At 73.8% G+C, this 54,909-nt stretch carries 52 protein-coding genes (2 of these 52 only partly in view); 22 read left to right on the top strand and 30 right to left on the bottom strand.

What is annotated here, in order from left to right:
- Nucleotides 1-814, bottom strand: the 5' portion of a protein-coding gene (locus tag ACZ5NJ_RS08495) for a vanadium-dependent haloperoxidase (protein ID WP_468763937.1). The gene continues 533 nt to the left of window position 1, outside the view; the window shows 814 of its 1,347 coding nt (coding positions 1-814); the start codon lies at nucleotides 812-814; the stop codon falls past the left edge of the window.
- A 226-nt stretch (nucleotides 815-1,040) separates the two neighbouring features.
- Between ACZ5NJ_RS08495 and ACZ5NJ_RS08500 the strand changes: the two genes are divergently transcribed.
- Entirely contained in the window at nucleotides 1,041-2,222 is a 1,182-nt protein-coding gene (locus ACZ5NJ_RS08500; protein ID WP_468763938.1) for an exonuclease SbcCD subunit D, read from the top strand.
- Nucleotides 2,219-5,230 carry an AAA family ATPase gene (locus ACZ5NJ_RS08505; RefSeq protein ID WP_468763939.1) on the top strand — a complete coding sequence of 1,004 codons (3,012 nt, stop codon included), beginning with the start codon at nucleotides 2,219-2,221 and terminating at the stop codon, nucleotides 5,228-5,230. Before ACZ5NJ_RS08500 ends, ACZ5NJ_RS08505 begins: the two co-directional genes overlap by 4 nt.
- Here the strand turns inward: ACZ5NJ_RS08505 and ACZ5NJ_RS08510 are convergent.
- Nucleotides 5,220-5,666 carry an Lrp/AsnC family transcriptional regulator gene (locus tag ACZ5NJ_RS08510; RefSeq protein ID WP_468763940.1) on the bottom strand — a complete coding sequence of 149 codons (447 nt, stop codon included), beginning with the start codon at nucleotides 5,664-5,666 and terminating at the stop codon, nucleotides 5,220-5,222. The genes ACZ5NJ_RS08505 and ACZ5NJ_RS08510 overlap by 11 nt on opposite strands.
- A gap of 94 nt (nucleotides 5,667-5,760) precedes the next feature.
- Between ACZ5NJ_RS08510 and ACZ5NJ_RS08515 the strand changes: the two genes are divergently transcribed.
- The gene (locus ACZ5NJ_RS08515; RefSeq protein WP_468763941.1) at nucleotides 5,761-6,273 is read left to right on the top strand and encodes a rhodanese-like domain-containing protein; all 513 of its coding nucleotides are present in this window, start codon (nucleotides 5,761-5,763) and stop codon (nucleotides 6,271-6,273) included.
- Between the two features lie 81 nt (nucleotides 6,274-6,354).
- Here ACZ5NJ_RS08515 and ACZ5NJ_RS08520 read toward each other — a convergent pair whose 3' ends face one another.
- From ACZ5NJ_RS08520 to ACZ5NJ_RS08535, 4 genes are all read right to left on the bottom strand, one after another.
- On the bottom strand, nucleotides 6,355-8,064 hold the full coding sequence (locus ACZ5NJ_RS08520) for a DUF885 domain-containing protein (RefSeq protein WP_468763942.1): 1,710 nt from the start codon (nucleotides 8,062-8,064) through the stop codon (nucleotides 6,355-6,357).
- A gap of 35 nt (nucleotides 8,065-8,099) precedes the next feature.
- Nucleotides 8,100-9,518 carry a GNAT family N-acetyltransferase gene (locus ACZ5NJ_RS08525; protein WP_468763943.1) on the bottom strand — a complete coding sequence of 473 codons (1,419 nt, stop codon included), beginning with the start codon at nucleotides 9,516-9,518 and terminating at the stop codon, nucleotides 8,100-8,102.
- A 135-nt stretch (nucleotides 9,519-9,653) separates the two neighbouring features.
- Nucleotides 9,654-11,252, bottom strand: a complete 1,599-nt coding sequence (locus tag ACZ5NJ_RS08530; protein ID WP_468763944.1) for an alkaline phosphatase D family protein — start codon at nucleotides 11,250-11,252, stop codon at nucleotides 9,654-9,656.
- Between the two features lie 113 nt (nucleotides 11,253-11,365).
- Nucleotides 11,366-12,241: an alpha/beta fold hydrolase gene (locus tag ACZ5NJ_RS08535; RefSeq protein WP_468763945.1), complete on the bottom strand. Its 876-nt coding sequence runs from the start codon at nucleotides 12,239-12,241 to the stop codon at nucleotides 11,366-11,368.
- A gap of 324 nt (nucleotides 12,242-12,565) precedes the next feature.
- On the opposite strand from ACZ5NJ_RS08535, the gene ACZ5NJ_RS08540 reads away from it, so the two are divergent.
- On the top strand, nucleotides 12,566-13,318 hold the full coding sequence (locus ACZ5NJ_RS08540; protein WP_468763946.1) for a GntR family transcriptional regulator: 753 nt from the start codon (nucleotides 12,566-12,568) through the stop codon (nucleotides 13,316-13,318).
- 88 nt (nucleotides 13,319-13,406) lie between these two features.
- On the opposite strand, the gene ACZ5NJ_RS08545 is transcribed toward ACZ5NJ_RS08540, so the two are convergent.
- The 3 genes from ACZ5NJ_RS08545 to ACZ5NJ_RS08555 form a co-directional block, all read right to left on the bottom strand.
- The gene (locus ACZ5NJ_RS08545) at nucleotides 13,407-14,558 is read right to left on the bottom strand and encodes an ROK family transcriptional regulator (protein ID WP_468763947.1); all 1,152 of its coding nucleotides are present in this window, start codon (nucleotides 14,556-14,558) and stop codon (nucleotides 13,407-13,409) included.
- A gap of 77 nt (nucleotides 14,559-14,635) precedes the next feature.
- Nucleotides 14,636-15,286 (bottom strand): response regulator, encoded by a 651-nt coding sequence (locus ACZ5NJ_RS08550; protein ID WP_468763948.1) that lies wholly within the window; start codon nucleotides 15,284-15,286, stop codon nucleotides 14,636-14,638.
- 4 nt (nucleotides 15,287-15,290) lie between these two features.
- Nucleotides 15,291-16,472 carry a sensor histidine kinase gene (locus ACZ5NJ_RS08555; RefSeq protein ID WP_468763949.1) on the bottom strand — a complete coding sequence of 394 codons (1,182 nt, stop codon included), beginning with the start codon at nucleotides 16,470-16,472 and terminating at the stop codon, nucleotides 15,291-15,293.
- 107 nt (nucleotides 16,473-16,579) lie between these two features.
- Here ACZ5NJ_RS08555 and ACZ5NJ_RS08560 point away from each other — a divergent pair, with 107 nt between their 5' ends.
- From ACZ5NJ_RS08560 to ACZ5NJ_RS08570, 3 genes are read left to right on the top strand one after another with little or no spacing between them, the layout of a single operon-like run.
- Entirely contained in the window at nucleotides 16,580-17,491 is a 912-nt protein-coding gene (locus ACZ5NJ_RS08560) for an ABC transporter ATP-binding protein (protein ID WP_468763950.1), read from the top strand.
- A gap of 23 nt (nucleotides 17,492-17,514) precedes the next feature.
- Nucleotides 17,515-18,264, top strand: coding sequence for an ABC transporter permease (locus ACZ5NJ_RS08565; protein WP_468763951.1), 750 nt, complete (start codon nucleotides 17,515-17,517; stop codon nucleotides 18,262-18,264).
- Between the two features lie 40 nt (nucleotides 18,265-18,304).
- Nucleotides 18,305-18,742, top strand: a complete 438-nt coding sequence (locus ACZ5NJ_RS08570) for a hypothetical protein (RefSeq protein WP_468763952.1) — start codon at nucleotides 18,305-18,307, stop codon at nucleotides 18,740-18,742.
- Between the two features lie 170 nt (nucleotides 18,743-18,912).
- On the opposite strand, the gene mug is transcribed toward ACZ5NJ_RS08570, so the two are convergent.
- From mug to ACZ5NJ_RS08595, 5 genes are all read right to left on the bottom strand, one after another.
- A complete protein-coding gene (gene mug, locus ACZ5NJ_RS08575) occupies nucleotides 18,913-19,452 on the bottom strand; it encodes a G/U mismatch-specific DNA glycosylase (protein ID WP_468764306.1) in 540 nt (179 codons plus the stop codon).
- The gene (gene purB, locus ACZ5NJ_RS08580; protein WP_468763953.1) at nucleotides 19,449-20,882 is read right to left on the bottom strand and encodes an adenylosuccinate lyase; all 1,434 of its coding nucleotides are present in this window, start codon (nucleotides 20,880-20,882) and stop codon (nucleotides 19,449-19,451) included. Before purB ends, mug begins: the two co-directional genes overlap by 4 nt.
- A gap of 71 nt (nucleotides 20,883-20,953) precedes the next feature.
- Entirely contained in the window at nucleotides 20,954-21,736 is a 783-nt protein-coding gene (locus tag ACZ5NJ_RS08585) for an SGNH/GDSL hydrolase family protein (RefSeq protein WP_468763954.1), read from the bottom strand.
- Nucleotides 21,737-21,808: 72 nt separating this feature from the next.
- The gene (locus ACZ5NJ_RS08590; RefSeq protein ID WP_468763955.1) at nucleotides 21,809-22,828 is read right to left on the bottom strand and encodes a hemolysin family protein; all 1,020 of its coding nucleotides are present in this window, start codon (nucleotides 22,826-22,828) and stop codon (nucleotides 21,809-21,811) included.
- The gene (locus tag ACZ5NJ_RS08595) at nucleotides 22,825-24,165 is read right to left on the bottom strand and encodes a hemolysin family protein (protein WP_468763956.1); all 1,341 of its coding nucleotides are present in this window, start codon (nucleotides 24,163-24,165) and stop codon (nucleotides 22,825-22,827) included. Before ACZ5NJ_RS08595 ends, ACZ5NJ_RS08590 begins: the two co-directional genes overlap by 4 nt.
- Before the next feature lie 234 nt (nucleotides 24,166-24,399).
- Between ACZ5NJ_RS08595 and ACZ5NJ_RS08600 the strand changes: the two genes are divergently transcribed.
- Nucleotides 24,400-24,825 (top strand): GNAT family N-acetyltransferase, encoded by a 426-nt coding sequence (locus ACZ5NJ_RS08600; protein WP_468763957.1) that lies wholly within the window; start codon nucleotides 24,400-24,402, stop codon nucleotides 24,823-24,825.
- A 35-nt stretch (nucleotides 24,826-24,860) separates the two neighbouring features.
- On the opposite strand, the gene ACZ5NJ_RS08605 is transcribed toward ACZ5NJ_RS08600, so the two are convergent.
- From ACZ5NJ_RS08605 to bioB, 4 genes are all read right to left on the bottom strand, one after another.
- Entirely contained in the window at nucleotides 24,861-25,517 is a 657-nt protein-coding gene (locus ACZ5NJ_RS08605; protein WP_468763958.1) for a class I SAM-dependent methyltransferase, read from the bottom strand.
- A gap of 202 nt (nucleotides 25,518-25,719) precedes the next feature.
- On the bottom strand, nucleotides 25,720-26,439 hold the full coding sequence (gene bioD / locus ACZ5NJ_RS08610) for a dethiobiotin synthase (protein ID WP_468763959.1): 720 nt from the start codon (nucleotides 26,437-26,439) through the stop codon (nucleotides 25,720-25,722).
- Between the two features lies 1 nt (nucleotide 26,440).
- On the bottom strand, nucleotides 26,441-27,775 hold the full coding sequence (locus tag ACZ5NJ_RS08615) for an adenosylmethionine--8-amino-7-oxononanoate transaminase (protein ID WP_468763960.1): 1,335 nt from the start codon (nucleotides 27,773-27,775) through the stop codon (nucleotides 26,441-26,443).
- Entirely contained in the window at nucleotides 27,768-29,015 is a 1,248-nt protein-coding gene (gene bioB / locus ACZ5NJ_RS08620; RefSeq protein ID WP_468763961.1) for a biotin synthase BioB, read from the bottom strand. Before bioB ends, ACZ5NJ_RS08615 begins: the two co-directional genes overlap by 8 nt.
- 179 nt (nucleotides 29,016-29,194) lie before the next feature.
- On the opposite strand from bioB, the gene ACZ5NJ_RS08625 reads away from it, so the two are divergent.
- The gene (locus tag ACZ5NJ_RS08625; protein ID WP_468763962.1) at nucleotides 29,195-30,376 is read left to right on the top strand and encodes an 8-amino-7-oxononanoate synthase; all 1,182 of its coding nucleotides are present in this window, start codon (nucleotides 29,195-29,197) and stop codon (nucleotides 30,374-30,376) included.
- A 4-nt stretch (nucleotides 30,377-30,380) separates the two neighbouring features.
- Here the strand turns inward: ACZ5NJ_RS08625 and ACZ5NJ_RS08630 are convergent, their stop codons facing one another.
- Nucleotides 30,381-30,602, bottom strand: coding sequence for a DUF397 domain-containing protein (locus ACZ5NJ_RS08630; protein ID WP_468763963.1), 222 nt, complete (start codon nucleotides 30,600-30,602; stop codon nucleotides 30,381-30,383).
- A 13-nt stretch (nucleotides 30,603-30,615) separates the two neighbouring features.
- On the bottom strand, nucleotides 30,616-31,500 hold the full coding sequence (locus tag ACZ5NJ_RS08635) for a helix-turn-helix domain-containing protein (protein ID WP_468763964.1): 885 nt from the start codon (nucleotides 31,498-31,500) through the stop codon (nucleotides 30,616-30,618).
- Nucleotides 31,501-31,697: 197 nt separating this feature from the next.
- Here ACZ5NJ_RS08635 and ACZ5NJ_RS08640 point away from each other — a divergent pair, with 197 nt between their 5' ends.
- From ACZ5NJ_RS08640 to ACZ5NJ_RS08675, 8 genes are all read left to right on the top strand, one after another.
- Nucleotides 31,698-32,150, top strand: coding sequence for an ATP-binding protein (locus tag ACZ5NJ_RS08640; protein WP_468763965.1), 453 nt, complete (start codon nucleotides 31,698-31,700; stop codon nucleotides 32,148-32,150).
- Nucleotides 32,151-32,453: 303 nt separating this feature from the next.
- The gene (locus ACZ5NJ_RS08645) at nucleotides 32,454-32,756 is read left to right on the top strand and encodes an urease subunit gamma (RefSeq protein ID WP_468763966.1); all 303 of its coding nucleotides are present in this window, start codon (nucleotides 32,454-32,456) and stop codon (nucleotides 32,754-32,756) included.
- Nucleotides 32,757-32,770: 14 nt separating this feature from the next.
- Entirely contained in the window at nucleotides 32,771-33,082 is a 312-nt protein-coding gene (locus ACZ5NJ_RS08650; protein WP_100865164.1) for an urease subunit beta, read from the top strand.
- Nucleotides 33,075-34,796: an urease subunit alpha gene (locus ACZ5NJ_RS08655; RefSeq protein ID WP_468763967.1), complete on the top strand. Its 1,722-nt coding sequence runs from the start codon at nucleotides 33,075-33,077 to the stop codon at nucleotides 34,794-34,796. Before ACZ5NJ_RS08650 ends, ACZ5NJ_RS08655 begins: the two co-directional genes overlap by 8 nt.
- 16 nt (nucleotides 34,797-34,812) lie before the next feature.
- Entirely contained in the window at nucleotides 34,813-35,487 is a 675-nt protein-coding gene (locus ACZ5NJ_RS08660; protein WP_468763968.1) for an urease accessory protein UreF, read from the top strand.
- 44 nt (nucleotides 35,488-35,531) lie between these two features.
- Nucleotides 35,532-36,218: an urease accessory protein UreG gene (gene ureG / locus ACZ5NJ_RS08665; protein WP_468763969.1), complete on the top strand. Its 687-nt coding sequence runs from the start codon at nucleotides 35,532-35,534 to the stop codon at nucleotides 36,216-36,218.
- Nucleotides 36,215-37,006 (top strand): urease accessory protein UreD, encoded by a 792-nt coding sequence (locus tag ACZ5NJ_RS08670; protein ID WP_468763970.1) that lies wholly within the window; start codon nucleotides 36,215-36,217, stop codon nucleotides 37,004-37,006. Before ureG ends, ACZ5NJ_RS08670 begins: the two co-directional genes overlap by 4 nt.
- Nucleotides 37,007-37,180: 174 nt before the next feature.
- The gene (locus ACZ5NJ_RS08675; RefSeq protein ID WP_468764307.1) at nucleotides 37,181-38,863 is read left to right on the top strand and encodes an alpha/beta hydrolase; all 1,683 of its coding nucleotides are present in this window, start codon (nucleotides 37,181-37,183) and stop codon (nucleotides 38,861-38,863) included.
- Between the two features lie 33 nt (nucleotides 38,864-38,896).
- On the opposite strand, the gene ACZ5NJ_RS08680 is transcribed toward ACZ5NJ_RS08675, so the two are convergent.
- The 6 genes from ACZ5NJ_RS08680 to ACZ5NJ_RS08705 all read right to left on the bottom strand — a co-directional run bounded on the left by ACZ5NJ_RS08680 (nucleotide 38,897) and on the right by ACZ5NJ_RS08705 (nucleotide 44,168).
- On the bottom strand, nucleotides 38,897-39,607 hold the full coding sequence (locus ACZ5NJ_RS08680; RefSeq protein WP_468764308.1) for a lysophospholipid acyltransferase family protein: 711 nt from the start codon (nucleotides 39,605-39,607) through the stop codon (nucleotides 38,897-38,899).
- Nucleotides 39,608-39,694: 87 nt separating this feature from the next.
- Nucleotides 39,695-39,853, bottom strand: coding sequence for a hypothetical protein (locus ACZ5NJ_RS08685; RefSeq protein ID WP_468763971.1), 159 nt, complete (start codon nucleotides 39,851-39,853; stop codon nucleotides 39,695-39,697).
- Between the two features lie 32 nt (nucleotides 39,854-39,885).
- On the bottom strand, nucleotides 39,886-40,860 hold the full coding sequence (locus ACZ5NJ_RS08690; RefSeq protein WP_468763972.1) for a cytochrome c oxidase assembly protein: 975 nt from the start codon (nucleotides 40,858-40,860) through the stop codon (nucleotides 39,886-39,888).
- Between the two features lie 98 nt (nucleotides 40,861-40,958).
- Nucleotides 40,959-41,984 (bottom strand): 6-phosphofructokinase, encoded by a 1,026-nt coding sequence (locus tag ACZ5NJ_RS08695; RefSeq protein WP_468763973.1) that lies wholly within the window; start codon nucleotides 41,982-41,984, stop codon nucleotides 40,959-40,961.
- 195 nt (nucleotides 41,985-42,179) lie between these two features.
- Entirely contained in the window at nucleotides 42,180-42,908 is a 729-nt protein-coding gene (locus tag ACZ5NJ_RS08700) for a type 1 glutamine amidotransferase (RefSeq protein WP_351888083.1), read from the bottom strand.
- Nucleotides 42,909-42,929: 21 nt separating this feature from the next.
- Nucleotides 42,930-44,168 (bottom strand): MurT ligase domain-containing protein, encoded by a 1,239-nt coding sequence (locus tag ACZ5NJ_RS08705; RefSeq protein WP_358896689.1) that lies wholly within the window; start codon nucleotides 44,166-44,168, stop codon nucleotides 42,930-42,932.
- 122 nt (nucleotides 44,169-44,290) lie between these two features.
- Between ACZ5NJ_RS08705 and def the strand changes: the two genes are divergently transcribed.
- Nucleotides 44,291-44,845: a peptide deformylase gene (gene def / locus ACZ5NJ_RS08710; protein ID WP_468763974.1), complete on the top strand. Its 555-nt coding sequence runs from the start codon at nucleotides 44,291-44,293 to the stop codon at nucleotides 44,843-44,845.
- A 32-nt stretch (nucleotides 44,846-44,877) separates the two neighbouring features.
- On the opposite strand, the gene ACZ5NJ_RS08715 is transcribed toward def, so the two are convergent.
- Nucleotides 44,878-45,528 (bottom strand): TetR/AcrR family transcriptional regulator, encoded by a 651-nt coding sequence (locus ACZ5NJ_RS08715; RefSeq protein WP_468763975.1) that lies wholly within the window; start codon nucleotides 45,526-45,528, stop codon nucleotides 44,878-44,880.
- A gap of 205 nt (nucleotides 45,529-45,733) precedes the next feature.
- Between ACZ5NJ_RS08715 and ACZ5NJ_RS08720 the strand changes: the two genes are divergently transcribed.
- Both ACZ5NJ_RS08720 and ACZ5NJ_RS08725 read left to right on the top strand, forming a co-directional pair.
- Nucleotides 45,734-46,963 carry an acyl-CoA dehydrogenase family protein gene (locus ACZ5NJ_RS08720; RefSeq protein WP_468763976.1) on the top strand — a complete coding sequence of 410 codons (1,230 nt, stop codon included), beginning with the start codon at nucleotides 45,734-45,736 and terminating at the stop codon, nucleotides 46,961-46,963.
- Between the two features lie 488 nt (nucleotides 46,964-47,451).
- On the top strand, nucleotides 47,452-47,637 hold the full coding sequence (locus tag ACZ5NJ_RS08725) for a DUF5999 family protein (protein ID WP_042809879.1): 186 nt from the start codon (nucleotides 47,452-47,454) through the stop codon (nucleotides 47,635-47,637).
- A gap of 143 nt (nucleotides 47,638-47,780) precedes the next feature.
- Here ACZ5NJ_RS08725 and ACZ5NJ_RS08730 read toward each other — a convergent pair whose 3' ends face one another.
- Together ACZ5NJ_RS08730 and ACZ5NJ_RS08735 are read right to left on the bottom strand one after the other, a co-directional pair.
- Nucleotides 47,781-49,817 carry an ATP-binding protein gene (locus tag ACZ5NJ_RS08730; RefSeq protein ID WP_468763977.1) on the bottom strand — a complete coding sequence of 679 codons (2,037 nt, stop codon included), beginning with the start codon at nucleotides 49,815-49,817 and terminating at the stop codon, nucleotides 47,781-47,783.
- A gap of 152 nt (nucleotides 49,818-49,969) precedes the next feature.
- Complete coding sequence (locus ACZ5NJ_RS08735) at nucleotides 49,970-50,947, bottom strand: fibronectin type III domain-containing protein (protein WP_468763978.1); 978 nt, start codon at nucleotides 50,945-50,947, stop codon at nucleotides 49,970-49,972.
- Between the two features lie 210 nt (nucleotides 50,948-51,157).
- On the opposite strand from ACZ5NJ_RS08735, the gene ACZ5NJ_RS08740 reads away from it, so the two are divergent.
- Nucleotides 51,158-52,729, top strand: a complete 1,572-nt coding sequence (locus tag ACZ5NJ_RS08740) for a hypothetical protein (protein WP_468763979.1) — start codon at nucleotides 51,158-51,160, stop codon at nucleotides 52,727-52,729.
- 27 nt (nucleotides 52,730-52,756) lie between these two features.
- Here ACZ5NJ_RS08740 and ACZ5NJ_RS08745 read toward each other — a convergent pair whose 3' ends face one another.
- Nucleotides 52,757-53,692 (bottom strand): ion transporter, encoded by a 936-nt coding sequence (locus ACZ5NJ_RS08745; protein WP_468763980.1) that lies wholly within the window; start codon nucleotides 53,690-53,692, stop codon nucleotides 52,757-52,759.
- A 198-nt stretch (nucleotides 53,693-53,890) separates the two neighbouring features.
- Here ACZ5NJ_RS08745 and ACZ5NJ_RS08750 point away from each other — a divergent pair, with 198 nt between their 5' ends.
- Nucleotides 53,891-54,909, top strand: partial view of a sensor histidine kinase gene (locus tag ACZ5NJ_RS08750; RefSeq protein WP_468763981.1) — the 5' portion only. Its footprint extends 172 nt past the window's final position; 1,019 of the gene's 1,191 nt are visible here — the first part of the coding sequence; its start codon is at nucleotides 53,891-53,893; the stop codon falls past the right edge of the window.

A 54,909-nucleotide genomic window follows, 5' to 3' on the forward strand; every position in this document is an offset into this window, starting at 1 on the left:
TCGCCGTCTCCGTCTGGCGGGGCGTGCGCACCGTACTGCCGGCCGCGCCGTACGCCCGGACCTCCTCCAGGTCGGCGCGGTAGCGGACGGAGTCCAGCGCGGGCGGCGGGCCCGGCCGGAACTGGTCGGCGTGCTCCAGCAGGAAGGGCCGGGCGAGCCGGTTGCCGTACTGGATGGCCGGCGCGTAGCCGTCGGGGGTCGGCTGCCAGACGCCCGGGGCGGCCGGGGGCACGGGGAAGGGCGCGTTCGAGGAGGCCGGGTCGAGGCCGTCACCGGCCCGGGCGGCGAGCACCGCCCTGGCCTGACGGGCTCCGGCGGCCACCCCCCGGTCCTCGGCCGGCCCGTCCGGTATCCCGGCGAGGGTGGTGGCGAGGGCCGTGTCGAGGTCGTCCTTGCGGGAGGGGGCGAGGGCGGCCAGCACGTCGTGGACGGCGGAGGCGACGGCCGCGTCCTGGAACCGGCCCCGGGACGGGCCGCCGCCGGGGGCCTCACGGGCGGCCCGCGCGGCGGCGATCCAGCCGACGGCCCAGGTGCGGCTGTTGGTGATCTGCGTCGGGGCGGCCGTCGCGGCCACGGTCCGCGCGGTGACGTCGTACCAGTCGAGCACCACCGCACCGGCGCCGGCCGGGCCCGGCCGGACGGGCGCGGCGGCCGAGGGGACGGCCGCGCTCAGCGCGAGCAGCGCCGCACAGCCGGCGGCGAGCAGCGCGGGACGGGTGCGGGACGGCCGGGGCACCGGCGGGCGGGCGGGGCCCGGAACCGGGGTGCGGGAACGTCGCGGGAGCGGTGTGCGGGAAGGTCGCGGGAGCGGCATGCGGCGAAGCTAGCGAGCGGCCCCGGCGGCGGACAAGCACGCGAAGCCGCCACCGCGTACCCGCCACGGAACGTTGGCACCGCCGCCACGGCCCCGTAACGGAGGGGGCCGGTTTCCCCCGCGGGCCGGGGCGGCGGCGCGGACGGGTTACCGTGGATGGCCGACGCGCAGCGCTGTCGGCGCGGAAGGCGTGGAGGAGAGCGGGCGTGCGGGTCGGAGCGGTCGAGTGAAGTTCCTGCACACCTCCGACTGGCACCTGGGCCGGTCCTTCCACCGCGTGAACATGCTCGGAGCCCAGGCCGTCTTCGTCGACCACCTCGTCGAGACCGTGCGCGAGCACGCGGTCGACGCCGTCCTCGTCGCCGGGGACGTCTACGACCGGGCCGTGCCCCCGCTGCCCGCCGTCGAGCTCTACGACCGGGCGCTGCACCGCCTCGCCGACCTCGGCGTGCCCACCGTGATGATCTCCGGCAACCACGACTCCGCCCGCCGCCTCGGCGTCGGCGCCGGACTCATCGGCCGGGCCGGGATCCACCTCAGGACCGACCCGGCCGGCTGCGCCGACCCCGTGGTGCTGGCCGACGCCCACGGCGACGTGGCCCTCTACGGGCTGCCGTACCTGGAACCGGCCCTGGTCAAGGACGCGTTCGCGGCGGAGAAGGTCAGCCACGAGGCCGTCCTCGGCGCGGCCATGGACCGCGTCCGCGCCGATCTCGCCGGCCGGCCCGAGGGCACCCGCTCGGTCGTCCTCGCGCACGCCTTCGTCACCGGCGGGCAGGCCAGCGACAGCGAACGCGACATCGCCGTCGGCGGGGTCGAGGCCGTACCCGCCTCCGTCTTCGACGGCGTCCACTACGCGGCCCTCGGCCACCTCCACGGCTGCCAGACGATCAACGAACGGGTCCGCTACTCCGGTTCCCCGCTCGCCTACTCCTTCTCCGAGGCCGACCACCGCAAGTCCATGTGGCTGGTCGACCTCGGCCCCGCCGGGGAGATCACCGCCGAGCGGCTCGACACCCCCGTCCCCCGCCCCCTCGCCCGGCTCCGCGGCCGCCTGGAGGAGCTCCTGGACGACCCCGCGCTCACCGGCCGTGAGGACAGCTGGATCGAGGCGGTCCTCACCGACCCCGTCCGGCCCCGGGATCCCATGGCCCGGCTCACCGCCCGATTCCCCCACACCCTCAGCCTCGCCTTCGAACCCGAGGGCCGCCGGGACGACGGCGCCGCCTCCTACGCCCAGCGGCTGCGGGGCCGCAGCGACCAGGAGATCGCCGAGGACTTCGTCGCCCACGTCCGCGGCGGCGGCAGCGCCGACGAGGCCGAACGGGCCGTCCTGCGCGGCGCCTTCGACGAGGTCCGCGTCCAGGCCGCGGCCTGCGAGGACGGCCGCCGGGAGGCCGCCCGATGAGGCTGCACCGCCTGGAGGTCACCGCCTTCGGCCCCTTCGCCGCACCCCAGAGGATCGACTTCGACGCCCTGTCCGGCGCCGGGATCTTCCTGCTGCACGGCCCCACCGGTGCTGGCAAGACCTCCGTCCTCGACGCCGTCTGCTACGCCCTCTACGGCTCCGTGCCCGGCTCCCGCCAGGCCCCCGGCACCACCCTGCGCAGCGACCACGCCGCCCCCGACACCCCGACCGAGGTCACCCTCGAACTCACCGCCGGCGGCCGCCGCCTGGAAATCACCCGGCGCCCCGAACAGGACCGCCCCAAGAAGCGCGGCACCGGCACCACCAAGGACAAGGCCCAGTCCTGGCTCCGCGAGCACACGGCCGACGGCTGGACCGCGCTCAGCCGCTCGCACCAGGAGATCGGCGAGGAGATCGAACAGCTGCTCGGCATGAGCCGCGAGCAGTTCTGCCAGGTGGTCCTCCTCCCGCAGGGCGAGTTCGCCCAGTTCCTGCGGGCCGGCGCCGAAGCCCGCGGCCGCCTCCTCGGCCGGCTCTTCGACACCCGCCGCTTCGCCGCCGTCGAGGCCCTGCTCGCCGAACGCCGCCGGGCCGCCGAGGCCAGGGTGCGGGCCGGCGACGAGAAGGTGCTCGCCGCCGCCCAGCGCCTCGCCCAGGCCGCCGGCGACAGCGCCGACCTGCGGGCCTGGCCGCTCCCCGCCCACCAGCCCGGCGACCCCGGCCTCGCCGACGCCGTCCGGGCCTGGGCGGCCGTGGCCCGCTGCTCCGCCCGCGAGCGGCTCACCGTCGCCGAGTACGCCCTGGCCGCCGCCGAGGGACGGCACGCCGCGGCCCGGCGCGCCGCCGAGGAGGCCCGGGAACTCGACCGGCTCCAGCACCGCCACGCCGAAACCGCCCGCCGGGCCGCTCTGCTGGAGCAGGCCGAGCCGGAACGCGCCCGGGTGCGGGAGCTGCTGGACCGGGCCCGCCGGGGTGCCCTCGTCGCCCCCGCCCTGGAACTGCGCGGGGCCGCGGCCGCCGCCCACCTCACCGCCGCGCACGCCGAGACCCTCGCCCGGGTGGAGCTGCCCGCCGCCCTCGGCGGGGCCGGCACCGAACAGCTCGGCGCCGTCGAGCGGCGCCTGCGCGAGGACCTCGGCGCGGCCGGCGCCGCCCAGCGGGCGGAACAGCGCAGCGCCGAGATCGGCCGCGAGCGGGCCACGCTGGAGCGCGAGTCCCGCGACGCCGACGAGCAGCACCAGGAGTCCGCCGACTGGCTGGCCCGCTGGGACGCCACCCGCGCCGCCCTGCAGGAGCGGGTCGACGCCGCCCAGCAGGCCCTCACCCTCGCCGAACAGCTCGCCGGCCGGCTGGAGCCCGCCCGGATGCAGCTCACCGCCGCCCGGCGCCGCGACACCCTCGCGGCCGACGCCGAAGCCGCCGCCGGCGAGCTGGACTCCGTACGCGAGGAGTCGTACGCCGCCCGGGAGCGCTGGCTGGGGCTCAAGGAGGACCGGCTGCGCGGCATCGCGGCCGAGCTGGCCGGGGCCCTCGTCGCCGGGGAGCCCTGCACGGTGTGCGGATCGGAGCAGCATCCCGCCCCGGCCCGCCCCGCCCCCGGGCACGTGGACCGGGCCGCCGAGGACGCCGCCCACGCCCGCTTCGAGCAGGCCGAGGAGCGCCGGGCCGCCGTCGAACGCCGGCTCGCCGCCCTCCGGGAGGCCGAGGCCGAGGCGGCGGGGGCCGCCGGGTCCGCCACCACCGCCGAACTCCTCGCCCTCACCGAGGACCTGAGCGGCCGTCACGCCGCCGCCCAGGCCGAGGCCGCCGGGCTCCACACCGCCCGCGAACGCCTCGCCCGCGCCGAGCGGGAGCACGAGGCCCGCAGCTCCGACCGGCTCGAAGCCGAACGCCGCGCCGCCGCCCGGGCCTCCCGGCGCGAGGCCCTCGACCGGGAGCAGGCCGCCCTCGAAGCCGAGCTGGTCCTCGTCCGGGGCGACTCGCCCAGCGTCGCGGCCCGCGCCCGCACCCTGGAGGACCGCATCCGGATGGTCACCACGGCCGCGGCCGCGCTGCGCCGCGCCGAGGTCACCGCCGCACGGCTCAAGGAGGCCGACGACCAGCTCGCCGACGCCGCCTACAAGGCCGGCTTCGAGACCACCGACGAGGCCGCCGACGCCGTGCTCCCCGAGTACGAGCGCACCGCCCTCCAGCACCGCCTCGACGCCTGGCAGGCCGAGGAGGCGATGCTCGCCGACCGCCGCGCCGAGGCCGGCACCGCCGCGGCCGCCGCCCTGCCCCCGGCCGACCCGGCCGCCGCCGAGGCCGCCGCGGAACGGGCCGCCGCCCGGCTGCGCACCGCCGGCTCGGCCGTGGACGCCGCCCGGGTCCGCTGCGCCGAACTGGACCGGCTGTCCCGGCAGGCGGAACACGAACTGCGCACCCTGGGCCCGCTGCGCGAGGCCTACGAGCGGGTGGCCCGCCTCGCCGGGCTCACCGCGGGCACCTCCGCCGACAACGAGCGCAAGATGCGGCTGGAGTCGTACGTGCTGGCCGCCCGGCTGGAACAGGTCGCCGCCGCGGCGACCGTACGCCTGCTGCGCATGTCCGGAGGCCGCTACACCCTCGTCCACTCCGACGCCCGGGCGAACGGACGCGGGCGCTCCGGGCTGGGGCTGCACGTACTGGACGCCTGGACCGGCAGCGAGCGGGACACCGCCACCCTCTCCGGCGGCGAGACCTTCTTCGCCTCGCTCGCCCTGGCCCTGGGGCTGGCCGACGTGGTCACCGACGAGGCGGGCGGCATGCGGCTGGACACCCTCTTCATCGACGAGGGCTTCGGCAGCCTCGACGACCAGGCCCTGGACGAGGTCCTCGACGTACTGGACAGCCTGCGCGAACGCGACCGCAGCGTCGGCATCGTCAGCCACGTCGGCGATCTGCGCACCCGGGTCCAGGCCCAGCTGGAGATCGTCAAGCAGCGCGGCGGCTCGGTGGTGCGCCACCGCACCGCCGGGGTCACGGACTGAGCGGACGCCGCGCCAGCGGGGACGAGTAGACGATGCTGGTGGTCACCGGCCCCAGGCCGGCGATCCGCCCGGTGACCTCCTCCAGGTGCGCCATCGACCGGGCGGCCACCTTCAGGACGAAGCAGTCGTCGCCCGTCACGTGGTGGGCCTCCAGGATCTCCGGGGTCGCCTCCAGGAAGTCGTGGAACGGCTTGTAGTTGCCGTGCGGATAGCGCAGCCGCACCAGTGCCAGGATCGCCTTGCCGAGCTTCTCGTGGTCGACGACCGCGGTGTAGCCGGTGATGATCCCGGCCTCCTCCAGCCTGCGGACCCGCTCGGTGACGGCGCTGGCCGACATCGACACGGCGCGCGCGAGCTCCGTGAAGCTGGCCCGGCCGTCGCGCTGGAGGGCCGCCAGGATGCGCCAGTCGGTGGCGTCGGGGGAATAGCCGGTCATGCGGCAGGTCTAGCAGGGGATTCCCCGGCGGAACAAGCCGAAAGCCGGGGAATCCCACTTCCCGGGATGATCAACGCTTCGTAGATTTTGAGCCATGACGACGACGAACCACACGACCGCCCCCGCCACCACCAACCCCGTCCTGCGGGTCCCGCCCGCCGCCCCGGCCGCTGCCGCCGCCTACTTCGCGGCCAGCCTCGCCTTCCACGCGGACGTGTCCGACGTCGCCACGGCCGTCAAGGCCCACCGCGAGCAGGGCGCCGACCTCGGCTTCCAGCTGATCGACTCCCGCTCCACCCCGTCCTGGGACCAGGCCCACGTGCCCGGCGCGATCCACCTGCCCACCGCGCTGATCCCCGAACAGGCCGAGAAGCTCCTCGACAAGAACCTCCCCGTGGTCACCTACTGCTGGGGCCCCGGCTGCAACGGCGCCACCCGCTCCGCCCTGGCCCTCGCCGAACTCGGCTTCCAGGTCAAGGAGATGCTCGGCGGCATCGAGTACTGGATCCGCGAGGGCTTCGAGGTCGAGACCTGGCAGGGTCCGCAGCGCCGCGACGGGGCCGACCCGCTGACCGCCCCGACCGACTCGGACGACTGCGGCTGCTGAACCGCCGCCCCCCGTACGACGGCCGCCCGCCCCCGGCGAAGGGGGCGGGCGGCCGTGGTGGCGTACGGGGTCCCAGAGGTCTCAGAGCCGCGAGAGCTCGTCCACCAGGTCGTCCAGACCCAGCGAACCCTGCGACAGCGCCGCCATGTGCCAGGCCTTCAGGTCGAAGGACTCACCCCGCGCGGCGCGGGCGTTGTCCCGCCCCAGCAGCCAGGCGCGCTCGCCCAGCTTGTAGCCGATCGCCTGGCCCGGCATCGACAGGTAGCGGGTCACCTCGCTCTCGATGAAGTCCGCCGGCCGGCCGCTGTGCATCCCGAAGAACTCCTGCGCCAGGGCCACCGTCCAGCGTTCGCCCGGGTGGAACGGCGAGTCCGCCGGGATCTCCAGCCCCAGGTGCATGCCGATGTCCACGATCACGCGGGCCGCGCGCATCATCTGGCAGTCCAGGTAGCCCAGGCGCTGCTCGGCGTCCTTGAGGTAGCCCAGCTCGTCCATCAGGCGCTCCGCGTACAGCGCCCAGCCCTCGGCGTTCGCGCTGACGAGGCCGACGCTCGCCTGGTAGCGCGACAGCTGGTCGGCCACGTGCGTCCACTGCGCCAGCTGGAGGTGGTGGCCCGGAACGCCCTCGTGGTACCAGGTGGAGACCAGGTCGTACACCGGGAAGCGGGTCTGCCCCATGGTGGGCAGCCAGGTGCGGCCCGGACGGGAGAAGTCCTCGGAGGGGTTGGTGTAGTACGGGGCCGCCGCGCCGCCCGACGGGGCGATCTTCGACTCGACCCGCTTGACCCGCTCGGCGAGCTCGAAGTGCGTGCCGTCGAGGTTCTCGATGGCCTCGTCCATCAGCCCCTGCAGCCAGGCCTGGACCTCGTCCACGCCCTCGATGTGGGTGCCGTGCTCGTCCAGGTGGCGCAGGACGTTCCACGGGTTGGGCTCGTCCGGGAGGATCTTGGCCGACTCGGCCTTCATCTCGGCGAGCAGGCGGTGGTACTCGGCCCAGCCGTAGGCGTACGCCTCGTCCAGGTCGAGGTCCGTGCCGTTGAAGTAGCGCGACCAGCGGGCGTAGCGCTCGCGGCCCACCGGGTCCGGGGCGTCCGCGACGGCCGGGGCGTACACGTCCCGCATCCAGTCCCGCAGTGCGACCACGGCGGCGGTCGCCGCGGCGGCCGCGGCGTCCAGGCCGGCGCGCAGGGCGTCGGGACCGGCGGAGGCGAACTCCCCGAAGAAGTCGCGCTCGGCGTCGTCGTCCTGGCCGGCCCAGGTGGTGAGCTGGCCGATGAAGGTGGCGGTGGCGCGCGGGCCGCCGAGGAGCCCGCGCTCCAGGCCGAGGGCGAGGCACTCGCGGTAGCCGGCGAGGGCGGCCGGGACGGCGCGCAGCCGCTCGGCGATGGCGGTCCAGTCCTCCTCGGTGTCGGCCGGGGTGAGGGTGAAGACCTCGCGCACCTCGTGCGCCGGGGAGTGGATGTTGCTGACGGCGCGCAGATCCTCGTCGGCCTCGTGGACCGCGAGTTCGGCGTTCAGGCGCTCGCGCAGCAGGCGGGCGCAGCGGCGCTCGACGTCGGTGTCGGCGCCGGGCAGCCGCTCGGCCTCGTCGAGCCGCGCCAGCGTGCTGCGCGACAGCCGGGCGGCCTCGGCGCGGCCGGCGGGGGAGAAGTCCGGCAGCCTGCCGGAGCTCGCGGCGACACCGAGGTAGGTGCCCACGATCGGGTTGATGGCGATGAGTTCGTCGACGTAGGCGTCGGCGACCTGACGGGGCAGAAGAGCCGCGCTGTCACTGTGGAGGGTGTCTGACATGCGGACATCTTCGTATGAGCGGCACCCCTACGTCATCACCGTACGGGCTTGTTCTCCTGTCGCAGTCCGGATCCCGGGCGCCTGGCGGCCTTGGCCGGCTCCAGCCGGGCCGTGATCACCAGGGTGCCCTCCTCGATCTGGTAGTCCAGGGGCAGGCCGAGGCCGCGCATGGCCGCGACCATGCCGGTGTTGGAGGCCTGGGTGACGGCGTACACGCTGTCGCAACCGGCCTCGACCGCCATCGCGAGCAGCCGGCGCAGCAGTTCGGAGCCGATGCCCCGGCGCTGCCATTCGTCCTCGATGAGGAGCGCGACCTCGGTCTCGTCCCCGTCCCACAGCAGGTGCCCGAGGGCGACGAGCCGGCCGGAGGCGGTGGTGGCGGCCAGGGTGCGGCCGAAGCGGGGGCTGAGGAGGTGGCCGAGGTAGCGGTCGGCGTCGGCGACGGGGCCGTGGTAGCGCAGGGCGAGGGTGCGGTCGCTGCACCGGTCGTGCATGGCGCGGGCGGCCGCCAGGTCGGAGCCGTCGGCGCGGCGCACGGTGATCTCGTTGCCCTCGGGCAGGGTCAGCACGTCCCGGCTCCGGGGGACGCGGGGGCCGAGGCGGGCGTCGAGCTCGACGAGGGCGCGGGCGCGGGCGAACTCGGTCGGGGTGAAGGGCAGGTAGGGGCGCTCCACGGTGATCGCCCCGCCCGAGGGGTCGCGCAGCCGCATGACGGTGGCCTCCAGGACGCCCTCGACGGGGGCGTCGGCGCCGTGGTTGGGGCGGCCGGAGAGGGTGGTGGCGGGGATCGACTGGATGGTGCAGCGGCCGAGGAGCTGGCGCAGCGCGAGGGGCAGTTCGGCGGCGTCCAGGGCGGTGCGGGTGGCCAGGCCCAGGACCCGGGTGGGGGTGTCCACCAGGTCGTGGGCGTCGGCGCGTTCGATCCAGGTGCCGCGGCCGCCGGCCCGGGCGACGGCGCGGGTCAGGTCGGCGGTGGCCAGGTGGCGCGGGGCGCGCAGCAGGAACTCGTCGACCGTGCCGCCCTCGGGGAGGGGGTGGGTCTGGAGGGTCAGGATGTCGACGTCGGCCCGGGCCAGGGCCGTGCACAGCGCGGCGAGGCTGCCGGGGGCGTCGCGCACGGTCGTCCGCATCCGCCAGAGGACCCCGGCCACCGGTGCGGTGTCCGCCGGGGCCTCCTCCGGCGCGGCCGGGGGCGGATCGGAGGGTGCGGTGGCCTCCGGCGGCGGCGCATGGCTGTGCCGGCGGGCCCACCAGGTGTGGAAGGCCGCCGTCACCAGGAGCGCGACGGCCGAGGCGACCAGCAGGAGCGGGCCCCGGGGGCCGTGCGCGACGAGGTTGGCGATGCCGTCGGCGACCGCCACGGCGCAGAAGAGGGCGGCGAGTTCGACGAGGTCCCGGCGCCAGTGGTGGCGGTGGGGACGCGGGGCGCGCGGGGCGAGGTTACGGTCAGTCATGCACAACACTCTGGCGGCCGGGTGTTGCGTGATCACGAACAGTCTGTGACCGACTGGTTAAGTGTCGCTCTGGCCCGTTTCTCCCGGTTTTCCGGCAGGTTTCGGCTGCTGCCGATCGCGGTCCGGCGGGTGCGCTCACGCCTGTCCGACGCGGCCCGGCTGGAGCACCTGGGTGAAGAGTACGCCGCCTCCCTGCCGGCGCAACCGCACGGTGAGTTCCCCGCTGTCGCCGTCGATCTCGACCTCGCCGTAGTACGGGGGGTTCTCCGCCGGGGACATGTTGGCGACCGGCGCCGACTGGACGAACTCGGTCCGCGGCCCGAACGTCGCGTCCAGCTTCCCGGCGGGGAAGCCGCCCGCGCCGACGGGTCCGGAGACGAACTCCCAGAACGGGGCGAAGTCGGTGAAGGCCGCGCGCTCGGGGGCGTAGTGGTTGGCGGCGGTGTAGTGGACGTCGGCGGTGAGCCAGAGGGTGCCCGTGATGTGCTGGTGCTTGATGTGGCGCAGGAGGTCGGCGATCTGGAGCTCGCGCCCGAGCGGGGCCCCCGGGTCGCCCTGGGCCACCGCCTCGAAGTCCGCCGCGCCGTCCGGGACGACGATCCCCAGCGGCATGTCGGCGGCGATCACCTTCCAGGTCGCCCGGGAGCGCGAGAGCTCCCGCTTGAGCCAGGCCAACTGCTCGGTGCCGAGGATGCCGACCGGGTCGTCGGTCTGGCGGCCGGGGGAGTTGGCGTCGCGGTAGGTGCGCATGTCGAGCACGAACACGTCCAGCAGCGGGCCGTGCCGCAGTACCCGGTACATCCGCCCCTCGGCGCGGCCGCCCCGCAGGTCGGTCACGGGGAAGTACTCGCCGAAGGCCCGGCGGGCGCGGGCCGCGAGGGTGTCCACGTCCTTGACGGTGTAGCGCGGGTCGTCGAGCAGCTGGCCCGGGTACCAGTTGTTGCGCACCTCGTGGTCGTCCCACTGGGCGAGGACCGGGACCTGGGCGTAGAACGCGCGCAGGTTGTGATCGAGCAGGTTGTAGCGGAAGTTCCCGCGGAACTCGGCGAGGGTCTCGGCGACCTTGGCCTTCTCCTCGGTGGTGACGTTGTGCCAGACGCGGCCGTCGGGCAGCGGTACGGCGGCCTTGAGCGGCCCGTCGGCGTAGATCGTGTCGCCGCTGAAGAGGAAGAAGTCGGGGTCGCGCAGCCGCATCTCGTCGAAGACCCGGTATCCGCCGAGCTCGGGGTTGATGCCCCAGCCCTGCCCCGCCAGGTCCCCGGACCACAGGAAGCGCACGTCCTGGCGGCGGGAGACGGGCGTGGTGCGGAAGCTGCCGCGCACCGGCTCGCCGCAGCGCCGGGGGTCGTCGGGGTCGGTGAGGACGACCCGGTAGTGGATCTGCCGGCCGGGCGGCAGGTCGCGCAGGGCGACGGTGCCGGTGAAGTCGGTGGCCGGGCCGAGGAAGGGGCCGCCGTGGCGGTGGACGCCGTAACGGAACGACTCGCTCGGGGAGGTCTCGACGTACATCCGCGCGGGCCGGTCGGAGCGGGTCCAGACGGTGGCCGAGTGGGCGGTGATCTCGCCGGACTGGACGCCCCAGAGGGCGGCCGGGCGGCCGGAACGGGTGAAGGCGGGCACCCGGGGGGAGGCGGCCAGCGCGGGCGCGGCGAGCGCCGTGGACAGGGCCAGGCCCACCGGGACGGCGAGGGACCCGCCGAGCAGGGACCGTCGGGTGTGCGGCATCGAGGCCATGGGTGCGGCTCCAGGGACGGCAGGGGGGATGGCCGGACCAGTGTGCCGCCGCACACCGGACCGGCCGGTACGCCCACGCGAACCGTGGATGAACACCCGTCAGCCGATCATGGTCACCCGCTGCCGCTGCCGCTGCCGCTGCCGCTGCCGCTGCCGCTGCCGCGGGCGGTCTCGCGGACGACCCGGGCGACGAGCGCCGGGTCGTCGTTCATCGGCACGTGCCCGCAGTCCCGCAGCCGCACCAGGCGGGCTCCGGGGATGGTCCGCTTGGCGCGCACGCCCTGGCGGGGCAGGAGCAGCCGGTCGCGGGAGCCCCAGGCGATCGTCACGGGCAGGCCGGGCAGGTCGTGGCCGAACCGCACGGGGCCGTCCGCCGCCAGGGTCCGCTCGAAGCCGGTGGCCTCCCGCAGCGCCAGGGTCTCGGCGACCACGGCCTGCGGGGAGCGCCGGCCCGGACGGGAGTAGATGCTGCCGGTGAGCGCGGCGCGGCCCGGGGCGCTGCGCGCCAGCCGCTCCAGTGCCGGGAGGGGGAGGGACCGGGCTCCGGCGCGCATCGCGCGCAGGGCGACGAAGGCGTAGACCCGCTCGGGCTCCGACCAGAACCCGGCGGGGGAGAGGGCGGTGACGGAGCGGGCGAGGCCGAGGCGTCCCATCTCCAGGGCGAGCAGGCCGCCGAGGGAGTTCCCCGCGAGGTGCGGGCGCTCGACGCCCAGCGCGGCGCAGAGCGCGCCGAGGGCCGGCGCGACGGTGCCGAGGTCGTACGGGACGCCCGGCGGCAGGGGCGCGGAGGCCCCGAAACCGGGCAGGTCGACGGCGATGACGTCGTACTCGGCCGCCAGGATCGCGGAGACCGGGTGCCAGGCCTGGAAGTGGTGGCCGATGCCGTGCAGCAGGAGCAGGGGTTCGCCCGCGCCCTTGCGCTCGTAGGCGACGGTGGCGGTGCGAGGGCCCTGCGGCGTGTCGATCGTGAAGGAGACCGTTGCGGTCATGCTGCTCCTCGTCGGGTGGACGCGATGCGGTGCGGGCCGTCGCTGAGGACCGCCGCCCCCATCATTACCGTCCGGTAGCCGCCGGGTCAGGGCCTTCCGGGAAACGCGAGGCGGGCACGAACATCCTGTGAACGTCTTGCTACATATGCCCGATCTGCCCGGCCGCGTGGCCAGGATTGGTCTTGACCAAGGGGGTGCGCCGTCCTATCGTCGCAGGGATAGTGCAGGAACCTTTAATAAACAAAGGCGCGGAACTGCGGCGCGGAACTGCCGCTCGAACCGCCGCCGGACACGGCGACGGCGGCGATCGCAGGAGGAGTCAGGGTGGGGACCACGCAGCTCGAATCGGTACCGGAGCCGAAGTACTGGCACCTCAAGACCGTCCTCAGCGAGGCGCTGGACCGGGACTTCGCGGTGGGCGAGGTCCTGCCGAACGAGCGTGAACTCGCCGCCCGCTTCGGCGTCGCCCGGGCCACCCTGCGCCAAGCCCTCGAACAGCTCGAACTCGAAGGGCGCCTGCAGCGCCGCCGCGGGGTCGGCACGACCGTCGCCCCGCCGCGGGTGGGCGTCTCCGTCGGCAGCGCGGGAGACGGCTGGCCCGGCGACAGCGCCGACGGCTGGGAGGCCGTGGACGCGGTGGAGACCGTCCCGGCCGGCGCGGTCCTGGCGCTGCTGGGCACCGCCGCCGGCCAGCCGGTCCACACGGTGCGCCGGACCCGCGTCACGCAGGGCCAGGCCGTCGCCGCCGAACTGCTGTACGTGCCCGCCACCTCCGTGCCCGGGCTCTCCGCCATCGACGCCCCCGCCGGACCCGCGCGGGCGCGCGCCGTCCTGCGGGAACTCCAGCGGCTCGCGCTGGACGGGCAGGACCGCTCGGTGGAGCTGGGCTCCGCCCGCGCCGACGACGCCAAGGAACTGGACCGGCTGCCGGGCGCCCCCGTGCTCCTGGTGACCACCCGCTACTTCACCGCCGAGGGCACGGCCGCGGTCTCCGTGGCCACCTACCGCGCCGACACCTGCCGCCTCACCTTCGGTGACACGGGCATGGAAATCACCGAAACCCGCGCCGCCTCCTGACCGAGCGGCAACACCGGCCACCCCCGGCCCCCCGCCGACGCCGAGGCGCGGGGTCCGGGGCGGAGCCCCGGAGGGGGAGCCGGAGGAGTCACCTGGCGGTGACGGTCTTCTCCACCGCGAACAGCTCCTGCTCCACATGGTCCAGCGCCAGCCGCAGCGCCCCCGTGGCCACCGCTGCCTCACCCAGCAGCGACAGCGCCACCCTCGGCGGCCGCAGGCAGTACCGCTCCAGCTCCCGCCGCAGCGGATCGAGCACCCCGTCCAGGCCGGCCGCCCAGCCGCCGACCACGACCAGCTCGGGATCCATCGCCAGGACCAGCGCCGCCACGTCGTGCACCAGCCGCTGGAGGAACCGTTCCACCGCGGCGACCGCCCGCTCGTCGCCCCGCTTGGCCATCGCGAAGACCTCCGCGACCGCCGGTTCGTCCAGCGGGTGCAGCGGCTCGCCCGTCGTCGACAGCAGCCGTTCCGGGGTGGCCTCCCGCCCCAGCAGGTGCAGCGCGCCGATCTCGCCCGCCGCGCCGCCGAAGCCCCGGTGCAGCCGGCCTCCGATCAGGGAGCCCGCGCCGGGGCTCAGTCCGGCCATCACGAACACCATGTCGTCGCTGTCCCGCGCCGCGCCCTTCCAGTGCTCGGCGACGGCCGCCGCGTTGGCGTCGTTCTCCACCCGGACCGGGCAGCGGAACGAGCGCCGCAGCCGCTCCCCGAGGGGCAGACCGGTCCAGCCGGGCAGGGCGGTCCCGAGGCGGACCGTGCCGTCGGCCTCCACGATGCCGGGGCTGCCCACCCCGACCGCCCGCAGCGAGTCGCGCGGGATGCCGGCCCGGCGCAGCAGATCGGCCACGGCCGCCCTGACCCGCTCCAGCCGTTCGTCGGCCGACGCGGTCTCGGCCACGTCCTTCGTGCCGGCCCCGATGACCCGGCCGTCCAGCCCGGACAGCAGCACGGCGATCCGGTGCGAGCCGATCTCGATGCCCAGCAGATGGCCGGCCTCGGCCCGGAACCGGAACCTCCTGGCCGGGCGGCCCTGCCGTCGCGCGCCTTCCTCCGCGTCGGCCTCGACCACCAGGCCGGCGCCCATCAGCCCCTCCACCACCCCCTCGACCGTCGGCCGGGAGAGCCCGGTCACCCGCGTGAGGTCGGTGAGCGTCGGCGATTCGGCCGCGCGCAGTGCGCGCAGCACCACGGCCGAATTGATCCGCCTGAGCAGAGAGGGATCCCCGCCGGTCAGCTGCCCCAACGTGTGTCCTCCCAGCTAGCGGCCCTGTCAGCCGGATCGTACTGCGCCCGCGGCGGCTCGGCGAGGAGCGGCCCCCCTCAGGCCGGTGAGACGAATCCGGACTCGTACGCGGTGATGACCGCCTGGGTCCGGTCACGCGCCCCCAGCTTGCCCAGGATCGCGCTGACGTGTGACTTGACCGTCTCCGTGCCGACGATCAGCTCGCGGGCGATCTCCACGTTGGTCAGCCCGCGTGCCATCAGCCGCAGGACGCCCTCCTCCCGCTCCGTCAGCGCGGCCCGCTCCAGGGCGGCCCGGGCCTGCCGGTTGCCGTACTCGGCGGCCAGGGCCCGTACCGCGGAGGGGAACAGCAGCGTCTCCCCCTCCGCCACCAGCCGCACCGCGTGCACGATCTCCGCCGGCCGGGCCCGCTTCAGCAGGAACCCGTCCGCCCCCGCGCGCAGCGCCTGGTAGACGTACTCGTCGTTCTCGAAGGTCGTGACCACGATGATCTTCGGAGGTGAGTCCACCGACCGCAGGACCGCCCGGGTCGCCTCGATCCCGTCGAGCAGCGGCATCCGCACGTCCATCGCCACCACGTCCGGCCGCAGTCGGCGGACCAGGGGGATGACGGACGCCCCGTCCGCCGCCTCACCCACCACCTCGATGTCGGGTTGGGAATCCAGGACGGCGCGCAGCCCCGCGCGCACCAGGGGTTCGTCGTCGACGAGCAGTACGGTTACCGGCATCCGCTCAGCCTATTCGCTCCAGGGGAAGCAGCGCCCGCACCCTCCAACCGCCGTCGTGGGGACCCGTTTCGGCACGGCCGCCCAGCAGCGATGCCCGCTCCCGCATCCCGCGCAGCCCGCTCCCCCCTCCCGTGCTGAAGGAAGGGCGTTCCGGCAGCGGGTTCGTCACCTCCAGCTCCAGCCGGCCCTCGGCCATCTCGACCCGCACGCGGACGGGGACGGGGCCGCAGTGCCGCAGCACGTTCGTGAGCGCCTCCTGCAAGATCCGGTAACCCTCCCGGGTGACGGGGCCCGGCAACTTCTCCAGCGGGCCCGTCAGTTCGGCGTCCACCGACGCCCCCGAGGCGCGGGCCGACTCCAGCAGCCGGTCCGCCTCCGCCAGCGTCGGCCGCTGCGACGCGGGCTGCGCGGACTCCCGCAGCACCAGCAGCACCCGCTCCAGGTCCTCCAGCGCGGCCCGCCCCGTCTCCTCGATCGCCAGCAGCGCCCGGTCGGTGAACTCCGGGTCACCGGCGGCCCGCGCCGCACCCGCCTGGACCACGGCGACGGTCAGCGCGTGCCCGATCGAGTCGTGGAGCTCCCGCGCGATGCGCGCCCGCTCCAGCAACTGCTCCGTACGCGCCTCCAGCGCACTGAGCCGCTCCGCCGCCGACGGCCCCAGCAGCCGCCCGGCGACCACGGTGACCAGCTCGCCGAGGACGAACACCACCACCATCAGCAGGACCAGGGGCAGGGGCGCCAACGCCGCCGCCGCCCATGGGGCGATCGTGTCCGGCAGGAGCCATTCCAGCTCCTCGCTCGACCCGTATCCGCACGCCAGGCGGATGAGGTCGACGGTCGTGACCGGCAGCCAGACCGAGACGCCCATGGCGACCGCGGCGAAGAGCATCCTCGTCTCCAGCCACACCAGCGTCCGCCAGCGGTCGGCCCAGCGCGCCGACGGCTCCGCGCTGATCGTGGCGTCGGCGCCGTCCCGCTCGTACGGAGCGAGCAGGAACCGGGCCTGGAGCCCCTCGGCCATCCGCACCCACGGCACGAACCCGAACGGCGCGACGATCACCAGCGGCACCCACGGCTTGTCCACGTCTATGAACTGCCACACGGCCACCAGCAGTACGGGCACGCACAGGTGCAACCAGCGGGTGTACGTGACTGGTTGGAACGGAGCGCGCAGAAGTCGGAACATGCCCTCATCGTCGCAGCGCCCCCTCACCGGGCGTCTCCCCCGTACGGGGGAGACGGGACCCTCGCACGGGGGAGGAGGGGGAGAGGCAGGACGAGGAGTCTTGAGCCATGAACACCATCGCGTTCCGAGAACTGACCAAGGCGTACGGCGCCTCCCGCGCCGTCGACCGCCTCACCTTCGACGTCCTGCCCGGCCGGGTCACCGGCTTCCTCGGACCCAACGGGGCCGGCAAGTCCACCACGATGCGCCTGCTGCTCGGCCTGGAGCGCCCGACCTCGGGCACGGCCACCGTCGGCGGACGGCACTACCGCGACCTGCCGGACCCGCTGCGCCGGGTCGGAGCGCTCCTGGACGCCCAGGCGGCGCACGGCGGGAGGACCGCGCGGGACCATCTGCGGATGCTCGCGGCCGCCGGCCGCATCCCGGCGGGCCGGGTAGAGGAGGTCATGGAGCAGACCGGCATCGCCCCGGTGGCCGGGCGGAGGATCAAGTCCTTCTCCCTCGGCATGCGCCAACGGCTGGGCATCGCCTCGGCCCTGCTGGGCGACCCGGAGGTCCTGCTCCTGGACGAGCCCACCAACGGCCTCGACCCCGAGGGCATCGTCTGGATCCGCGAGCTGCTCCGCGAGCTGGCCGCCGACGGCCGTACGGTCCTGGTCTCCAGCCATCTGATGTCGGAGACGGTGGCCTTCGCCGACCACCTGGTCGTCCTCGGGCGGGGCCGGCTGCTGGCCGACACCTCCATGGAGGAATTCATCGACGCCCGCAGCACCCCGCGGGTGCGGTTGCGCACCTCCGAGCCGGCCCGGCTCCGGGCGGCCCTGGCCCGGGAGGGGTTCGAGCTGACCGATGCCGACGGCGGGTGCTGGACGGTCGAGGGCATACAGGCCGAGCGCCTCGGCCGGATCGCCGCCGGGGAGGGCGTCCCCGTGCTGGAACTCGCCGACGAGCGGGCCTCGCTGGAACAGGCCTACCTCGATCTGACGGCCGAACACGCCCAGTTCGCCGCCACCCGCTGACCCGCCCCGAAGGAGGCTTCGCCATGAGCACCGCCCTGCCCACCCGACCCGTCCTGCACTCGGAATGGATCAAGATACGGTCCCTGCGTGCCAGTTCCACCGCGCTGGTCATGATCCTGGTGGCCACCGTCGGGGTCCAGACGCTGACGGCCGCCGCGATAGGCCGCAACCAGCAGGGCGTCCTGGGGGAGGACCCCCTGTTCGCGGCCTACTACGGCATCCTCTTCGGCCAGATCGCCGCCATGGCCTTCGGGACGACCGCCCTGGCGGCGGAGTTCCATCACGGCGCCCTGCGCACCTCGCTCGCGGCGGTGCCGAGCCGTACCCGCTTCTACCTGTCGAAGATGGTGGTGATCGGCGGGCTGGCCCTCGTCGTGGGCCAGGTCACCGGATTCCTCACCTTCCTCGCCGGTCAGGCCCTCATGGGTCCGTACGCCCTCCACCTCGGCGATCCCGGCAGCTACCGCGCCATCGTCGGCAGCGGCCTCTACCTCACGCTGATCGCCCTGCTCGCGGCCGGACTGACGGCCCTGCTCCGCAGCGGGGCGCTCGTGCTCAGCCTGCTCATACCCCTGTTCCTGATGGTGTCCTTCATCGTCGGGGCGGCCACCGGCGGTGTGGCCGAGTTCCTGCCGGACCGGGCGGGGCAGGCGGTGATGCACAGCCAGGCGGGAAGCGGTCTCGGGCCATGGAGCGGGCTGGGCGTCCTGGCCCTGTGGGCCGGTGCCGCGCTGGCGGGCGGCTGGCTGGCGGTGCGGCGCAGGGCGGCCTGACGCAGGGCCAGTTGTCAGTGGTCGCCGGAATACTGACGACATGACCACGGCAGAGCACCTCGACACGATCGACCGGCTCCGGGCCACGGCCTTCCCGCCGCTGCCGGCACAGGGCCCGCACCACAGCGGCGGGCCGGCGCACCACCTGGTCACGCTCAGCCTCACCCGGGACTTCTGGGACGACGACGGCTCGGGCCGGGAGGAGGCGGGCGAGCAGATCGCCGCCGAGTACGGGGCGCTGACCCAGGCCCTGACCGACCGGTGGGGGGAGCCGCAGGTCTTCGCCGTCGGCTCACTGCTGGACCGGGAGTTCGCGGGAGAGGAGATACCGGAGCCCTGGGACGTCATCTGCAACACCACCGACCACGTGCACCTGTGGCGGGCCGGGGACCAGTGGCTGGTGGTGTACGTGGCGCAGTGGGACAAGGAGTTCCCCTACCTGCTGACAGCGGGGATCACCGTGACCGACCCGCCCTAGGACCTGTCGTCAAACTCCCGTCTGCCCCGCGACGCCTGGCACGCGCTCTCGCCGCACCGGGCGAAAGCCAAGTACGTCCAGTACGCGGGCTTCCGCCCGGCGCACCGAGAGCACGCACCAGACGCCGCGGGGCCGCCCTCCGGGCGACGACGGGAGTGTGACGACAGGCCCTAGGAGCCTTCCGCGGCCTCGCGGAGGCGGGCGAACTCCTCGGCCATCGAGGCCGCCGTCCAGTGGGCGTTGAGGCCGCTCGGGTTGGGCAGGGCCCAGATGCGGGTCGCGCCGATGGTGCGCTCCTGCGGGCCTATGACGGCCTTCTTCTCCCCGAACGCCGTGCGGTAGGCGGTCACCCCGACCACGGCCAGCCACCGGGGACGCAGCCGTTCCACCTTCGCGGTCAGGATCCGCCCGCCCTCGCGGAACTCCTCGGCGCTGAGCTCGTCGGCGCGGGCGGTGGCCCGGGCGACGACGTTGGTGATGCCGAGGCCGTAGGACAGCAGCTCCTCCTGCTCGGCGGGGGCCAGCCGGCGCGGAGTGAAGCCGGACAGGTGCAGGACCGGCCAGAAGCGGTTGCCGGGGCGGGCGAAGTGGTGGCCCGTCGCGGCGGAGAGGAGGCCCGGGTTGATACCGCAGAACAGCACACGCAGACCGCCCGCGACCACGTCCGGGAGGACGCGGTCGCGGGCGGCTTCGAGCTCTTCGGGGGTCAGAGGATCGACCCCGGGGCGTAGCCGGCGGCTTCCGGGTGCTCCTTGGCGATGGCCTCGATACGGGAGACCACGGTCGCGACCTGGTCACCCGCGGCGCCCGTGAAGGACAGCTTGTCGGCCATCAGGGCGTCCAGCTGCGCGCGGTCCAGCGGCATCCGGTCGTCGGCGGCGAGCTTGTCGAGGAGCTCGTTGCGCTCGGCGCCCTGCTCGCGCATGGCCAGCGCGGAGGCGACCGCGTGCTCCTTGATGACCTCGTGCGCGGCCTCGCGGCCCACACCGGCGCGCACCGCGCCCATCAGCACCTTGGTGGTCGCGAGGAACGGCAGGTAGCGGTCCAGCTCGCGGGCCACGACGGCCGGGAAGGCGCCGAACTCGTCGAGGACCGTCAGGAAGGTCTCCAGCAGGCCGTCGAAGGCGAAGAACGCGTCCGGCAGGGCCACGCGGCGGACGACGGAGCAGGAGACGTCGCCCTCGTTCCACTGGTCGCCGGCCAGCTCGCCGGTCATCGAGGCGTAGCCGCGCAGGATGACCATCAGGCCGTTGACGCGCTCGCAGGAGCGGGTGTTCATCTTGTGCGGCATCGCGGAGGAGCCGACCTGGCCGGGCTTGAAGCCCTCGGTGACCAGCTCGTGGCCGGCCATCAGGCGGATCGTTTTCGCGATCGACGACGGGGCGGCGGCCAGCTGCACCAGGGCGGTGACCACGTCGTAGTCGAGGGAGCGGGGGTAGACCTGGCCGACCGAGGTGAAGGCCTGGGAGAAGCCGAGGTGCGCGGCGATCCGCTGCTCCAGGTCGGCCAGCTTGGCGGCGTCGCCGCCCAGCAGGTCGAGCATGTCCTGGGCGGTGCCGACGGGGCCCTTGATCCCGCGCAGCGGGTAGCGCGCGAGCAGGTTCTCCAGGCGGTCGTAGGCCACCAGCAGTTCGTCGGCGGCGGTCGCGAAGCGCTTGCCCAGGGTGGTGGCCTGCGCGGCGACGTTGTGGGACCGGCCGGCCATGACCAGCTCGGCGTGCTCGCCGGCGAGCTTGCCCAGGCGGGCGAGCACGGCGACGGTGCGGTCGCGGGCCAGCTCCAGCGAGAGGCGGATCTGCAGCTGCTCGACGTTCTCGGTGAGGTCGCGGGAGGTCATGCCCTTGTGGACGTGCTCGTGGCCGGCGAGGGCGTTGAACTCCTCGATGCGGGCCTTCACGTCGTGCCGGGTGACCTTCTCGCGCTCGGCGATGGAGGCGAGGTCGACGGTCTCCAGGACGCGCTCGTAGTCGGCGAGGGCGGCGTCCGGGACCTCGATGCCGAGGTCCTTCTGGGCGCGCAGGACGGCGAGCCACAGCCGCCGCTCCAGCGTCACCTTGTACTCGGGGGACCACAGGACGGCGAGCTCCGCGGAGGCGTAGCGGCCGGCCAGGACATTGGGGATGCGGGGCTTGGCTGTCACGTGTAGGGATTCTACTGGGGCCGGAGCTGTGCGTTTACGCAGGTGGGGGCAGTGCCCGCAATTGTGGCTTGCTACAAGAGCGGCGGGTTCCCGTATGGCAGAAGCTCCGGCCGCTTCGGCGGGCGGCCGTCGCCCGAGGAGCGGCCCGTCAGGCGGCGGCCGATCCAGGGCAGCAGGTGCCGCTTCGCGAAGCGCAGGTCCTCGGTGCGCCGTACGCCCCAGCCCGGCGCGGCGGCGGACGGCAGGGCCCGTGTCCAGTCGTCCTCGGCGGGCAGCCCGAGGGCCTGCCAGACCGCCTCCGCCACCCGCCGGTGGCCCTCGGCCGTCAGGTGCAGCCGGTCGGCGTCCCACAGCCGCGGGTCCCCGAGCGCCGGAGCCCCGTAGAGGTCCACCAGCAGTGCGCCGTGGCGTGCGGAGAGCTCCTCCAGGATGCCGAAGAGCTCCTCCATGCGCGGCCGGAAACGTTCCATCACCGGCCCCTGCCGGCCCGGCGAGCGCATCAGGACGAGCCGCCCGCACGACGGGGTCAGCAGCTCCACCGCGGCCTCCAGGTGGCCGCGGACGCGCCCCATGTCCACCTTGGGCCGCAGGGCGTCGTTCAGCCCGCCCACCAGCGTCACCACGTCCGCCCGCATCGCCGCGGCGACTGGGGCCTGGTCCTCGGCGATCTGCCCGATCAGCTTCCCGCGCACCGCGAGGTTGGCGTACCGGAAGCCCGGCTCGCGCGCCGCCAGGCGGGCGGCGAGGAGGTCGGCCCAGCCCCGGTAGGAGCCGTCCGGGAGCAGGTCGGACATCCCCTCGGTGAAGGAGTCCCCGACCGCGACGAAACTGGTGTATGACGCATTCATCTCCATGGCGGAGCGATGCTACCGCGCGGTACCCCGGCCGTGCAGGGCCGGGGACCGCACCAGGCCCCACCCGGTGGTCTAGGCCGAGGCCGGCCTGCCGAAGAGCTCGCGCAGGACGTCCTCCATCGTCACCAGCCCCGTCATGGCGCCGTCCGCCCCGAGGACCGCCGCCAGGTGGGTACGGCTGGCCCGCATGGCGGTCAGCACGTCGTCCAGCGGGGTCTCCGCCCGCACCTGGGCGATCGGGCGCAGTTCGGACACCGGGAAGGGCCGGCTCCGCTCCACCACGTCGAGGGCGTCCTTGACGTGCAGGTAGCCCAGGATCCTCCGCTGCCCGTCGACCACCGGGAACCGGGAGTAGCCCGACTCGGCCGACAGCCGCTCCAGCCCGGCGGCGGTGATGCCCTGCCGGGCCGTGACCACCCGGGCCACCGGCAGCACCACGTCGGCGACGGGCCGCCGCCCCAGTTCCAGGGCGTCGTGCAGCCGCTCGCTCGCCCGGCCGTCGATCAGCCCGGCGTCGCTGGAGTCCTTGACCAGCCGGGCCAGCTCGTCGTCCGAGAAGGTGGCCGCGACCTCGTCCTTCGCGTCCACCCGCAGCAGCCGCAGCAGGGTGTTGGCGAACGCGTTGATCGCGAAGATGACGGGCTTCAGCGCATGGGTCATCGCCACCAGCGGCGGGCCCAGGAGCAGCGCCGTGCGCACCGGCTCGGCCAGCGCCACGTTCTTGGGCACCATCTCGCCGAACAGCATGTGCAGGTACGTGGCCAGGGCCAGCGCGATCACGAAGGAGATCGCGTGCGTCACCCCGGACGGCACCCCGACGGCGTCGAGCAGCGGGCTCAGCAGGTGCGCGATGGCCGGCTCGGCGACCACGCCCAGCACCAGGGTGCACAGGGTGATGCCCAGCTGGGCCGCCGCCATCAGCGCCGACACGTGCTCCAGGCCCCACACGACCGCGCGGGCCCGCCGGTCGCCCTGCTCGGCGTACGGCTCGATCTGGCTGCGCCGGACCGAGATCAGCGCGAACTCCGCGCCGACGAAGAAGGCGTTGACGACCAGCGTCGCCAGGCCGATCAGCAGCTGGATCGCGGTCATCGGTCCCCCTCCGGGCTCTCGTCGCCGGGTGTCTCGGCCGGGGCGTGCAGCAGCACCCGCGCGGCGCGGCGGCCGCTCGCGTCCACCACGTCCAGGCGCCAGCCCTCCAGCTCCATCCGGTCCCCGACGGCCGGGATCCGGCCCAGTTCGGCGGCTATCAGCCCGGCCAGGGTCTCGTACGGGCCCTCGGGCACCCGCAGTCCGATCCGCCGGAGCTGGTCGGTGCGGGCGGCGCCGTCGGCGGAGTACAGGGCGCGGCCGGACTCGTCCGTGCCGGCCGGTGCCAGGTCGGAGGTCTCGTGCGGGTCGTGCTCGTCGCGCACCTCGCCGACGACCTCCTCGACGATGTCCTCCAGGGTGGCCACACCGGCGGTGCCCCCGTACTCGTCGATCACCACGGCCATCGTCTGCCGGCCGGAGAGCCGGTCCAGCAGCCGGTCCACGGTCAGCGACTCCGGTACGAGGAGGGGCTCGCGCAGCAGCCTCGACACCGGGTGGCGGTGGCGCTCCTCGGCGGGCAGGGCCAGGACGTCCTTGATGTGGACGGTCCCGACGACGGTGTCCAGGCTGCCCCGGTAGACGGGGAACCGGGACAGGCCGGTGGCCATGGTCGCGTTGGCCACGTCCTCGGCGGTGGTCTGCACGTCCAGGGCCGTGACCTGTACGCGCGGGGTCATCACGTTCTCGGCGGTCAGGTCGGCCAGGTTCAGCGTCCGCACGAACAGCTCCGCCGTGTCCTTCTCCAGCGCGCCCGCCTTGGCGGAGTGCCGGGCCAGGGCCACCAGCTCCTCGGGGCTGCGGGCGGAGGCCAGCTCCTCGGCGGGCTCCATGCCCAGCCGGCGCACCAGGTGGTTGGCGGTGGTGTTGAGGTGGCTGATCAGCGGACGGAAGGCGCGGCTGAAGACCCGCTGCATGGTTGCCACGCGCTTGGCGATGGCCAGGGGGGAGGAGATGGCCCAGTTCTTGGGGACCAGCTCGCCCACGACCATCAGGACCACGGTCGACACGACGGTGCCGAGGACCAGGGCGGTGGAGGAGGCGGCAGGGGCCGACAGGCCCATGGCCTTGAAGGGGCCCGTGAGCAGCGCGGCGATCGACGGCTTGGAGATCATGCCGATGACCAGGCCGGTCACGGTGATGCCGAGCTGGGCGCCGGAGAGCTGGAAGGTCAGGCTGCGGACGGCGGCCAGTGCGCTGTCCGCGCCGCGCTCGCCGCGCTCGACGGCCCGTTCGAGCTCGCTGCGCTCGACGGTGGTCAGCGAGAACTCGGCGGCGACGAAGATCCCACAGGCAAGGCAGAGCAGCAGCGCCACGACGAGCAGGAGCACTTCGGTCATCGGTCGATCACCTCCGTCCCATGATCGGCCAGGGGACGGGGTGCCGCGCGGTGTCGCGCGCGGGAGTGCCGGGGACTGGGAGGCTCGCCCATGGGCGGACGCTCACACCTTTCGGTCGGGAGGGCTCGGACGGGTTCCGAGGGGCCCGGGAGGACCCTCACCACATGGTAAAGGAAAGGCAAAGGGATTGGCTCCTCCTTTTGGCCGAGTATGCGCGGGTGGTGGGATCGGCGCATGGACGATCTTCGTATCGGCACAGCCTCCGCCGCGGACCTGCCCGCCGTACTGGACTTCTGGAAGGCCGCCGCCAAGGGCACGAGCATCAGCGACGACCTGGCCGGAATCGGGCGGCTGCACGCCCGCGACCCCGAGGCTCTGCTGCTCGCCCGGCGCGGCGGGGAGCTCGTCGGCACGGTGATCGCGGGGTTCGACGGCTGGCGCTGCCACCTGTACCGGCTCGCGGTCCACCCGGCGCACCGCCGGCGGGGGATCGGGTCGGCCCTGCTCGCCGCCGCCGAGGAGCGGTTCGCGGAGCTGGGCGGGCGGCGCGCCGACGCGATGGTCCTCGACGGGAACGGGCAGGCGCACGGTGCCTGGGACGCGGCCGGCTACCACCCCGAGGAGATCTGGACCCGCTGGGTCAAGCCGCTGGCCGGCTGACCCCGCCGGGGCGGACGGCCGTACGGGGACACGTCTCAGTCGCGGCGCCGGGCCGAGCCGATGACGCAGTACGAGGTGGGCAGGGACGGGCCGCGCTCGGGCAGGCGGAAGGAGCGGTGCGAGGTGATCCGGAAGCCGGCCGCCTCGATCGCGGCGAGCGGGTCGCGGGCCGTGTGGCAGCCGCCGAACAGGCGGGGCCAGACCGTCCGGTCGAGCGCCCGTTGCACGGAGGCCATACCGGGGCCGGGGGCGATCCCGTGCTCCAGGAAGCGCAGCTCGGCGTCGGGGCGCAGCACCCGGTGCAGTTCGCTGAGGGCGCGCGGCAGGTTCCGTACGGTGCACAGCACCAGCGAGGCCACGGCCGCGTCGAAGGCCTCGCTCTTGAGGGGGAGGGCCTCGGCGACACCCGGCACGAGGTCCACCGGCACCTCGGCGCGCAGGGCGGCGGAGGCCGCGAGCCGGCGCAGGGTGGCCTCGGGTTCGACCGCGACGACCTCGGAGACGGCGCGCGGGTAGTGCGCGAAGTTCAGACCGTTGCCGGCGCCGATCTCGATGACGCGGCCCGACACCCCCCGCAGGAGCTCCTCGCGCAGCGCCCCGATCCCGGCACGGGTCTCGGCGGCGGTGCTGGCGCGGGCGTAGAACCGGGCGAAGCAGGGGTGGTGGACCGAATCGGGGGCGTGGGCGGGCATGGGGCGGCCTCCGGGCGCGGGTCGGGGGCTGACGGGCGGACACACGGGCGCGCACGTGTGCCCTCCGGGGGCTGTTCCCCACCCCGCCGTGCCACGAAACCGGCCCGTCGGGGCTACGGGGGAGTACCGCCGCGCGGAGCCGGCCCCACCCGCCCTTCCGCCGTTCTCCCCCGCCACCGCCGGGAGGTGCCCCCGGCGGGCCCTACGCCGGCCAGGCGGTCAGGAAGGAGTCCGCCGACCACGTGCCGTCCAGGGCCGGGGCCAGCCAGGCCGGGGCCGCCGCCCGGAAGGCGTCCGGGGCCAGGGCGCCCGAGCCCTGCGGGACGGCGCCGAGGAGCGGGAGGCCGGACACCTTCGGGAGGTCGGCCAGGTTGCAGCGGGAGGCCAGGTCGGGGGAGTCCGGCCAGCTGCCCACCACCACCCCGAGCCCGCGCAGCCCCCGCGCGGTCAGGGCCTCCGCCGTCAGGGCCGTGGAGTTGAGGGTGCCGAGCCCCGCCGGGGCCACCACCAGCACCGGCGCCGCCAGCAGCCGGGCCGCGTCGGCCAGGGTGTGGCCCTCCTCGTCGAAGCGGACCAGCAGCCCGCCCGCGCCCTCCACCAGCACCAGGTCGTGCGCCCGGGCCAGCCCGGCGGCCGCCTCCGCGATCCGCGACGGCGCGAGGGTCGGCAGCCCGGAGCGCCGCGCCGCGGTGTCGGGCGCCAGCGGCTCGGGGTAGCGGGCCAGCTCCAGCGCCGTCACGGACGGCCCGGCCAGGCGTACGGTCTCGGCCGCGTCCCCCGGCTCGTCCGGTCCCACGCCGGTCTGTGCCGGCTTGAGCACCGCCACCGAACGCCCGGCGGCCACCGCGGCCGCCGCGATGGCCGAGGTGACCACCGTCTTGCCGATTTCCGTGCCCGTACCGGACACGACGATCACGGACATCTCAGCCCTCCCGGGCCGCGGCGACGGCCGCGCGGCAGATACGGGCGACGTCGGCGTCGCCGGTGACGAACGGGGGCATCGTGTAGATCAGGTCGCGGAACGGGCGCAGCCACACGCCCTCCCGGACCGCGGCCCGCGTCGCGGCCCACACGTCGACCGGGTGGTCCAGCTGGATCACGCCGATCGCGCCCAGGACCCTTACGTCCTCGACCCCCGGCTGCCCGGAGGCCTCCGCGAGGCCCTCGCGCAGGCCCGCCTCGATCCGCTTGACCTCGCCCGCCCAGTCCTGGCCGAGCAGCAGGTCGACGGAGGCCAGCGCCACGGCCGTGGCGAGGGGGTTGCCCATGAAGGTCGGCCCGTGCGCCAGCACCGGCACCTCGCCCTGCGAGATCCCGTCGGCGACCTTCCCCGTGCACAGGGTGGCGGCGAGGGTGAGGTAGCCGCCCGTCAGGGACTTGCCGAGGCACATCACGTCCGGGGTGATCCCCGCGTGGTCGGCCGCGAAGAGCGCGCCGGTCCGGCCGAAGCCGGTCGCGATCTCGTCGAGGACCAGCAGCACCCCGTACTCGTCGCACAGCTCCCGCAGCACCCGCAGGTAGCCCGGGTTGTGGAAGCGCATGCCGCCCGCGCCCTGCACCACCGGCTCCACGATCACCGCGGCCAGCTCGTCCGCGTGCGCGGCGACCAGGGAACGCAGGTGGGCGGTGTACGCCGGGTCGACGGGGGAGTCGAAGTCCCCGGGCGGGGTGTCCGCGAAGACCTGCTGCGGCAGGTGGCCCTGCCACAGCTCGTGCATGCCGCCCTCGGGGTCGCAGACGGCCATCGGCTGCCAGGTGTCGCCGTGGTAGCCGCCGCGCCAGGTCAGCAGCCGGGTCTTGCCCGTCCGCCCCAGCGAACGCCAGTACTGCAGGCACATCTTGACGGCGACCTCGACGGACACCGAACCGGAGTCCGCGAGGAACACGTGCTCCAGTCCGGGCGGGGTGATCTCCACCAGCCGGGCGGCGAGCCGCACGGCGGGCTCGTGGGTGAGCCCGCCGAACATCACGTGCGACATCCGGCCCAGCTGGGCGGTGGCCGCCTCGTTGAGCGCCGGGTGGTTGTAGCCGTGGATGGCCGACCACCAGGAGGACATGCCGTCGACCAGCTCCTCCCGCCCCTGCGCCGGGGCGGCGAGCCGCAGCCGGACCCCCGAGGCGGAGGAGACCACGAGGGTCTCCTGCCGCCCGGGCATCGGGCCGTACGGGTGCCAGACGTGCTGCCGGTCCAGGGCCAGCAGGCCGGCCGTGGACGAGGCGGGGTCGAGCGGGTCGTGCAGGGGGAACGGGTCACGCATTGGGGGCGAGATCCGTCCCCGCGCCGCGGCGCCGCACCGCCACCAGGTCCGGACGCACCTCGCCCGGCTCGGCCTGGGCCGGGGCCTCGGCAGGAGCCTCGGCGTGGGCGTGACCGGAGCACCCGCCGCAGGCCGCACCGCAGCCGGGCGCCTCGGCGTCCGCCGGACCGCAGCCGCCGCCGGCCGAGCCGCAGACACCGCCGGCGCGGGCCGCGGCCGCCGCCTCGGCGGCGTCGGCCCGGTGCGCGGGCAGGGTGGTGGTGCCGGCGCCCTCCACCTCGAAGCCGGCGTCCGCGATCATGTCGAGGTCGGCCTGGCCGGCCTGGCCCTCACTGGTGAGGTAGTCGCCGAGGAAGATGGAGTTGGCCACGTGCAGCGCGAGCGGCTGCATCGAGCGCAGGTGCACCTCGCGGCCGCCGGCGATCCGGACCTCCACGTCGGGGCAGACGAACCGGACCATCGACAGGATCCGCAGGCAGCGCTGCGGGGTGAGGTTCCACTCCTTGGCGAGCGGGGTGCCCTCGAACGGGATCAGGAAGTTGACCGGCACGGAGTCCGAGTCCAGCTCGCGCAGCGAGAAGACGACGTCGACCAGGTCCTCGTCGCTCTCGCCCATGCCGGCGATCAGGCCCGAGCAGGCCGACAGGCCCGCCGCGTGCGCCTTCTGCACCGTGTCCACGCGGTCCGCGTAGGTGTGCGTCTTGGTGATCTGCCCGTACGTGGCCTCGGAGGTGTTGAGGTTGTGGTTGTAGGCATCCGCACCCGCGTCGCGCAGCTTCTCGGCCTGGCCGTCGGAGAGCAGACCCAGACAGGCGCACACCTCCACGCCCTCGTTCTGCTCCTTGATCGCGGCGATCGTCTCGCCGACGCGGGCCACGTCGCGGTCCGTCGGACCCCGCCCGCTCGCCACGAGACAGACCCGCTTGGCGCCGCCGGCGACACCGGCCGCGGCGGCCTGGGAGGCCTCGTCCGGCTTCAGCCACGTGTACTTGAGGATCTCGGCCTTCGACCCCAGTCGCTGGGAGCAGTACGAGCAGTCCTCGGGGCAGAGCCCCGACTTCAGGTTGACCAGGTAGTTCAGCTTGACGCGGCGCCCGAACCACTGGCGGCGCACCTTGCCGGCAGCGGCCACCACGTCGAGCAGTTCGTCGTCGGAGGTCGCCAGCACGGCGAGCGCCTCTTCGCGGGTCGGCAGCTCGCGCCGCAGCCCCTTGTCCACCAGGGTGTTCAGCAGGTCCATGCGCCCGATCCTGTCCCACGCGACCACTCCCGGCCAAGGAGAGATCGGACAACATGGCCGGAAGGGAGTGTGTGGATCGCCACACCGACCCCTCGGGTCACGTCCGGATAGGGTCGAGCAGATCTGTCGACTGCCGACAAAACGCGAGACACATCGTGAGACGGGACGCGAGGACGCCGATGACCCAGCCCAGCCCGGAACCCGAGGACGTCTTCGCCTGGATCGACGGCGCGGAGCGGCGGCGCGAGGAGGCGGGACTGGTACGGACGCTGCGTCCGCGCCCCGCCGACTCGCCCCTCCTGGACCTCGCGAGCAACGACTACCTCGGCCTCTCCCGGCACCCCGAGACCGTGCGCGGGGCCTGCGCGGCGGCCGAGCGGTGGGGCGCGGGGGCCACCGGCTCCCGCCTGGTCACGGGGACGACCGAGCTGCACACCGAACTGGAGCGGGAGCTGGCCGCTTTCGCCGGTTTCGAGGCGGCCCTGGTGCTTTCGTCCGGGTATGCCGCCAACCTCGCCGCGGTGACCGCGCTGAGCGGCCGGGGCACCCTGGTCGTCTCCGACTCCGGGAACCACGCCTCGATCGTCGACGGCTGCCGGCTCTCGCGCGCGGAGGTCGAGGTGACCCCGCACGGCGACGTGGAGCAGGTCCGCAAGGCCCTCGCCGGGCAGGCGGGCCGCGCCCTGCTCGTGACCGACTCGGTGTTCTCCGTCGACGGGGACGCCGCCCCGCTCGCCGCGTACGCCGCCGCCTGCCGGGAGGCGGGCGCCGCCCTGGTCGTGGACGACGCGCACGGGCTCGGGGTGCTGGGCGAGGGGGGCCGGGGCGCCCTGCACGCGGCCGGGCTCGCGGGGGCTCCCGGGGTGGTCGCGACGATGACCCTCTCGAAGTCGCTGGGCAGCCAGGGCGGAGCGGTCCTGGGACCGGCCAAGGTGATCCGGCACCTGGTCAACACCGCCCGCGCGTTCATCTTCGACACCGGCCTCGCCCCGGCCGCGGCGGGCGCGGCGCTGGCGGGCCTGCGCCTGCTGGAGCGGGAGCCGCAGCGCGCGGCCCGGGTCCGGGAGGTGGCCGCCGAACTGTACGGACGGCTCACCGCGTCCGGCCTGACCGCGGCCAGGCCGGACGCGGCCGTGGTGTCGGTACGGGCCCCGTCGGCCGCGGCGGCACTGCGCTGGGCCGCCGACTGCCGCGAGGAGGGACTGTCCGTGGGGTGCTTCCGTCCGCCGTCGGTGCCGGACGGCATCTCCCGGCTGCGGCTGACCGCTCGGGCCGATCTCACGGGGGACGAGATCGCCCGGGCCGTCGCGACGGTCCTGCGGACCGCACCGGCCGGAGCCACGGACCCGGTTCAGCGGTAGGACGTCACACGCGCACGTCCGTCCGTACGGAGGCGAGGAAGCCGTCCCAGGCCGGCCCGGTGAAGAGCACGGCCGGGCCGTCCGTCCGCTTGGAGTCGCGGACGGCCAGCAGGCCGCCGGTCAGGGCGGCCGCTTCCACGCAGTTGTTCATCCCGGTGCTGCGGCTGCTCCGCCGCCACCGCGCACTGTGCAGAAGTCCGCCGGGGGATAAGGGGGTTGCGGACACGGGGGGTGCCTCCTTACGCGTCGTCAGCGAGTGAGCTGATGAGGTCCGACGAGTCACGGGGCGGGAGGGCGTGCGCCTGGATCGCGCGGAACGCGGCGCTGTACGCCTCAAGGTCTTCCTTCCGCTCCAGATAGAGGCTACTCGTCAAATGGTCGAGTACCACCACATCCAGATCGGCGATGTTCGGAAATGAGAAAATGACGAACGGTCCGGTCAGGCCGAGATGACCCCCCACGGTGAACGGCAGCACCTGGAGGTGCACTTGGGGCAGCCGTGCCACCTCCGCCAGGTGCCGTAGCTGCTCCCGCATCACCCCCGGCCCGCCGATCTGCCGGCGCAGCACCGCCTCGTCCAGTACGGCACTCAGCTCCAGCGGGGGATCGGCCCGCAGCACCGCCTGTCGGGCCAGCCGTACCTCGACCAGCGCGTCCACCTTCGGCTCCGGCAGCCCGCCCAGCGCGGCCCGGGTGACGGCCCGGGCGTACCCGGCGGTCTGCAGCAGGCCGGGCACCACCGAGAGTTCCACCGTCCGCGCCGAGCGGGCCCCGGCCTCCAGGCTGATGAAGTCCCGGTACTCCTGCGGGAGCAGGCCCCGGTAGTCGTGCCACCACTGCCGCCCGCGCGCCTCCCCGCCACCCGCCGCCGGCCCGGCAGCCGAGGCCCCCAGGGCCTCCAGCAGGGCGCGCTGCTGGGGCCCCACCACGTCGCCGTAGGCGTCCAGCAGTAGCCGGATGTCCTGCGTCTTCACGCCACTGCGGCCCGTCTCGATACGGCTGACCTTCGACTGGTGCCAGCCCACGATGCGGGCCACCTCGCCGCTCGTGAGCCCGGTACGGTCGCGCAGTGCGCGCAGTTCCTCGCCGAGCTTGCGCCGGCGCACCGCGGGGCCGTGCTGCATACCCGCTCTCCTTCCACCGGCACAGCTCGCACCAGTCTGCCGTCCAAATACGCTCTTCCGTAGCAGAGTTCACCGCATTGGGCGACAGATATATGCATATCTTGGGGGAACGGCGGAAACGGCGGCACGATGGGTGGCACTCTGGCGCTCAGCGCAGATCCGGGGCGGTTCCGTCCCGGTGGGAAAGGGACGTCGCCATGGCAGATCAGCTGGAAGCATCCGTCACCCTGCCGAGCGACCCGGTCTCGGTGGCCGCCGCCCGCCGCTACGTCGCCCAGGTGCTGGGCGAGTGGGGACTGCCCGAGGACGCCGACACCGCCGACACCGTACGGCTGGTCGTATCGGAGCTCGCGACCAACTCCGTCCAGCACACCTTCGGACAGTCGCCCACCTTCACCGTCGACCTGCGTCTGGAGCGCGAGGAGTGGCTGCGCGTCGGGGTGACCGACAGTCACCCGCGCTGGCCCAGGCGGCTGCCCGCGGCCGTCCAGCAGGACAACGGCCGGGGCATGGTCATCATCCGCTGGCTGGCGGCGGAGGCCGGAGGCCGGCTCTCGGTCAGCCCCACCGAGGACGGCGGCAAGACGGTGTGGATCTCGCTGCCCTGGCCGGCCGGCGCGGCCGCCGCCGGGACCGTCCGGGGCCGCTGAGGGCGGCGGACCGGGCGATCGTATGACGAACCCGGCGCCGTACCCCCCGACGGGATGAACCGGGTGGCTTCCGGAAACGTGGGTTAACCAGGCGGAAAACTGCCGCCCCTAGGGTGTGCTCCGCGGCCTTTCGCCAACGGCCGCCCATGGGCCGGTAAAGCGGCGGTGATCGGGACGGAAAGCCTCGCTCTGCGTTGGGCAAGACATGCTTGGCATGGATATACGCAGGTCAACAAAGTGTTGACGACCGGTACGGTTCGCCACGGCGCGATGAGATCTTGTCCCGGAAGCTTGGTGATACAGGTGCAGTTGACACCACACGAACAAGAGAGACTGATGATCCACGTCGCCGCCGACGTGGCCGAGAAGCGCAGGGCGCGCGGGGTCCTCCTCAACCACCCCGAGGCCATCGCCCTCATCACCTCCCACCTCCTCGAAGGGGCCCGCGACGGGCGGACCGTGGCCGAGCTCATGGAGTCCGGCCGCAAGGTGCTCACCCGCGACGAGGTCATGGAGGGGATCCCCGAGATGATCCACGACGTCCAGGTCGAGGCGACCTTCCCCGACGGCACCAAGCTCGTCACCGTCCACGACCCGATCGTCTGAAGAGGACCGACCCGATGATCCCCGGCGAAATCGCCTTCGGGGACGGTCCGGTGCGCCTCAACGAAGGCCGCCCCGTCACCCGCCTCACCGTGCTCAACGCCGCCGACCGGCCCGTCCAGGTCGGCTCCCACTACCACTTCGCCGAAGCCAACCCCGGCCTCGACTTCGACCGGCAGGCCGCGCGCGGCCTGCGCCTGAACATCGCCGCCGGCACCGCCGTCCGCTTCGAGCCGGGCATCCCGGTCGCCGTGGAACTCGTACCGCTCGGCGGACTGCGCACCGTGCCCGGACTGCGCGGGGAGACCGGAGGACCCCTCGATGGCTGAGATCTCGCGCCAGGCGTACGCCGACCTCTTCGGCCCCACCCGGGGCGACCGCATCCGGCTCGCCGACACCGACCTCTTCGTCGAGATCGAGCAGGACCTCAGCGGAGGCCCCGGCCACTCCGGTGACGAGGCCGTCTTCGGCGGCGGCAAGGTCATCCGCGAGTCCATGGGACAGGCCCGCACCACCCGCGCCGAGGGCGCCCCCGACACCGTGATCACCGGCGTGGTCGTCCTGGACCACTGGGGCATCGTCAAGGCCGACGTCGGCATCCGCGACGGCCGCATCTGCGGCATCGGCAAGGCCGGCAACCCCGACACCATGGACGGCGTCGACCCCGCCCTGGTCATCGGACCCGAGACCGAGATCATCGCGGGCAACGGGAAGATCGTCACGGCCGGCGCCATCGACACCCACATCCACTTCATCTCGCCGACCGTCGTCGACGAGGCCCTCGCCTCCGGCATCACCACCCTCGTCGGCGGCGGCACCGGCCCCGCCGAGGGGTCCAAGGCCACCACCGTCACCCCCGGCCCCTGGCATCTGGCCCGGATGTTCGCGGCGCTGGAGCACTACCCCGTCAACATCGGCCTGCTCGGCAAGGGCAACACCATGTCCCGCGAGGGCATGTACTCTCAGCTGCGCGGCGGCGCCCTCGGGTTCAAGATCCACGAGGACTGGGGGGCCACCCCCGCCGTCATCGACGCCTGCCTGACCGTCGCCGACGAGACCGGCACGCAGGTCGCCATCCACACCGACACCCTCAACGAGGCCGGTTTCGTGGGCGACACCCTCGCGGCCATCGCCGGGCGGACCATCCACTCGTACCACACCGAGGGCGCGGGCGGGGGTCACGCCCCCGACATCATCACCGTGGTCTCCGAGCCGAACATCCTGCCCAGCTCCACCAACCCCACCCGGCCGCACACCGTCAACACCGTCGAGGAGCACCTCGACATGCTGATGGTCTGCCACCACCTCAACCCGGCCGTCCCCGAGGACCTCGCCTTCGCCGAGTCCCGGATCCGGCCCTCCACCATCGCGGCCGAGGACGTGCTCCACGACCTCGGGGCCATCTCCATCATCTCCTCCGACTCCCAGGCCATGGGCCGGGTCGGCGAGGTCGTGCTGCGCACCTGGCAGACCGCCCACGTGATGAAGAAGCGGCGCGGCTTCCTGCCCGGCGACGGGCCCGCAGACAACCACCGGGCCCGCCGCTACGTCGCCAAGTACACGATCAACCCGGCCGTGGCCCAGGGCCTCGCCAAGGAGATCGGCTCGATCGAGGTGGGCAAGCTCGCCGACCTGGTGCTGTGGAACCCGGCCTTCTTCGGCGTCAAGCCCGAGGTCGTCGTCAAGGGCGGCCAGATCGCGTACGCGCAGATGGGTGACGCCAACGCCTCCATCCCCACCCCCCAGCCGGTGCTGCCCCGGCCCATGTACGGGGCCATCGGCCGCGCACCCGGCCTGAACTCGCTCAACTTCACCTCCCAGGCCGCCCTCGACGACCACCTGCCCGAACGGCTCGGCCTCACCAAGCGGTTCACGGCCATCGAGAGCACCCGCGAGACCGGCAAGACGGACATGCGCAACAACGACGCCATGCCAAGGGTCGAGGTCGACGCCGACACCTTCACCGTCAGCATCGACGGCGAGGTCGTGGAGCCCGCTCCCGCCGCCGAGCTGCCCATGGCCCAGCGCTACTTCCTCTTCTGATGGAGGACCGCTCCCGATGAGCCTCGCCGCGCTGCTCGTCCTCGCGGACGGCCGCTTCCCCGCCGGAGGGCACGCCCACTCCGGCGGGGCGGAGGCCGCCTGCAAGGCGGGCCGGATCCACGACGCCGCCTCCCTGGACCAGTTCTGCCGGGGCCGGCTGCACACCGCCGGGCTGACCGCCGCCGCCCTCGCGGCGGCGGCCGCCCTCGGGCTCGACCCGGCGGAGCTCGACGCCGCCGCCGACGCCCGCACCCCCTCGCCCGCGCTGCGCGCCGCGGCCCGCCGGCTCGGCCGGCAGCTGCTGCGCGCGGCCCGCGCCACCTGGCCCGCCGCCGAACTGGACGCTTTGGCCGCCGCCTTCCCGCGCGGGGCGCACCAGCCCGTGGTGCTCGGCCTCGCCGCCCGGGCCGCCGGGCTCGGCGCCCTGGACGCCGCGCACGTGGCGGCGTACGAGAGCGTCAGCGGTCCGGCCACCGCCACCGTACGGCTGCTGGGCCTCGACCCCTTCGAGGCGAGTGCCGTCCTGGCCGGCCTGGCACCCGAGCTCGACGCGGTGGCGGCCCGGGCCGCCGAGGCCGCGGGGCTCGCCCGCGACCAGGGCACGGACGCGCTGCCCGCGGCCTCGTCCCCGCTGCTGGAGATCGCGGCGGAGGCCCATGCCGACTGGGCGGTACGCCTCTTCGCCTCCTGAGCGCGGGCGCCCCCCACCACAGACCATCCCCAAGGAGAACAGCCGTGCACCTCGACCACCACGTGACGTACCCCCACCGGCACACGCACAGCGCCGCGCCCCTGCGCGCCGACGGCACCCGCCGCGCCCTGCGCATCGGCCTCGGCGGACCCGTCGGCTCCGGCAAGACCGCCACCGTCGCCGCGCTCTGCCGCGCCCTGCGCGCCGACCTGTCGATGGCCGTCGTCACCAACGACATCTACACCCGCGAGGACGCCGAGTTCCTGCTCCGCGAGGCGGTCCTGCCCCCCGAGCGGATCAGCGCGGTCGAGACCGGCGCCTGCCCGCACACCGCCATCCGCGACGACATCTCCGCCAACCTGGAGGCCGTCGAGGAACTGGAGGAGACGGTCGGCCCCCTCGACCTGATCCTCGTCGAGTCCGGCGGGGACAACCTGACCGCCACCTTCTCCCGGGGCCTGGTCGACGCCCAGATCTTCGTCATCGACGTGGCCGGCGGCGACGACATCCCGCGCAAGGGCGGCCCCGGCGTCACCACCGCCGACCTGCTCGTCGTCAACAAGACCGACCTCGCCCCGTACGTCGGCTCCGACCTGGAGCGGATGGCCCGCGACGCCGCCGAGCAGCGCGGGGACCTGCCCGTCGCCTTCCAGTCCCTGCGCGGCGCCGAGGGCGTGGCCCCCGTGGCCGCCTGGGTCCGCGAGCGCCTCGCGGCCTGGGCCGTACGGTGACCGGCGCGCCTCCCGCCGAGGCGCCCCTCGCGCCGGCCGGGCTGCGGGCCACCGCCCGCATCGCCGCCACCGCCGACGGGCGCGGCGGCACCGCCCTGCCGGTGCTGGCCGGTGAAGGACCGCTCGCCCTGCGCCGGGTCCGCGGCGAAGGCCCCGAGGCCGGCGTGATGCTGGTCGGTGCGATGAGCGCCCCCCTCGGCGGCGACCGCCTCGCGGTGGAGGCCGACGCGGGCCCGGGCGCCCGGCTCGCCCTGCGCTCGGCGGCCGCCACCCTGGCCCTGCCCGGCCGGGGCGGGGAGAGCGCCCGCTACGACGTACGGCTGACGCTGGCCGAGGAGTCGGCGGTGCGCTGGCTGCCGGAGCCGCTCGTCTCCGTGCGCGGCAGCGACCTGCGGGTCTCCACCCGCGCCGAACTGGCCCCCTCCGCCCGGCTGATGCTGCGCGAGGAACAGGTGCTGGGGCGCACCGGCGAGGCTCCCGGTCTGCTGCGCAGCCGGCTCACGGTCAGCCGGGGCGGCCGCCCCCTGCTGGACCAGGAACTGTCCTGCGGGCCCGGCGCACCCGGCGGCTGGGACGGCCCGGCCGGACTCGCCGGACACCGGGCGCTGGGCCAGCTCCTGGTCGTGGACCCGCGGTTCGCGCAGGATCCGCCGCCGGCCGCGGTGCTGGGGGAGTTCGCGGCGGTCACCCCGCTCGCCGGCCCGGCCGTCCTGGTGACGGCCCTGGCCCCGGACGCGCTGCGGCTGCGCGAGCTGCTGGAGGAGGCGGCCCGTACCTACGGCTGGTGAGACCCCGGCACAGGGCGGGTGAAGGGCGGGCGTTTTGCGGGCGAACGGGACACCGCTCAGCGGTACACCCGTTTCCGGTTATCGGGTTGGCAAAGAACTCGACCTCGCTCTGTTGCCAGGTACCCGTCAGGCGAAAGGATCCCCTTGACCCAACCCGGCCGCCTCACGCGGCACATGACCAGGGGGATCGACCACGTGATACGCAACGCGACGCTGGGGAGCGCCGCCACTCTCATCACCGGCGCGCTGGCGGCGGGCCTGCTGCTCGCACCGTCCGCCTCGGCGGCTCCGGCCGCCAAGGACAACGGGGCCGCGGAGGCCGTCGGCGCCCAGATCGCCGCCGCCCGCGCCGCGCGCACCGGCATCGACTGGAAGGACTGCCCGGCCGACTGGGGCTTCGAGAAGCCGATCCAGTGCGGCTGGGTGAAGGTGCCGCTCGACTACACCAAGCCCTTCGGCAAGACCATCGACATCGCGGTCGACCGCGCCGTCAGCACGGGCACCAAGGAGGAGCGCCAGGGCGCCCTCGTCTACAACCCGGGCGGCCCCGGCGGTTCCGGCATGCGCTTCCCGCGCCGGGTCACCACCAAGAGCCCGCTGTGGGTCAACACCTCCAAGGCGTACGACTTCGTGGGCTTCGACCCCCGCGGCGTCGGCCACTCCGCGCCGATCTCCTGCATCGATCCGCAGGAGTTCGTGAAGGCCCCCAAGGCCGACCCGGTCCCGTCCAACGAGGCCGACAAGCGCGCCCAGCGCAAGCTCGCCGCCGAGTACGCGGACGGCTGCAAGGAGCGCAGCGGCGAGATGCTGCCGCACATGACCACCACCAACACCGCGCGCGACCTGGACGTCGTCCGGGCCGCCCTCGGCGAGAAGAAGCTGAACTACCTCGGCGTCTCCTACGGCACCTACCTGGGCGGGGTCTACGCGACCCTGTTCCCGGGCCACGTGCGCCGCATGATCGTCGACTCGGTGGTCAACCCGGACACCGACAACATCTGGTACCAGGCCAACCTGGAGCAGGACGTCGCGTTCCAGACCCGCTGGAACGACTGGCAGGACTGGGTCGCCAAGTACGACTCCACCTTCCACCTCGGCGACACCCGCGCCAAGGTCGAGGCCAAGTATCAGCAGCTGCGCGCCCAGGCCAAGGCCAAGCCGCTCGGCGGGGTCGTCGGCCCGAACGAGCTCATCGGCTTCTTCCAGAAGGCCCCGTACTACGACTCCTCGTGGGTCCCGGTCGCGCAGGCCTTCAGTGCCTGGGCCGCCGGTGACGAGAAGCCGCTGATCGAGGCCAACGCCCCGGACATGTCGGACCTCAAGGGCAACGCCGCCTCGGAGAACAGCAACGCCGTCTACACCGCGGTGGAGTGCGCCGACGCCAAGTGGCCGACCAGCTGGGCCAAGTGGGACCGGGACAACACCGAGCTCAACAAGAAGTACCCGTTCCTCACCTGGTCGAACGCCTGGATGAACCTGCCCTGCGCGACCTGGAAGTCCAAGCAGAGCACCCCGATCGAGGTCGGCGCGAAGCACATCGCCCCGGTCCTGATCGTCCAGTCCGAGCGTGACGCCGCGACCCCGTACCAGGGCGGTGTCGAGCTGCACCGCCGTCTGGCGGGCTCGCGCCTGATCACCGAGCAGAACGCCGGCTCGCACGGCGTCACCAGCCTGGTGAACCCCTGCATCAACACCCGGGTGGAGTCCTACCTGCTGACCGGCAAGGTCGACGCCCAGGACGTGAAGTGCGGCTCGCACGCCACTCCGGTGCCGCCGGCCCCGGCCGCCGCGAAGTCGCTCGCCCAGGCCCCGGCCTCCGAGCCGGCCAAGCGTGAGGAGCTCCCGGCCGTCCGCTAGGACCCCGGGAGACCTCTCTGAGCGGGAGGAGGCTCAGCGCTTCGTGCGCCGGGCCTTCTTCCGCTCTTCCTCTTCCTCGGCCTTGACCTCGGCCGCGTACCGGTCGACGTACTCCTGGCCGGAGAGGTGCAGGATCGCGTACATGATCTCGTCGGTCACGGCGCGCAGCACCGCCCGCTCGCCCTCCATCCCCGCGTACCGGGAGAACTCCAGCGGGGCGCCGAAACGGATCGTGACCCGCCGGATCTTCGGGAGGGTCTGCCCGGGCGGCTGGATCTCGAAGGTGCCGAGCATCGCGCACGGGACGACGGGCACCCCGGCCCCCAGCGCCATCGCCGCCACGCCGACCTTGCCCTTGTAGAGCCGCCCGTCGTGCGAGCGCGTCCCCTCCGGGTAGATGCCGAGCAGCTCGCCCTTGGCCAGCACCCCGAGCCCCTCGCGCAGCGCCGCCTGCCCGGCGTCCTTGCCGGAGCGGTCCACCGGGATCTGCCCGGCGCTGCGGAAGAAGGCGGCCGTCAGCCGGCCCTTGAGCCCGGGGCCGGTGAAGTACTCGGCCTTCGCCAGGAAGGTGATCCGGCGCCGCAGGATCGCGGGCATCAGGAAGTGGTCGGAGAAGGACAGGTGGTTGCCCGCGACGATCGCGGCCCCCTCCTCGGGGATGTTCTCCAGGCCCTCGATCCGCGGCCGGAACAGCAGCCGCAGCAGCGGACCGAGCAGCACGTGCTTGAGCAGGTGGTAGAACACCCCGGTGCTTCCCTTCACCCGACGGTCGGACCACGGACGGATCTGCCATGCGGTGGCGAGGAGCGGGCGCGCGGGCCCCGGCCGGTCTCAGGAGCTGCCGGCGGCGGCCAGGCCCAGGGTCAGCAGCCCCAGCACCACCCAGCCGAACCACAGCCAGCCGTTGCTGCCGAGGGCCACGGAGTACGTGGAGACGGCCACCAGGGCGGCGAAGGTCGTGACGGCCATCGCCTTAACGGATCCGGTCATGCCCCATGGTGGCGCGCCGAGCGGCTCCGGCGCTACTGGCCGCGCCCTTGAAGCGAGGCGAGATAGGCGTTGTACGCCTCCAGCTCCTTGTCACCGTCCCGGTCCGCGGCCCGGTCCGAGCGCTTCGCCGCCCGCTGCTCCGAGTGGTACCACTGGTAGACCAGCGCGATCAGCACCAGCACCGAGGGGATCTCGCTGAAGGCCCAGGCGATGCCGCCGCCCCAGTGCTGGTCGTCGAGCGGGTCGATGCCCAGGGAGGCCGGCGGGTTCGCGTACGTCTTGATCATCGGCTCGCTCGCCATCATCAGGGCGATCCCGAAGAAGGCGTGGAAGGGCATGCCCGCGAAGAGCTCCAGCATCCGCATCACGTAGCCGGGGCGGTGCGGGCCCGGGTCCACGCCCATGATCGGCCAGAAGAAGATCAGGCCGACGGCGAGGAAGTGGACCATCATGCCGATGTGCCCGGCCCTGCTCTGCATCAGGAAGTCGAAGAGCGGGGTGAAGTACAGGGCGTAGAGGCTGGCGATGAACATCGGGATGGTGAACGCCGGGTGCGTGACGATCCGCATGTACCGGCTGTGCAGCAGCATCAGGAGCAGCTCGCGCGGGCCCTTGCTGCCGCGCGCCGCGGGCGGCAGCGCGCGCAGGGCGAGGGTCACCGGCGCGCCGAGCAGCACCAGGATCGGGGTGACCATGCTGATCACCATGTGCTGGATCATGTGCACGCTGAACATGACCATGCCGTAGTCGTTGAGCTTGGTGCACATCACCAGCATCACCGTCAGCACGCCGACGACGAAGGCGACGGTGCGGCCCAGGGGCCAGGCGTCACCGCGCCGGCGCAGCCGCACCACGCCCCAGCCGTACAGGGCGAGCGCGAGCAGGGAGCCGAACAGGAAGAACGCGTCGAAGGAGAACTCCAGACCGCGTCCGAGGGTGAACGGCGGCAGGTCCATGTTCATGTCCATATCCATGTTCATGTCCATGCCGTGACCGCTGTGGTCCATCTGTTCACTCCCTTGACTGTGGCGCCCCACCACAGTAGTGCCGCCCCCGGACGCGATCGCGTCCGGGGGCGGCCGAAGGGGTCAGAACGGGTGCAACATCACAGAACTGTCTGCGCCTCGTCGTAGCGCGCGTCCGGGACCGTCTTGAGGGCCGAGGTGGCCTCCGAGAGGGGGACCATCACGATGTCGGTGCCGCGCAGGGCCGTCAGCATGCCGAACTCGCCCCGGTGCGCCGCCTCCACCGCGTGCCACCCGAAGCGGGTGGCCAGGACGCGGTCGTACGCGGTGGGCGTGCCGCCGCGCTGGACGTGGCCCAGGATGACCGGACGGGCCTCCTTGCCCAGGCGCCGCTCCAGCTCCACGGCGAGGATGTTGCCGATGCCGGCGAAGCGCTCGTGGCCGTACTGGTCCGTGCCGCCCTGCTCGTAGTCCATCGAGCCCGGGCGCGGCTTGGCGCCCTCGGCGACCACGACGATCGCGAAGCGCTTGCCGGCCGAGAAGCGCTCGCCGACGATGGCCGTCAGCTCCGCGATGTCGAACGGGCGCTCCGGCACCACGATGGCGTGCGCGCCGGCCGCCATGCCCGAGTGCAGGGCGATCCACCCGGTGTGGCGGCCCATGACCTCGACGACCATCACGCGCTGGTGCGACTCGGCGGTGGTCTTCAGCCGGTCCAGGGCATCGGTGGCGACGCCAACGGCGGTGTCGAAGCCGAAGGTCACGTCGGTGGAGGAGATGTCGTTGTCGATGGTCTTCGGCACGCCGACGATGGGCAGGCCGCCCTGCGCCAGCAGGTTGGCGGCCTTCAGGGTGCCCTCGCCGCCGATCGGGATGATCGCGTCCAGGCCGAGGTCCGCCACGTGGCCCTTGGCCCGCTCCACGCCGTCGCGCAGGTGGGCGGGCTGGACCCGGGAGGAGCCGAGTATCGTGCCGCCGCGGGCCAGGATGCCGGCCACGGAGTCCAGGTCGAGCTTGCGGTAGTCGCACTCCAGCAGGCCGCGCCAGCCGTCGTGGAAGCCGATGACCTCGTCCCCGTGGTCGACGACGGCGCGGTGCACGACGGAGCGGATGACGGCATTGAGGCCGGGGCAGTCGCCACCGGAAGTGAGCACACCAATGCGCATGGCAGAAAGACCTTTGCAACGTGGGCCGACGACCGGACCACGTCGTCCGGTTGGAACTAACCGTCACCCTACAAGCGGATCCCCACTGGGCTGAACCATCGTCCACAGGAAGGACGCACCAAACGGAAGATCGTACGAAAGCACGTCGGCCCGGACCCCCCGAGGGGAGTCCGGGCCGGGCGGGCGCGGCAGGCGCTACGCGGGCTGCGTGGCCGCAGCGATGCGCTCCGCGCGCAGCGCCTCGTACCAGCGGTCGTCTATGGCCGGCAGCGCGTTCACGTCGAGGGCCAGCTTCAGCAGCAGGTCGGCGATCAGCGGGTTGCGGGCCATCACGGGGCCGTGCATGTACGTGCCGAAGACGGTGTCGTTGTACGCGCCCTCGGTGCCGTCGCCGGTGCCGTTGCCCCGGCCCAGCCGGGTCCGGGCGAACGGCTTGGCCGTCGGGCCCAGGTGCGTGACGCCCTGGTGGTTCTCGAAGCCCGTCAGCGGGGGCAGGTTCAGCCGCGGGTCGATGTCCGCGAGAACGTCGCCGACGCACCGCTCGCCCTCGCCGCGCACGGTGACGACGTCCAGCAGGCCCAGGCCCTGCTGGCGCTCGCCCATGTCGTTGACGAACTCGTTGCCGAGGATCTGGTACCCGGCGCAGACGGAGAAGACGATCGCCCCGTTCGAGACGGCGCGCTCCAGTCCGCCGTCGCGCAGCAGGCGCTCGGCGGCCAGCCGCTGCGGCCGGTCCTCGCCGCCGCCGATCAGGTAGATGTCGCCCGAGGTGGGGATGGGCTGGTCGCTGCGCACGTCCACGCGCTGCACGTCCAGGCCGCGCTGGCGCGCCCGGCGCTCCACCACGAGGGCGTTGCCCTGGTCTCCGTACGTGCTGAGCAGGTCGGGGTAGACCCACACCAGACGCAGGCTGTTGTCGCTCATGCTCTTGTCCTCTATGGGTGACTAGTTGCCGACGCGGCGGCGCACGTCCTGGAAGGCGGTGTAGTTGGCGATCAGCTCGATCTGCCCGGGCGGCGCCAGCTGCACGGCCTCGTCGAGGGTCTCGCAGACCCGGAAGTCCAGGCCGGCGACCTCCAGGCGGACGGCCAGGTCCAGCTTGCGGTCGCCGATCACGAAGATCGGGTGGCCGGCGAGCCGCGGGTAGTCCACGTCCCACAGCCAGGAGGTGTCGGTGCCGTCCGCGCCGCGGGCGTTCACCGAGAGGATCACCGGCGCCGGGGGACCGTCGATCAGCGAAAACGTTTCGAGCCAGCCGGCCGGGTTCTTCGCGAGCAGCAGACGCAGGTCGCGGCCCTGGAAGGAGACCACGTCGTAGCGGCCGGCGACGGCCTGGACCTGGTACATGCGCTCCAGGGCGACCTGCGGGGGCACGCCGAACACGGCGGCCACGGCGGCCGAGGTGGCGGCGTTCGCCTTGTTCGCGCGGCCCGGCAGCTGGAGGTGGATCGGCCAGGCCGAGCCGTGCGGGTCCAGCACGTGGTCGCCGGAGAGCACCCAGGTCGGGGTCGGGCGGCGGAAGCCGCACTCGCCGCAGAACCAGTCGTCGCCCGGGCGCTGCATGACACCGCCGCAGGAGGGGCACGACCAGGCGTCGTCCTTCCACTCCTGGCCGGCCGCGACCCACACCACGCTCTGCGAGGAGGAGGCCGACCACACGATCAGGGGGTCGTCGCAGTTCGCGACGATGACCGCCTTGGAGCCCTGGAGCCCCTCGCGCCACTTCTCGGCGAGCATGCGGGTCTCGGCCGCGCGGTCCAGCTGGTCGCGGGAGAGGTTCAGCAGGGCGATCACCTTCGGGGTGACGTCCCGGGCCACCCCGGCCAGGTACTTCTCGTCGACCTCGATGACGCCGTACTTGGCGTCCGAGCCGCCGGCCAGGGCGGAGGTGATGCCCGCCGGCATGTTCGCGCCGAGCGCGTTCGAGACGACCGGACCGCTGGCCCGCAGGGCCTCGGCGATCAGACGGGTCGTCGTGGTCTTGCCGTTCGTCGCGGAGACGAGGACGACATCGAGATGCTGCGCCAGCGCGCCGAGGAGATCGGGGTCCAGCCTGAGTGCGACCTTGCCACCGATCACCGATCCGCTTCCGCGTCCCGCGGCCCGCGACACCGCCGCCGCGGCCTTGCCCGCCGTCACGGCCAGCTTGGCCCGCGGCGAAAGCGGCTCCGTGTTGCCTGCCATCGTCCTTTGTCCTCCTAGCGTCGGTCGCCCCAGCCTATCCAGTACCGGCCGGAGCCTTGACCGCGGCGCCCCCGGTCCGCCGCGGATCTCCTCATATATTCGCCCGTCGTACCCTTACCGCCATGCGACAGCGCCCCATCCCCGGTACCACCGGCCTCGTCCGCACCATGAGCCTGCTGGGTGATCCGGTGCTCCATTCCGCCTGCGCCGAGGTCACCGACTTCGGCCCCGAACTCGACCGGCTCATCGAGGACATGTTCGCCACGATGTACGCCGCCCAGGGCGTCGGCCTCGCCGCGAACCAGGTCGGGACCGGGCAGCGGGTGTTCGTCTACGACTGCCCCGACGACGATGACGTCCGCCATGTGGGACACGTCGTCAACCCCCGCCTGGTCGAGGCCGACGGGGACGAGTTCGTCGGCCCCGAGGGCTGTCTGTCGCTGCCCGGCCTGGAGGCGGGCACCGCCCGCTTCGACCGCGCGGTCGTCGAGGGGGTCACCTCCGACGGGAAGCCGGTGCGGATCGAGGGCACCGGGTTCTTCGCCCGCTGCCTCCAGCACGAGTGCGACCACCTCGACGGCACCGTCTACGCGGACCGGGTGACGGGCCTGCGCGCCCGGCTGCTGCGCCGGGCGATCCGCAAGACCGCCTGGGGCAGGGCGGCCGGGCAGCGGTAGCCCGGCCCCCGGGGCGGGGCCGGGCGGGCGGCTCAGAAGCCCGGGCCGTCCTCGCGGTTGCCGGCGGTGGCCAGGCGGCCCCAGAGCAGGTCGGTGAGGCCGGCCACCAGGTCGGCCCGGGCGCACGGGCGTTCGCCGAGCCACCAGTCCCCGGCGGCGTGCATCATGCCGACGATTCCGTGCCCCCAGATCCGGGCGAGCTGTTCGCCGCCCGGGCCGAGATCGACGCGCTCGCCCACCACCTTCGCCAGCTCCTCGCCCAGCCGGCGCAGCAGCGGGGCCGAGTGCAGGCCGACGTCGAAGCCGCGCTCGGCGCTCTGCGAGTCCTCGGCGGGGTGCATCAGGAACCGGTACACCTGGGGGCGGGCCTCGATGGCGGCCAGATAGGTGTCGAGGGTGGACTCCACCCGGCTGCGGCGCTCGGCGGGGGCGTCGAGCGCGGCCCGCAGCGAGTCGAGCAGGGCGTCGGTGTGCCGGACGGCCAGGGCCTGGTAGAGCCCGGCCTTGTCGCCGAAATGCCGGTAGAGGATGGGCTTGGTGATGCCCGCCTCGGCCGCGATGGCGTTCATGGAGGCCTTGGGGCCGTCCCTGAGGACGACGCGGTCGGCCGCCTCCAGCAGCTCGCGACGGCGGCGCTCGCCCGCTCCGGGCTCCGAGGCGCCGGCCTCCTGGGTGGTCTGCATGACGTGTTTCTCTCCCCGCCCTTGCGATGTGCGTGACGCCCACGCAACGTAACACCCCGCACACCCTGGCGATCGAACCGGCGGCGCTTGACAGTGCTTACCGGCCGGTAACAGACTGTGGCCCTCGATGATGTTACCGGCAGTAACCTGCGAAGCGGGCCTGCCGGATGTGGCCGTACGGCCGTGTGGATCAGCTGGAGGGGACATGGCGGAGTTCACCATGGAGCTCAACGACGACCAGAAGCAGGTCCGCGACTGGATCCACGGCTTCGCAGCCGATGTGATCCGGCCCGCGGCCGCGGAGTGGGACGAGCGCGAGGAGACCCCCTGGCCCGTCATCCAGGAGGCCGCCAAGGTCGGCATCTACTCGCTGGACTTCTACGCCCAGCAGTTCTTCGACCCGACCGGCCTGGGCATCCCGATGGCGATGGAGGAGCTCTTCTGGGGCGACGCCGGCATCGCCCTGTCGATCGTGGGCACCGGCCTCGCGGCCATCGGCGTCCTCGCCAACGGCACCGAGGAGCAGATCGGGACCTGGATCCCGCAGATGTACGGCACCCCCGACGACGTGAAGGTCGCCGCCTTCTGCTCCTCCGAGCCGGACGCCGGCTCCGACGTCGGCGCGATGCGCACCCGGGCCGTCTACGACCAGGCCAAGGACGAGTGGGTGCTGAACGGCACCAAGACCTGGGCCACCAACGGCGGCATAGCCAACGTCCACATCGTCGTCGCCGTGGTCGACCCCGGACTCGGCACCAAGGGCCACGCCTCCTTCATCGTCCCGCCGGGCACCCCGGGCCTCTCGCAGGGCCAGAAGTTCAAGAAGCACGGCATCCGCGCCTCGCACACCGCCGAGGTGGTCCTGGAGGACGTGCGGATCCCCGGCTCCTGCCTGCTCGGCGGCAAGGAGAAGCTCGACGAGCGGCTCGCGCGGGCCCGCGAGAAGGCGAAGGCGGGCGGCGGCGAGCGGGTGAAGAACGCGGCCATGGCCACCTTCGAGGCCTCCCGGCCGGCCGTCGGCGCGATGGCGGTCGGCACCGCCCGCGCCGCGTACGAGGTGGCCCTCGACTACGCCAAGACCCGCACCCAGTTCGGCCGCCCGATCATCGACAACCAGGGCGTCGCCTTCCAGCTGGCGGACATGCGCACGCAGATCGACGCGGCCCGGCTGCTGGTGTGGCGCGCCTCCTGGATGGCGGTCGCCGGCAGGCCGTTCACCTCGGCCGAGGGCTCCATGTCCAAGCTCTATGCCAGCGAGGTGGCCAAGAAGGTCACCGCCCAGGCGGTCCAGATCCTCGGCGGCAACGGCTTCACCCGGGAGTACCCGGTGGAGCGCATGCACCGGGACGCGGCCATCTACACGATCTTCGAAGGCACGAGCGAGATCCAGCGGCTGGTGATCGCCCGCACCCTCTCCGGCATGCCGATCCGCTAGGGGGTGTCCGCAAAGTAGCGTCGTCCGCCCGCAGGGCGGGCCCCGCGGCGTCCGGTGCGTGCTCTCGGCGCGCCGGGCGCGAGACCTCGTACTGGACGTACTCGGTCTTGCGCCCGGTGCGGCGAGAGTGCGTGCCGGGCGTCGCGGGGCAGGCGGGACTTTGCGGACCCCCCTAGCCGCGTCGGGCGGGTGGGTCCTGTGTGATCCCCGCCACTCATGGGGGTGGCGGGGAGGGGTGGGTTGGGGTGATCATCCCGGTTTGGCGGGGCGTCCGCCCCGGGATTGCGCGGCCGGACGGTCGTGGTGCGCGCAGAAGATCCGGAAAGCCGGCATGAGCGCATGGTGAGCGGGCATACACACCCTGAACTCGACCGCGAATATGGGTTCCGTCCGGGTGCGGCGATCGGCAATACTCGCCGCCACCGTGGATCGCGGAATCGACCGGGTGACCACCGGCCCTCCCGCCCCACACTGCGAGGAGGTGCGCCATGTGCTCCCACCAGCCCCCCTGCCCGCCCGCCGACAGCGCCGACCGTGACGCTGCCCGCACCGTGGCCTTCCATCCCGAACAGGGCTGGAGCCTGCTCTGCAACGGCGTGGTGGTCTTCGACGACACCGGGGAACTGCTCCCCGAAGGCCGGACGGTGGAACCCCGTCGCCCGGCCCTGGTCTGAGCGAGGAGGCAGCATGCGCCAGCAGCTGATCCGCAAGCCCGTCCCCAAGCCCGCCCCCCGAGACCTGGACCTGCGCACACCGTCGGGCAGACCCCTCCCGTACTGACGGGAGCTCTCGCCTCAGGCAGTCCGCCGGCTGTGCCTCAGCCGGTGGACGCCGCCGCGCCGCCCTGGAACGCGGTCTCGTACGCCGCGTCGCCGATCGCCGCCCTGGCCTGCCGCTCGCCCTGGTCCCGCAGGGCCGTCAGCGAGGGCGAGCCCATCTGCGGCCGGCCCACCGTGCGCCACCACGCGTGCCCGGTGCCCAGCAGCCGCGCCGCCAGCTCCCCGTCGCCCAGGGCCGCCACCGCCGCCGCGAGCATGTCCAGGCCGATGGCGATGCCGAAGCGGTCGTTCAGCAGCCGCTTGCCCGAGAGCATCGCCCGCACGTGCCGGGCGGCCTCCCCGTGCCGGCCGAGCCCCAGCGCGGCGAACCCGAGGACGTAGTCCGCGTACGCCCGCAGCCAGCGCTCGCCCAGCTCCACGCACGCCTCGCGCAGCCCCCGCGCCTCCTCGACGGCCTCCTCGAAGCGCCCGAGGTCACACAGGGCGTACGCGCTCACCAGCTGGCACAGCAGCCGCCCCGCACCGCTCCCCGGACCGCCGTGGCCCGCCCGCGCACCGGGTCCCGCCAGCGCGAGCGCCCGGGCCGGGTCGCCCGGCATCAGGAGCGAGACCGACCGCAGGTAGGCGGCGCGCAGCCGCCGCTCCGGGTCGCCGATCGCCTCCGCGGCCCGTACGCAGGCGATGCCCGTCAGCCCGGCCGCCTCCATGTCGCCCTGGAGCAGCATCGTCAGCCCGAGCGCCCACAGCGCCTGGGCGTGCGCCGCCCCCGTCGGCGAGGCCTGGGCCAGGGCCCGCTCCAGGAAGCCGCGGCCCTCCTGGAGGTGGCCGCAGGAGAACCAGAAGAACCACAGCCCGCCGGCCATCTCCAGGGCCGCGCCGGGATCCGTGCCGAGCAGGTGCTCCAGGGCGGTGCGCAGCTGCGCGTGCTCGGCGCTCATCCTGCGGTACCAGTCCACCTGGCCCGGCCCCATCCAGCCCTCCTCGGCGGCCCGGGCGAGGGCGGCGTACCAGTGGGCGTGGCGGTCCGCGACGGCCCCCACCTCGTCCAGTTCGGCCAGCCATTCGTGGCCGAACTCGCGGATGGTGTCCAGCATCCGGTAACGGACCCCGGCCCCCCGCTCCCGGGACCGGCGTACGACGGACTTCGCGACCAGCCCCTCCAGCAGCCACTCCACCCGCGCCGCGGGCAGCGGTCCGCCGGCGCACACCGTCCGGGCGGCCGCCGCGTCGAAGTCCCCGGCGAACACCGACAGCCGGGCCCACAGCAGCCGCTCCAGGGGTTCGCACAGCTCGTGGCTCCAGCCGATCGCGGTCCGCAGGGTCCGGTGCCGGGCGGGCGTCGCGGTGCGGGTGGCGTCGGAGAGCACCTCGAAGCGTGCGCCCAGCAGCTGGGCCATCCGCTCCAGCGTCCACAGCCGCAGCCGTGCCCCGGCCAGCTCCAGCGCGAGCGGGATCCCGTCCAGGCGCCGGCAGACCTCGGCCGCGAGGGCTGCCCGGACGGGGTCGGCGAGGGCGGTGGCGGTCTGCGGGGCGGCGGCCAGGGCGCGGGCCCGGAAGAGGGTGAGGGCGTCGCTGTCGGGGCCCTCGCAGGGCAGCGGGCGGACTTCCACGACGGTCTCGCCGGGGGAGCCCAGCCGCTCGCGGGAGGTGACCAGTACCGTCAGGCCGGGTGCCGACTGCAGGAGTTCGCCGACCAGGTGCCGGACCGGGGTGACCAGGTGCTCGCAGGTGTCGAGGACGATGAGCAGGGTCTTGTCGGTCATCCACGCGCACAGTTCCTCGTCCACGGTCTGCCCGGCGTGGGCGGCGCCGCCGATGCTCAGGCCGAGGGTGTGGGCGAGGGTGGTGGTGAGGAGCCCGGGGTCGCGCAGCGGGGAGAGCTCGACCCACCAGATCCCGTCGGGCCGGGTCCGGCCGGGGCGCGCGGCGGCCCGCAGCGCCAGCCGGGACTTGCCGACTCCGCCCACCCCGGTCAGGGTGATCAGTCTTCGTTGGTCCAGCAGGCCTTGGAGGCGGTCGAGTTCGGCCTCGCGGCCGACGAAGCTCGCCGTCTCCGGCGGAAGGTTTCCCGGCACGGCGTCAGATTCTGACGCATGGTCGCCGCCGGTGGCACCTGCCTGACTGTGGTTGACCGAGTACTCACCGAACACGGTTGTATTGTGCGTGATCTTCTTGCGCGCCCGTGCCGTTCGGCCGGGATCGGTGGCGGCGGACCGGACCGGCGCCGTCAGCCGGGGAGGGTGATCCGCCGTTCTCCGCAGAAGGCGCCCCAGTTGCCGTCGGGCAGGCGGGCGCGCAGTTTCAGGGTCCAGACGGTGCCGGCCGGCTCGGTGGTGGTGAGCCGGTAGGAGGCCCGCCCCTTCGGCACGGCTCCGGCGCCGAACTGGATGACGGTGACGGGCCGGTCGTTGACGTAGAGCTGGTACTCGCCGGTCTCGCGGCCGGTGTCCGGGGCGGTCCAGCCCAGGTCGACCCTGCCGGGGGAGGCGGTGGCCGTGAACGCGCCGGGTGCGGTGTCCGGTCCCCGGGCCGGGTCGTCGGGGGTGGTCACGGCCACCGCCGGCCCGTCGGGGGAGCTGTTGTCGGAGCCGTCGCGGGCCCGGACGGTGAAGGAGTAGGCGGTGCCGGGCTGGAGCCCGGTCAGGGTGGTGGTGCTCTCGGCGGCGCCGGCGGTGTGGATCCGGACGCCGCCCTGGTAGACGTCGTACGCCGTCACGCCCGTGTCGTCCGTCGCCGGGGTCCAGTCCAGGCGGACCGCCCGGGGTCCCTCGGCCCGGCCGGCCGTGGTGGGCGGGGCGGTGGGCGGGAGGCGGTCCTCGGGCTTGGCGGCGGGGGTGGTGGCCCGTGCGGCGGCGCTCGGGGCGGAGCGGTTTCCGGCCGCGTCCCGGGCCCGGACGGTGAAGGCGTAGCCGGTCCGCGGGGCGAGGCCGGTGACGTCCACCATGGTCTTCTCGGCGGGGAGTTCCCGGACCAGCCGTTCCCCCTCGAAGACCTGATACCCGGTGACCCCGTCGGCGGGGGAGGCCGCATCCCACATCACGTGGACCGAAGTGGCGCTGCCCGCCTGGGCGGTGAGCCCGCCGGGCGCGTGCGGGGGTGTGGTGTCTCCGTCCGCGCCACAGGCCGTCAGCGCGGGGGCGGCCAGGCAGAGGGCGAGGGCCGCGAGGACCGCCCCGGCGCGGCGCGGGGCCGTGATGGGTCGCACGGGGTGCCTTCCTCGTACGTGCTCTCGTAAAGGTCTAGACATATATGGCACGGCCGGGTGCGCCCGGACAAGACTCTCGCGGTTGCGTGAATCATCCCTCCCTCCCATGGACTCCTCACGCGGTGCGACCTAGCGTCGGGCGGCGGCGCTATGTCAGAGGTGATGTCAGACGTGATGCCGACAGCACCGCGAGAGAAGGAGGACGCCCGCATGCTCCGAAGAGCGCTGAACTGCGCCGTGGCCCCCGCCCTCGCCGCCCTGACGGTCCTGGCCGGGATCCCCTCCCCGGCCCGTGCCGGGGAGATCCCCCAGGCCCCCGGCCACCGCCTGGTCGGGCACTACGACGGCGCCCCCGCGACCCCCGCCCCGCTGCCGGGCGCGCCGCCGCCGCAGCACCCCTTCCTGGCGCCCAACGGGCGCAGCGGCATGCACGCCGACGCGGGCGGCAGCGCCACCTCCCCGTGGTCCGGCCCGCTGGGCCGCGACCCGAAGGTCACCAGCGCGAGGATCGCCGCACTCGGCGGGGAATGCGCCACCGCCACCTTCGACGCCGGCGGCCGCCTCGTCACCGTCTGCGGCACCTTCACCGGCTTCGAGGTCAAGCTCCTGGAGCCCCGTACGCTGGCCACGCTCGCGGAGTACCGGCTCCCACAGCGCTCCTCGACGGTCGAGGCGATTACCTCGCTCGACCTCTCGAAGATCTTCAAGGACACCTCCGGCGGCGCCTACTTCTACCTCGACGACCAGGACCGCGCGGTGCTGGCCGACTCCCGCCTTCACGTCCTGCGCCTGGCCCACTCCCGGAACCCCGACGGGAGCTGGAAGTTCACCGTCGAGGACGACTGGGACCTCACCGGACAGGTCCCGCACGACTGCGTCGGCTGGACCAACCCGTGGCCCGGCGGCACCTGCGACCCCGTCACCTCGGTCATGCCCGACTGGAACGGCCTCATCTGGTGGGTCACCCGCCAGGGCCGCGTCGGCACCGTGGACCCGCGGACCTCCCGGATCCGGTCGATCCGGCTGGAGGGCGAGGAGATCCAGAACTCCTTCTCGGTCGCCGAGGACGGGGTCTCCATCGTCTCCGACCACGCCCTCTACAGCTTCCGCGCCACCGCCGACGGCACCCCCCAGGCCCAGTGGCGCCAGACGTACGACCGGGGGACCGGGGCCAAACCCGGCTCCGTGAACCAGGGTTCGGGCACCACCCCGGACCTCTTCGGCGACGGCTACGTCGCCATCACCGACAACGCCGACGACCGGATGAACGTCCTGGTCTACCGGCGCGGCACCGGCGTCCCCGCCGGCCGGCGGCTGGTCTGCGCGGTCCCCGTCTTCGGATCCGGCGCCTCGACCACCGACAACTCCCTGGTCACCTGGGGCAACAGCCTCGTCGTCGAAAACAACTACGGCTACGAGAACGTCACCTCGCTGCTGCTGGGCAAGTCCGTCGTCGGCGGCGTCACCCGCATCGACGTCCGCCCGGACGGCAGCGGCTGCGACACGGTCTGGCAGAGCGCGATCCGCTCCCCGTCCGTGGTCCCCAAGCTCTCCGCCGGCAACGGGCTGCTCTACTTCTACGAGAAGGAGCCCAACGCCTGGGGCATCGACGCCTGGTACCTCACGGCCGTGGACTTCCGCACCGGTGAGCGCCGCTGGCGCCGGCTGACGGGCACCGGTCCGCTGTACGACAACAACTGGGCGCCGATCACGCTCGGCCCCGACGGGACGGCGTACGTCGGCGTGTTCAACGGCATCGTCGCGGTCCGCGACTCCGGCTGACCCGGGGCCCCGGGTCAGCCGCGCCGGCTAGACGGCGGACTCCAGCCGCCGCTCCGGCTCGCGCCGCCCGGGGTCCCGGGGCCCCGGCGCGGCCGCCGTCACGGACCGTGCGAGGTCGAGGGAGGCCTCCAGGTCGTCCAGGGCGAGGCGGGCCGCGGCGATCCGCTCCCGGACCTCGTCGGCGGCGTCCGCGTCCCGCGCCGCCCGCTCCCGGGCCCGCGCCTCGGCCTCCTCCATCTCCCGCGCCTCGTCCAGGGAGTTGAGGACCACCCCGATCAGGACGTTGACCAGCACGAACGAGGCGAGGAGCGCGTAGGAGGCGTAGTAGAGGATGCTGAACCGGGAGATCTCCAGCCCCGCCCGGACCGCGTCCGTCAGCCCGTCCAGGGTGGTGAGCAGGAACAGGGTCAGCGCGGCCCGGCCGATCGAGCCGTAGTGCTGCGGATCGGAGCCGGCGAAGCAGACCCAGCCGACCATCGCGTACACGTACACCACCAGCGCGCCGACGAACAGGAAGCTCGCCGTGCCCGGCAGGCTGCGCCCGACGGCGAGCAGCAGGATCCGCAGGTGGGGCAGGAAGCGGGCGGTGCGCAGCACACGGGCCAGGCGCAGCAGCCGCAGCACGGTGGTGTTCGAGCGCAGGAACGGGAGGAAGGCCGAGGCCACGATCAGCAGGTCGAAGATGTTCCAGGGGTCCCGGAAGAACGCTTTCGGCCGGTCCGCGTAGGAGCCGATGCGCAGCACCATCTCCAGCGTGAACAGGACCAGGCAGCCGTCCTCCGCCGCTTGCAGGGCCCGGCCCTGGGACACGGCCAGGCCGCTGTACGTCTCCGCCCCCATCAGCCCCGCGTTGATCAGGATCACGAGGAAGACGCCCATGCCGAACGACGGGGCCTCGGTGATCCCCCGGCAGTGGGCGGCCAGTCTCCCGCGGCCCGAACCGGTCGGCCTGCTGTCCGTCATCTCGCTCCTCCAACTCGTCACTCGCGCGCGGCGCGCGGATCGTGGGGCGGCGCACAGCGCGGGCGCGCGCGCCGGTCCGCCCTTCTAACGCCCGACGGCCGAACGGGTTTCAGCGGATCCCGGAGCAGCGGGACCCCGCCCGGGGGTGTACGCCCGCGGGCCGATGTCCGGACGGGGCACGGTGATTACTGTCGCGGCATGAACACAACAGCGCTGCAAGCGCCACTCGGTCCGGGTACGGGAGCGGGGGCGCGGCCGGTCCCCCTCGACTGGGGCGGGGCCGCCCTCTACCTCCTCGCCGCGGGGCTCGCCTTCAGCACCGGCCCCACCGACTCCGGCCTGCTGCAGGCCACCGTGATGCTGCTCGCGGTGAGCCTGCTGGCCGGGCTGATCCGGAGACTGCCGCAGGCCGCACTGGCGCTGACCGTCCTCGCCGGTACGCTCGTCGCCTTCTCGGCGGCGGACCACGGCCCGGACCGCCTGCTCGTCTACCTCCCGGTGGACCTCGTCCTCGGCGTCGTCGTGGCCGTGCGCCCCCGCCGGGAGGCGCTCGCCGCCGGCAGCGCGGTCACCGTGGTGCAGGTCCTGGCCGCCGGTCTCCTCGCCCCCGGTCCGCTGCTCACCAGCGCCGGTCTGGTCACGGTCCTGGCGCTCGGCACCTGCTGCATGGCGGGCCTCATGGTGCGCCAGCGGCGGGTCCACGCCGGGGAACTGCGGGCCAAGGCCGTGTCCGAGGCGGTGACCGCCGAACGCCTGCGCATCGCACGGGAGCTGCACGACATGGTCGCCCACAGCATCGGCGTCATCGCCATCCAGGCGGGCGTGGGCGGCCGGGTCATCGGGACCCGGCCCGAGGAGGCGCGCAGCGCGCTCGACGCCATCGAGCGCACCAGCCGGGAGACCCTCGCGGGCCTGCGCCGGACCCTGGTCGCCCTGCGCCGGGCCGAGCCGGGGGAGGACGGCGGCGTCCCGACGGGGCCCGCACCCGGACTCGCGGACCTCGACGCGCTCGCGGCCTCGCTCAGGGGATCGGGCGTGGGGGTGGAGGTGCGCTGGACCGGTGAGCCGCGCCGGCTGCCGCCGGACATCGACCTGTCCGTGTACCGCATCGTGCAGGAGGCCCTCACCAACGTCGTCCGGCACGCGGGAGCGTCCGCCCGGGCCCGGGTGACCGTGGCCTTCCGGGAGCGGGAGGTGCACGTGGAGGTCGTCGACGA

It is taken from the genome of Streptomyces sp. NPDC032091 (assembly GCF_055580265.1).

What these genes read in the sequence shown, in the direction of transcription:
- ACZ5NJ_RS08505 (WP_468763939.1), top strand. Translation starts at nt 2,219, where the DNA reads ATGAGGCTGCACCGCCTGGAGGTCACCGCCTTCGGCCCCTTCGCCGCA.
- ACZ5NJ_RS08510 (WP_468763940.1), bottom strand. Translation starts at nt 5,666, where the DNA reads ATGACCGGCTATTCCCCCGACGCCACCGACTGGCGCATCCTGGCGGCC.
- ACZ5NJ_RS08515 (WP_468763941.1), top strand. Translation starts at nt 5,761, where the DNA reads ATGACGACGACGAACCACACGACCGCCCCCGCCACCACCAACCCCGTC.
- ACZ5NJ_RS08520 (WP_468763942.1), bottom strand. Translation starts at nt 8,064, where the DNA reads ATGTCAGACACCCTCCACAGTGACAGCGCGGCTCTTCTGCCCCGTCAG.
- ACZ5NJ_RS08525 (WP_468763943.1), bottom strand. Translation starts at nt 9,518, where the DNA reads ATGACTGACCGTAACCTCGCCCCGCGCGCCCCGCGTCCCCACCGCCAC.
- ACZ5NJ_RS08530 (WP_468763944.1), bottom strand. Translation starts at nt 11,252, where the DNA reads ATGGCCTCGATGCCGCACACCCGACGGTCCCTGCTCGGCGGGTCCCTC.
- ACZ5NJ_RS08535 (WP_468763945.1), bottom strand. Translation starts at nt 12,241, where the DNA reads ATGACCGCAACGGTCTCCTTCACGATCGACACGCCGCAGGGCCCTCGC.
- ACZ5NJ_RS08550 (WP_468763948.1), bottom strand. Translation starts at nt 15,286, where the DNA reads ATGCCGGTAACCGTACTGCTCGTCGACGACGAACCCCTGGTGCGCGCG.
- ACZ5NJ_RS08555 (WP_468763949.1), bottom strand. Translation starts at nt 16,472, where the DNA reads ATGTTCCGACTTCTGCGCGCTCCGTTCCAACCAGTCACGTACACCCGC.
- ACZ5NJ_RS08560 (WP_468763950.1), top strand. Translation starts at nt 16,580, where the DNA reads ATGAACACCATCGCGTTCCGAGAACTGACCAAGGCGTACGGCGCCTCC.
- ACZ5NJ_RS08565 (WP_468763951.1), top strand. Translation starts at nt 17,515, where the DNA reads ATGAGCACCGCCCTGCCCACCCGACCCGTCCTGCACTCGGAATGGATC.
- ACZ5NJ_RS08570 (WP_468763952.1), top strand. Translation starts at nt 18,305, where the DNA reads ATGACCACGGCAGAGCACCTCGACACGATCGACCGGCTCCGGGCCACG.
- ACZ5NJ_RS08585 (WP_468763954.1), bottom strand. Translation starts at nt 21,736, where the DNA reads ATGGAGATGAATGCGTCATACACCAGTTTCGTCGCGGTCGGGGACTCC.
- ACZ5NJ_RS08590 (WP_468763955.1), bottom strand. Translation starts at nt 22,828, where the DNA reads ATGACCGCGATCCAGCTGCTGATCGGCCTGGCGACGCTGGTCGTCAAC.
- ACZ5NJ_RS08595 (WP_468763956.1), bottom strand. Translation starts at nt 24,165, where the DNA reads ATGACCGAAGTGCTCCTGCTCGTCGTGGCGCTGCTGCTCTGCCTTGCC.
- ACZ5NJ_RS08600 (WP_468763957.1), top strand. Translation starts at nt 24,400, where the DNA reads ATGGACGATCTTCGTATCGGCACAGCCTCCGCCGCGGACCTGCCCGCC.
- ACZ5NJ_RS08605 (WP_468763958.1), bottom strand. Translation starts at nt 25,517, where the DNA reads ATGCCCGCCCACGCCCCCGATTCGGTCCACCACCCCTGCTTCGCCCGG.
- bioD (WP_468763959.1), bottom strand. Translation starts at nt 26,439, where the DNA reads ATGTCCGTGATCGTCGTGTCCGGTACGGGCACGGAAATCGGCAAGACG.
- ACZ5NJ_RS08615 (WP_468763960.1), bottom strand. Translation starts at nt 27,775, where the DNA reads ATGCGTGACCCGTTCCCCCTGCACGACCCGCTCGACCCCGCCTCGTCC.
- bioB (WP_468763961.1), bottom strand. Translation starts at nt 29,015, where the DNA reads ATGGACCTGCTGAACACCCTGGTGGACAAGGGGCTGCGGCGCGAGCTG.
- ACZ5NJ_RS08625 (WP_468763962.1), top strand. Translation starts at nt 29,195, where the DNA reads ATGACCCAGCCCAGCCCGGAACCCGAGGACGTCTTCGCCTGGATCGAC.
- ACZ5NJ_RS08635 (WP_468763964.1), bottom strand. Translation starts at nt 31,500, where the DNA reads ATGCAGCACGGCCCCGCGGTGCGCCGGCGCAAGCTCGGCGAGGAACTG.
- ACZ5NJ_RS08640 (WP_468763965.1), top strand. Translation starts at nt 31,698, where the DNA reads ATGGCAGATCAGCTGGAAGCATCCGTCACCCTGCCGAGCGACCCGGTC.
- ACZ5NJ_RS08650 (WP_100865164.1), top strand. Translation starts at nt 32,771, where the DNA reads ATGATCCCCGGCGAAATCGCCTTCGGGGACGGTCCGGTGCGCCTCAAC.
- ACZ5NJ_RS08655 (WP_468763967.1), top strand. Translation starts at nt 33,075, where the DNA reads ATGGCTGAGATCTCGCGCCAGGCGTACGCCGACCTCTTCGGCCCCACC.
- ACZ5NJ_RS08660 (WP_468763968.1), top strand. Translation starts at nt 34,813, where the DNA reads ATGAGCCTCGCCGCGCTGCTCGTCCTCGCGGACGGCCGCTTCCCCGCC.
- ACZ5NJ_RS08675 (WP_468764307.1), top strand. Translation starts at nt 37,181, where the DNA reads ATGACCAGGGGGATCGACCACGTGATACGCAACGCGACGCTGGGGAGC.
- ACZ5NJ_RS08685 (WP_468763971.1), bottom strand. Translation starts at nt 39,853, where the DNA reads ATGACCGGATCCGTTAAGGCGATGGCCGTCACGACCTTCGCCGCCCTG.
- ACZ5NJ_RS08690 (WP_468763972.1), bottom strand. Translation starts at nt 40,860, where the DNA reads ATGGACCACAGCGGTCACGGCATGGACATGAACATGGATATGGACATG.
- ACZ5NJ_RS08695 (WP_468763973.1), bottom strand. Translation starts at nt 41,984, where the DNA reads ATGCGCATTGGTGTGCTCACTTCCGGTGGCGACTGCCCCGGCCTCAAT.
- ACZ5NJ_RS08700 (WP_351888083.1), bottom strand. Translation starts at nt 42,908, where the DNA reads ATGAGCGACAACAGCCTGCGTCTGGTGTGGGTCTACCCCGACCTGCTC.
- ACZ5NJ_RS08705 (WP_358896689.1), bottom strand. Translation starts at nt 44,168, where the DNA reads ATGGCAGGCAACACGGAGCCGCTTTCGCCGCGGGCCAAGCTGGCCGTG.
- def (WP_468763974.1), top strand. Translation starts at nt 44,291, where the DNA reads ATGCGACAGCGCCCCATCCCCGGTACCACCGGCCTCGTCCGCACCATG.
- ACZ5NJ_RS08715 (WP_468763975.1), bottom strand. Translation starts at nt 45,528, where the DNA reads ATGCAGACCACCCAGGAGGCCGGCGCCTCGGAGCCCGGAGCGGGCGAG.
- ACZ5NJ_RS08720 (WP_468763976.1), top strand. Translation starts at nt 45,734, where the DNA reads ATGGCGGAGTTCACCATGGAGCTCAACGACGACCAGAAGCAGGTCCGC.
- ACZ5NJ_RS08725 (WP_042809879.1), top strand. Translation starts at nt 47,452, where the DNA reads ATGTGCTCCCACCAGCCCCCCTGCCCGCCCGCCGACAGCGCCGACCGT.
- ACZ5NJ_RS08740 (WP_468763979.1), top strand. Translation starts at nt 51,158, where the DNA reads ATGCTCCGAAGAGCGCTGAACTGCGCCGTGGCCCCCGCCCTCGCCGCC.
- ACZ5NJ_RS08745 (WP_468763980.1), bottom strand. Translation starts at nt 53,692, where the DNA reads ATGACGGACAGCAGGCCGACCGGTTCGGGCCGCGGGAGACTGGCCGCC.